Here is a 55,743-nt window from a genome sequence, read left to right as displayed (position 1 = left end):
CGCCCGCGCAGCTCGCCGGTGGCGCGGCTCTCCGCCTCGGCGCTCAGCCTGGCGTAGGCGCGGGCGAAGCGCGGATGCTGGAACCGCGACAGGTCCTGCGGCAGATCACCCATGAACCCACCGTAGGTCAGGACCGCACGAGGCGCGCGATCGCGTCCGAGGCCTCCTTGACCTTGGCCTCGGCCTCGGCCCCGCCCTTGCGGGTGGCCTCGGCCACGCAGTGCGCCAGGTGCTCCTCCAGGAGGGACAGCGCGAACGACTGCAGCGCGCTGGTCGTGGCCGAGACCTGGGTGAGGACGTCGATGCAGTACTTGTCGTCCTCGACCATGCGCTGGAGCCCGCGCGCCTGTCCCTCGATGCGGCGCAGCCGCCGCAGGTGCTCCTGCTTGCTGTCGGTGTATCCGGGCATCACGGCCGTCCTTCCGCTCGTCACACCGACCGCAACGCCATACCCCCCTACCGTATTCCGGAGCCCACTCCGGTCAGCCCGCCTTGTTGGTCATGAGGTCCGTGATCTTCCACTGGCCGCCCTGGTCGGCCAGCAGGAACAGCTCGCGGTAGGCGTCGCCGCCCTGCTTGCTGCGGGCGCGGACCACCGCGTACTGCTGGCCGAGGTCGCGCGAGTCCTCGATGGTGTGCGTGGCCTTGGACACGTCCTTGTTCTTGAACTGGTCCTGGTAGAGGCTGCGGATCGCGCTTCCGCCGGTCGCCGTGGCCTTGCCGGCGATGGCGACCACCGCGTCGTCGGAGAAGGAGTTGACCACCTTGTCCACGTTGCCCGACTTCAGCACGTCGAAGAAGTTCTGGACGGCCGAGCGCGCCTGGGCGGCGCCGGCGGTGCCGGTGGGCGAACCCGTCTCCATGGGCGATCCGGACTCCATGCCGGTGCCGGTCTCCATCGGCGACGTCATGCCGGTGGGCGAGGCGGGGCTCGCCTCGCCCTTCATGGCCTGCGAGTCGGTGCCCGCGGCGCAGCCCGCCACCAGCATGGCGGGAACGACGGCGGCCAACAGGAATGCTCTGCGGTGAGAAATCTTGCTCATGGCGGCTTTGATGCCCCGCCGGTCGATTAACGAATGCGTGGTTTAGGCACTTCCGACGGGTTCTTTACTTGGTCCGGTATTACTCGACTGAATGACCCGATATGCCGAGACCGTTCAGAGCTTCGATCGTTGCCGGGGCGAGACCAGCAAAGCGGGAGCCCCCGATACCGTCGCTTCAGTGCCGCGAACCCAGGCGAATCCGGACCCCCTTCCGCAGCGTGAGGACGCCGAGCGTTGCGACAGCTCCGAGACGGGACGCCGTTGCGTCCTGCCGGCGGGCCACCGCAGCCCACACGTCTTCCCGCCGGTCGAGGAGCCACTGCGCTGACTGCTTCGTGCTGACTGCTTCGTGCTGACGGCCACATGCTGACGGCTACGTCCGCACCTCCACCGCCGCACCCGCCCGCCGCACCTCGTAAACCGGCACGCGCACGCCCCGCTCGTCCAGGCAGTGGCCGGTGGCCAGCGAGAACACCTGCTTGTGCAGCGGCGAGGCCACGGTCGGCTCGCCCTTCCTGGTGCCGACGATGCCGCGCGAGAGCACGTACGCCCCGCTGAACGGGTCGAGGTTGTCCAGCGCGTGCAGCCCGCCGTCCCAGGTGCGGAACAGCGCGACCTGCCGGCCCGCCACCAGCACGCACACGCCGCGCTCAGGCAGCAGGTCGTCGTAGCCGCACACCGGCGTCCACGCGGCGCTCATCGGGCCATCACCGGCTTGATCTGGCCGCGCTCGCGCTCGAACACGATCGACGGGTCGGGGACGCCCGGCGCGTTGACGAAGCTGACGAACCGCCGCAGCTTGTCCGGGTCGTCCAGGGTCGCCGACCACTCGTCGGCGTACGTGGCCACGTGGTGCGCCATCTGCGCGTCGAGGTCGGCGCAGATGCCCAGCGAATCTTCCATGATCACCTCACGCAGGTGGTCGAGGCCGCCCTCCAGCGACTCCAGCCACGCGGAGGTGCGCTGGAGGCGGTCGGCGGTGCGGACGTAGTACATCAGGAACCGGTCGATGGTCCTGATCAGCTCCTCTGTGGACAGGTCGGCGGCCAGCAGGTCGGCGTGGCGGGGCTGGAAGCCGCCGTTGCCCGCGACGTACAGGTTCCAGCCCTTCTCGGTGGCGATGATCCCGAAGTCCTTCGAGCGGGCCTCGGCGCACTCGCGCGCGCAGCCGGAGACCGCGGACTTCAGCTTGTGCGGCGAGCGCAGGCCCCGGTAGCGCAGCTCCAGCTCGATCGCCAGGCCCACCGAGTCCTGCACGCCGTAGCGGCACCAGGTCGAGCCGACGCACGACTTCACCGTGCGCAGCGCCTTGCCGTAGGCGTGGCCGGACTCGAACCCGGCGTCCACGAGCCGCCGCCAGATCAGCGGAAGCTGCTCGACGCGGGCGCCGAACAGGTCGATGCGCTGGCCGCCGGTGATCTTCGTGTAGAGGCCGAAGTCGCGGGCCACCTCGCCGATCACGATGAGCTTCTCCGGCGTGATCTCGCCGCCGGGGATGCGCGGCACGACCGAGTACGTGCCGTTCTTCTGGATGTTGGCGAGGAAGGCGTCGTTGGTGTCCTGGAGCGCGGCCCGCTCGCCCTCCAGCACGTGCCCGTTGTGCAGCGAGGCCAGGATGGAGGCCACGGCCGGCTTGCAGACGTCGCAGCCCCTCCCCTGCCCGTGCTCGGCGATGAGCTGCGAGAACGTGGTGATGCGGCGGACCCGTACGATGTCGAACAGCTCGGCCCGTGAGTGCGCGAAGTGCTCGCACAGCGCCTTGCCGACCTCGACGCCCGACTTCTCCAGCAGCCGCTTCAGCATCGGCACGCACGAGCCGCACGTGGTGCCCGCGCGGGTGCACGCCTTGAGCCCCGGCACGTCGGTGACGCCCTGGTCGGCGACGGCGGTGCGGATGTCGTCCGCGCACACGTTGTTGCACGAGCAGACGAGCGCGTCGCCGGGCAGGTCCAGGCTCGCCCCCGCGCCGCTGAAGAGCAGGTCGGACGGCGGGGCGGGCAGCTCCTTGCCCACGAACGGCCGCAGCGAGGCGTACGGCGAGGCGTCGCCCACGCAGATGCCGCCGAGCAGCGTCCGCGCGTCGTCGCTGATGAACAGCTTCTTGTAGACGCCGGCCACCGGGTCCATGTAGGTGACGTCGAGCGCCCCCGTCATGGCCCCGAACTGCGCGACCTCGACGCCGAGCAGCTTGAGCTTGGTGGACAGGTCCGCGCCCGTGAACGTCGCCGAGCCGCCCGTGATCCGGTCGGCGGCGACCTCCGCCATCGTGTTGCACGGCCCCACCAGGCCGTAGATCATGCCGCCGGCCAGCGCGCACTCGCCGATCGCGTAGATCGACGGGTCGGAGGTGCGCATCCCGGGATCGACGACGACGCCGCCCCGCTCGCCCACCTCCAGCCCGGCGGCGCGGGCCAGCTCGTCGCGCGGCCGGATGCCCGCCGAGAACACCACGACCTGCGCCTCCAGCAGCGTCCCGTCCGGCGTGCGCAGCCCGGCGACCCGGCCCGCGCCGTCCACGACGACCTCGCGCACGCCCGAGCCCGCGTGCACGCCGAGCCCCAGGCCCTCGATGTGCCGCCGGAGCACCGCGCCGCCGCCCTCGTCCACCTGCCGGGGCATGAGCCAGGGGCTCATCTCCACGATGTGCGCCTTCAGCCCGAGCGCCCGCAGCGCGTCGGCCGCCTCCAGCCCGAGCAGCCCGCCGCCGACCACGACGCCCTCGGCCGCGTCCTTGGCGGCGGTCCTGATGGCGTCCAGGTCCTCGATCGTGCGGTAGACGTGGGCGTGCTCGGCCCCCGGCACCGGCGGCACGAACGGCGCCGAGCCGGTGGCCAGCACCAGCACGTCGTACGGCAGCGCGCCCCCGTCGGCGGTGAACACCCGCCGCGCCTGCCTGTCGATGCCGGTGACGCGGGTCCCCAGCCGGGTGACGGTGCCCTCGGGCACCTCGTAGGCGAGGTCCTCGGCGCTGGTCCCGGACAGGTACGACGTCAGCCGCACCCGGTCGTAGGCCGGCCGCGGCTCCTCCCCGATCACCGTGACCCGCCCGCCGAAGCCCCTGTCCATGAGGCTTTCGACGAGCCGATGGGCGGCCGGCCCGAACCCGACCACGACGAGCTCCTTCATACGGAAATCCCTTCCTGCTCGCACAGCCAGCCGACGATGCCTTCCACGGCGTCGCGGCAGGTTCCGCATCCGGTGGTGGCGCGGGTGGCGGCGGCCACCCCGGCCAGGTCGCGCGCCCCCGCCTCCCAGCACGCCCTGATCTGGCCCTTGGTCACGTTGTTGCACTGGCAGACCCTGGCCGCGTCCGGCATGAGCGTCGGACTGGCCGCCACGGGCGCCGCCGACAGCCCGGGGAACAGCAGCCCCGCCCGGTCGCCCGGCACCGGCCCGCCACGGTCGAAGAGCTGAGTGAGCGTGCCGACGGCGTCGCTCTCGCCCAGCAGGATCGCGCCGACCAGGCGGCCGTCGCGGATGACGAGCTTGCGGTAGGTGCCGCGGGCCCGGTGGCTGAACCTGACCACCTCGGCGTGCTCCTCGGTGAGGTGCGTCTCGCCCATGGCGGCCAGCTCGACGCTGCGCGCCTTCAGCCGGGTCACCAGGCGGGAGCCGCGGTAGAGCGCCTTGCCGCCGGTGATGACGTCGGCGGCGACGGCGGCCTGCTCCCAGGCGGGGGCGACCAGGCCGTAGACGGTGCCGTCGTGCTCGGCGCACTCCCCGATCGCGAAGATCGACGGGTCGTCGGTACGCAGCTCGTCGTCCACGACGACGCCCCTGCGCACCTCCAGCCCGGCCTCGGCGGCGAGGCCCGTGACCGGCCGGACGCCGCAGGCCAGCACCACGAGCCCGGCCTCGACCAGCTCGCCCCCGGCCAGCCGGACGCCGTCCTCCAGCACCGCCTCGGCGGAGACGCCGGTCCGGGTCTCCACGCCGAGCCCGGCCAGCGTCTCGCCCAGCACCTCGCCGGCCTCGACGTCGAGCTGCCGCTCCATGAGGTGCCCGGCGAGGTGCAGCAGCGTGACCGGCAGCCCGCGCCCGGCCAGGCCGCGGGCCGCCTCGACGCCGAGCAGCCCGCCGCCGACGACCACGGCCCGGCCGGCGTGCTCGGCCGCGGCGAGGATGCGCGCGCAGTCGTCCAGGGTGCGGAACGGCACGGCCCGCTCCACGCCGGGGATCGGCGGCACGACGGCGTCGCTGCCGGTGGCCAGCACCAGCAGGTCGTACGGCTGGCGGCGGCCGCTCGCGGTGACGACGTGCCTGGTCTCCCTGTCGAGGTGGGCGACGGCGTCGCCGAAGACGGCCTCGACGTCGTGGGCGGCGTACCAGGAGGCGTCGAGCAGCCGCACCTGGTCGGGGCGGGAGCCGCCGGCCAGGACCTCCGACAGCAGCACCCGGTTGTAGGGCCGGCACGACTCCGCGCCGAACACGGTGATCCTGATATGGGGATCGCGGGCGCGCACCTCGCTGACGAGCCGCGACCCGGCCATCCCGTTGCCCACGACGACGAGCCTCATGAGTCCCTCTCCACCCTGACCGCGCAGACCTTGAACTCCGGCATCCTCGACGTCGGGTCGAGCGCCGGGTTGGTGAGCCGGTTGGCGCCCTCCCAGTGGAAGGGCATGAACACGGTGTCGCGCCTGATGGCGTCGCTGATCCTGGCGACGGCCTTGGCCTCGCCCCGCCTGCTGGTGAGCCGCACCATGTCCCCGGCGGCGATCTCCAGCCGCTCGGCGAGGTCGGGGTGCAGCTCGACGAAGGGTTCCGGGGCGGCCTGGACGAGCGGCGCGATCCTGCGCGTCTGCGCGCCGCTCTGGTAGTGGGCCAGCAGCCGGCCGGTGGTGAAGTGGACCGGGTAGTCCTCGTCCGGCTCCTCGGCGGCCGGCCGGTGCCGGACCGGCACGAACCTGGCCAAACCGTCCGGGTGCGCGAAACGGTCGAGGAAGGGGCGCGGGGTGCCCGGGTGCCCCGGCTCGGGGCAGGGCCAGAAGACGCCCTTCTCCTCGGCGATGCGCTCGTAGGTGATGCCGGAGTAGTCGGCGGGCCCACCCCGGCCGGCCCGGCGCAGCTCGTCGAACACCTCGGCCGGCTCGGTGGCGAACCGGTGCCCCAGCCGCGCGGCGAGGCCCGCGATGACCTCCAGGTCGCTCCGCACGCCGTCCGGCGGGGCGACCGCCTGGCTGCGCAGCAGCACGCGCCCTTCGAGGTTGGTCATGGTGCCGGACTCCTCGGCCCACTGCGTCACCGGGAACACCACGTCGGCCTGGGCGGCGGTCTCGGACAGGACGAAGTCGCAGGCGACGAGCAGGTCCAGGGCGGCGATCCGGGCGGCGACGTGCTCGGCGGCCGGGGCCGAGATCAGCGGGTTGGAGCCGAACACCAGCAGCGCCCTGGGCCCGCCGGGGGTGCCGAGGGCGTCCAGCAGCTCGTACGTCGACCGCCCCGGCCCCGGCAGCGACTCCGGCGGCACACCCCACACGCCGGCCACGTGCGCCCGCGCCGCCGGGTCGTCGATCCTGCGGTAGCCGGGAAGCTGGTCGGCCTTCTGGCCGTGCTCCCTGCCGCCCTGGCCGTTGCCCTGCCCGGTGACGCAGCCGTAGCCGGAGCCGGCGCGGCCCGGCAGGCCGAGCGCGAGGGCGAGGTTGACGAAGGCGGTGACCGTGTCGGTGCCCTTGGCCTGCTGCTCGACGCCGCGGCCGGTCAGCACGTACGCGTTCGACGCGGCGGCCAGGGCCCGCACCGCCTGCCGCATCCGGTGGACGGGCACGCCGGTGATCCGCTCCACCCGCTCGGGCCACCACTCCGCCAGCGAGGTCCGCACGTCCGCGAAGCCGGTGGTGCGGGCGGCCACGTACGCCTCGTCCACCAGGTTCTCGGCGACGACGAGGTGCAGCAGGCCGAGGGCGAGCGCCAGGTCGGTGCCGGGGGCGGGCTGCAGGTGCAGCCAGGCGAGCCGGGCGGTGGGGCTGCGGCGCGGGTCGATGACGATCAGGCGCGGCCCCTCCAGGTGGCGGACGAGCGGCGGCATGGTCTCGGCCACGTTGCCGCCGGCCAGCAGGACGACGTCGGCCGCGGCCAGGTCGGTGACCGGGAACGGCATCCCCCGGTCCATGCCGAACGCCCGGATCGACGCGGCGGCGGCCGAGGACATGCAGAAGCGGCCGTTGTAGTCGATCTGGCTGGTGCCGAGCGCCACCCGGGCGAACTTGCCCAGCATGTACGCCTTCTCGTTGGTCAGGCCGCCCCCGCCGAACACGGCCACGGCGTCGGGGCCGTGCTCGGCGCGGATCGCGGCCAGCCGGCGGGCGACGTGGTCGAGCGCCACGTCCCACAAGACCGGCTCGCCGTGCAGGAGGGGCGTGGTGAGCCGCTCGCCGCTGGTGAGCAGCTCACCCGCCGTCCAGCCCTTCTGGCAGAGCGCGCCCGAGGCGTTGGCGGGGATGTCCGTCCTCGGCCGGACGGTCAACTCCGGGGCGATCTCCATCCCGCACTGCAGGGCGCAGTACGGGCAGTGCGTCTTCACCGGCTCGCCCACGGTCAGACCCTGGCGTGGGCGAGGCTGGCCACGACCCGGACGCCGACCTTGCGGACGTAGCACCACCAGGTGAGCGCGAAGCAGGTGGCGTAGAACAGGCCGAAGGCGAGGAAGGCAGGGGCGGGCGAGCCTGAGGCGGCGAACGACATCCCGAACGCGCGGTTGATGAGGAAGCCGCCGAGCGCGCCGACCGCCGAGATGACGCCGATCGCGGCGCTGGCCTGCCGCTTGCCGTACAGCAGGGCCTCCTCGCCCTCGCCGCGCTCGGCCACGGCCTTGGCCTGGAAGATCGCCGGGATCATCCGGTACGTGGAGCCGTTGCCGATGCCCGAGGTGAGGAACAGCAGCTGGAAGGCCAGGAAGAACGGCCAGAAGCCGCCGCCCTCGCCGGCCGCCCAGACCAGCAGGACGCCGCCGCCCATCGCGGCGAAGTTCCACAGGGTGACCGGCGCGCCGCCCAGCCGGTCGGCCAGCCAGCCGCCGAACGGCCGCACGAGCGAGCCGATGAGGGGCCCGGCGAAGGCGACGGCCGCGTACGGGGAGTCGGGGAACAGGCTCTTGCTGAGCAGCGGGAAGGCCGTGGAGTAGCCGATGAACGAGCCGAACGTGCCGATGTACAGGAACGACATGATCCACGTCTGGGCCTTGCCGGCCACCGCGATCTGCTCGCGCGGGTTCGCCCTGGCGGTGGTCAGGTTGTCCATGAAGAACCAGGCGCAGGCGGCGGCCACCACGATGAACGGGATCCAGAACCACCCGGCCGCGGCCAGCCCGAACGCGCCGATCACCAGCGGCATGACGAGCTGCACCGAGCTCACCCCGACGTTGCCGCCCGCGGCGTTGAGCCCGAGCGCCACCCCCTGCTTGGCGCGGGGGTAGAAGTAGGTGATGTTGGCCATGCTGGAGGCGAAGTTCCCGCCGCCGACCCCGGCGAGCGCCGCGATCACCAGGAACAGCCAGTAGGGCGTGCCCGGGTTGTTCACCGCGACCGCCAGCAGCACCGCGGGGATCAGCAGCAGCAGCGCGCTGACCACGGTGAAGTTGCGCCCGCCGAACCTGGCGGGGCCGAAGGTGTAGGGCAGCCGCAGCGCCGAGCCGATCAGGTTGGGCAGCGCGACCAGCCAGAACAACTGGTCGGTGGTGAACTCGTAGGAGCCCATCCTGGTCGCGACGATGCTCCACAGGGTCCACACGGTGAAGCCGAGGTGCTCGGCGAGAATCGAGAAGATCAGGTTGCGCCGTGCGACGCGCCTTCCTGAGCTCTCCCAGAAAGCTGGGTCATCGGGGTGCCAGTCGGCGATCCAGCGCGCCATCGACCTCTCCTACGCTCGGCGTCGGGGAGCTCCAACGTAGGAATCGGTCGTTACGCACACGCACTTTCCGTGGCTGTGCATCCGTTACAGGTGATTCACCGCGGTAACAAGCCACGCACAAGCGTCACGCCGGAAACGTGCGCGTAACGCCTGGTTACTGCCGCCTTCCTGGGGTAACGACACTCAGCAAGGGGGGGAATCATGATCAAAACACTTCACAAGATGGGCATCAAGTCCAATCACATGTACGTGGCCGGGATCTGCTCGGTCGGCCTGGCCTTCGCTTCCTGGTTCGCGTCGAAGCAGACCGAGCACGCAGGGCTCGACCGCGCGGACCGATGGGGCATCTTCGTCGGGGAATGGGCGCCCACGTTCTTCGCGATGGGGGTCGCGCTGCGGATCGAGGAGACGCACCGCGAGCTGGAGGAGTCCGAGATGGAGTCCTTCGGCAGGTCCCAGGACATGCGCAGCCGGACGCACGCGGGGGTTTGACCGGCACGGCACGCGGGTCACGCTTGTGTGACCCGCGTGACCGCCGTTCTCACGCGGGATCGAGAGCGCGGTCCGCCAGCCGCCGCAACGGCTCGTCGGTGAGCCGGTACTTGTACCAGTCGTCCTGACGCACCGCGCCGAGGCCCTCGTAGAAGCCGATGCTCGGCTCGTTCCAGTCGAGCACCGCCCACTCCAGGCGCTGGTAGCCGCGCTCGGCGCAGATCCTGCCCAGCTCGCCCATGAGCGCCATCCCGAGGCCGCTGCCCCGGTGCTGCGGGCGCACGTAAAGGTCCTCCATGTAGACGCCGTGCACGCCGCGCCAGGTCGAGAAGGTCAGGAACCACAGGACGAAACCGGCGACCTCGCCGTCGATCTCGGCGATGTGGGCGAAGACGGCGGGCCGGTCGCCGAACAGCGCGGCGCGCAGGCCCTCCTCGGTGGCGCGCACCTCGTGGGCGGCCTTCTCGTACTCCGCCAGCTCGCGGATCAGGTCGAGGATGACGGGCACGTCGTCGGGGGTAGCGGGACGAATCATGCCCACCAGGGTACGACCAGGTCAGACCCGCTCCGCTCCCCCGTTCCCCGCTACCAGCGGTCGTGGACCTGCGGGCGGATCAGCTCGTCGTAGACCCCGTTGACCGTCTCCAGCGTCGCGGCCGGCAGCGGGTCGAGCCCGGCCGCGGCCGCGTTGGCGGCGGCCTGCGCCGGGTTGCGGGCGCCGGGGATGACCACCGAGACCCCCTCCTGGTCGAGGATCCAGCGCAGCGCGAACTGCGCCATCGTCGCCCCCTCCGGCACCAGGGGAGCCAGCCGCCGCACCGCCTCCAGGCCGGTCGCGAAGTCGACGCCCGAGAACGTCTCCCCCACGTCGAACGCCTCGCCGTGCCGGTTGAAGTTGCGGTGGTCGTCGGGCGCGAAGGTGGTGTTCTCGTCGTAGCGGCCCGACAGCAGGCCGCTGGCCAGCGGGACGCGGGCGATGATGCCGACCCCGGCGGCGCGGGCCGCGGGCAGCACCCGCTCCAGGGGCTTCAGCCGGAAGGCGTTGAGGATGATCTGCACGCTCGCCACGTTGGGGCGGGCGATGGCGGTCAGCGCCTCCTCGCAGGTCTCCACGCTGACGCCGTACGCGGCGATCTTCTTCTCCGCGACCAGCGTGTCGAGGGCGTCGAAGACCGCGTCCGTCGAGTAGACCGGCGTCGGCGGGCAGTGCAGCTGCACCAGGTCGATGGTGTCCACGCCGAGGTTCTGGCGGGAGCGCTCGTTCCAGGCGCGGAAGTTGGACATCACGTAGTTGGCGGGGAGCTGCTCCATCCGCCGGCCCATCTTCGTGGCGACCGTCAGGCCGGGGCGGCCCTTGGCGAACCGGCCGACGATCTGCTCGCTGCGGCCGTCGCCGTACACGTCGGCGGTGTCGATGAAGGTGACGCCCGCGTCGGCGGCGGCGGACAGCGTGGCGAAGGCCTCGTCCTCGGAGACCTCGCCCCAGTCGGCGCCGAGCTGCCAGGCGCCGAGGCCGATGACGCTGACCTCACGACCGGTGCGTCCCAATATGCGGTGTTCCATCAGGGTGGCTCGCTTCCTTTTGTGCTGCCTCATATTCCACCACGGCCCGCTCACGGCCTTCCGCTGACGGCATCCAGCGGGAGAGCCGGAGCCGTCACCGTGGCCGGTAGCAGCAGCGCAGTCCGGTCTGCACAGACGCGCGCAGTTCCTCCCCGATCACCGGATCCACCCCGGCGATCCGCGACAACGCCCGCCGGATCGCCTTGCCCACCGCGATCCTGGCCCGCTCCTCGCCGCCCGCGAACGGCCGCGCCCGCCCGCCGATCCCCGTGGCCGCCGTCAGCTCCCGCACCAGCCACTCGCGCTCCAGCCGCAGCGCCGACGCCCGTTCCAGGTCGTTCATCTCCTCCAGCTCGTCGATGTCGGCCTGGAGCTGCGTCAGCCGTTCGCGGTAGGAGTCCCGGGCGAGGTCGTCCAGCACGGGCTGCGCCGACGAGCCCTCGCCCTCCTGCGACCAGGTGCCCGCCGCCAGGTCGGCGGCCAGGATCTCGCGCCCGGGGTGGGCCACGAGCGCCGCCAGGTGGGCCATGCCGACGCTGTGGTCCGCCACCGCGACCCGCCCGCCCAGCTCGATCCGCCAGTGCCGCCCGTCGCGGTGGAACCGGCACGTCCGCCGCACCTCGCCGGCCCCGCTCAAGGCCGCGCTGCCGACCACGCCGGGCAGCGCCATCCCCAGGTCCCTGGCCTCCCGCGCCGCCCCGGCCAGCTCGGCGCGCGCCGCCGTGTCCCGCGGCCCGTCGCGCAACGCCAGCGCCTGCCCCAGACGGCACCGCGACAGCGCCGCCGCCGGCCAGTGCCCCAGCGCCAGGTTCGCCTGCACGGCGGCACGCAGATGCCGTACGGACAGATCCAGGTCCCCCATGGTCAGCGCGGCCATGCCCAGCGGGTGCTCCGCCGACCCGAAGCACACGACCCCGAGACTGCCGATCACCGGCAGCCCGGCGTACGGGCTGAGCAGCGCGTACGCCCGCGCCGCCGTCCCCGCGTCCTCCAGCAGGTGGGCCGTCTCGGCCACGAAGTACATCGAGACCAGCCAGGAGCTCGAACGGGGCAGCTCGGCGAGGTCCCGCCCCCGTACGCGGGCCAGGTGCCCGGCCGCCAGCCGATGATCCCCCGCGACGGCCGCGACCAGCGCCAGTCCCGCCAGGTAGGAGTTGTCGATCGGGCTGAGCGTGGGCGAGCTGGCCAGGTCGCGCAGTCCGGGCAGGAGCTCGGCGGCGCGCCCCTGGAACCAGCGGACGGCGCCGAGCTGGCCGCCGAGCCAGCCGGTGGCGTCCATGTCGCCGGCCTTGACGCCCCGCTCGAAGCACTGGCCGGCCAGCCTCTCCGCCTCGCCGAAGCGGCCCGCGCGGATGGCGAGCATGACCTCGACGGCGTTGACCACGTAGCCGACCGCGAGGTAGGCGTGCTCGCGCAGCAGCCGGCGCAGCTCCTCCAGGCAGCGTTCGGCGTGCGGGTCGGCGGCCAGGAAGAGGTTCACGGTCCGCCACATCAGGCCCATCAGCAGGTCGCCGCGGCGCTCGGTGACCCCCGCCAGGCCGATCAGCTCGTCGGCCAGCTCACGTCTGAGCGCCGCGTGCTCGGGACCGAGCAGGCAGTGGTGCGCCAGGCTGAGCGCCTCCGCGACGGCGAGCGGGTCCCCCGCGTCCCGCGTCTCGCGGAGCAGCCGCAGGATCCCGTCGTGCGTGCCGTTCCGGTAGTCGTCCTCACCCTGGAGCCGGATGCGCAGCCGGAGCGCCGTCGGCGAGGACGGGTCGAGCAGCGACAGCGCCCGTAACTGCCGCGTACGCACCCGCTCGGACTCCGCCGACGTCCGGTGCTCCCGCACCCAGCGCCCGCCGAGCCCCAGCGCCGCCAGCCCGAGCGCGATCGGGTCGCCGGACTGCTCGGCCTGGCGGTAGGCGGCGTCGTACCAGCGCCGCGCGGTCTGCAGATCCCCGTTCACGTGCAGCGCCCGCTCCCCCAGGACGAGCGACAGCCTGGCATCCGAACTCGGGGCCGGCCACACCTCCGGCCGTTGTGCTACGCCCACACTCCGCTCCTGTCGGTCTCCTGGGCTGAGCTCGCGAACGGCCCCCCGGATACCGGGCGGTTCAATTGAGTCGAAACTGTCGGTGCCGCACGGAAGAATGCGAAGCACCATGATTCCTTTCAACGCCGTACGCACTCCGGGTGGCGACATCGTCGTCTTCTACGTGGGCTCCGAGCCCCGCCTGACCCCCGACCAGGCTCTCGCGTTCGCCGACCAGCTCCGCGCCCTCGCCGACGCCGACCCCTGCCCGGCCCCCGCCATGGCCGCCGCCGTCTGACCCTTCCCGGTCCTGCCCGTCTTGATCTTCGTCGGCGCCGTACGGCACGATGGCCCCACCCCTGACCGACCCGATCCGAGGAGCCGGCGCACATGGACCTGACAACGACGGTGCTCAGGCTCGTGCCGGCGTGCGTCCTGGCCGCCCTCGGCATCCACGCCCTGGCCACCGGGCGGATCCTCGTCGCGACGCAACGTCAGCGCACGAAGCTCCGGCCACGCCCATACGGTCTGGGCCAGCTCCTCACGGGCCTCTGCTTGGTCCTCCTGCCACTGTCCAGCCTCGTGGCGGACCGGTCGCTGTACTACGTGGTGTTCTTCGCATCGGTCGGATGCCTGGTGGCAGGGATCTGCTTCCTGGTGGCCGCGATGATCCCCCAGGACCGGCCCTAGCCCCGGCAGCGGCAGACCGCCCACAGAAACGGCGGCAGAACGCCCACGGAGGCAGCGGCAGACCGCCCACACCACCTCCGGCAGAACGCCCACACAACCGCTTCTACCTGCGATGACAACAGCAGACCGGCACGAGCACGCCGGCGGCGCGCCTCCGGCGCGGTGGTCGGGATCGAGGTCAAGGCAGCGGAGACCGTGCGCGGCGACGACTTCCGCGGCCTGCGCCATCTGGCCGACCGGCTCGGCGCACGGTTCCGCGCGGGTTTCGTGCTTTACGCCGGGGAGCAGGCGCTGGCGTTCGGTGAGAAGCTGCGGCCCTTCCCATCGTGGCCTTGTGGACGCTCGGAGACGCTTAGAGGAGCCGACGCGGGCCGGCCGCCAGGTCAGCCCTCCTGCGCTCGCTGCTGCTTGAGGCGGAGCGCCTCCTTGCGGGCCTCGGCCTGGACGGAGCGCTCGTGCTCCAGCCACGCCGGGTTCTCCGCCTTGATCTCGTCGATCTCGGCGGTGGTGAGCGGCTTGGTGATGCCGCTTCTGGCCAGCCCGGAGATGGAGACCCCGAGCTTGGCGGCCACGACCTGCTTGGGGTGGGGGCCGTTGCGGCGCAGGTCGGCGAGCCAGGCGGGCGGCTTCGCCTGCAGGGCGTTCAGCTCGTCCCTGGAGACCGGCCCGGCCTGGAACTCGGCGGGAGTCGCCGAGAGGAGGACTCCCAGCTTCTTCGCCGCGGTCTCGGGCTTCATCGTCTGGACGGTCTTCGGTTTGGGCGACGGCATGACGCCAAGCGTAGTCAGTCGGAACGGGTTCCCTGACATCGGTACGCTGAGGCGGTGACCGATGGCGAGAGCGGCAGGGCCTTCCGATTGGCGTACGCGCCCGGAGTGACACCCGCCAAATGGGTCAACATCTGGACCGAGCGGATGCCCGACGTACCACTCACCCTGGTCGCGGTCCCCGCCGCCGAGGTGGTGGCGCTCCTGCGCGACGGCGGCGCGGACGCCGGATTCGTCCGGCTGCCGGTCGACCGCGACGTGCTCAGCGTGATCCCCCTCTACGTGGAGACCACGGTGATCGTGGTGCCCAAGGACCACGCGGTGACCGCCGCCGACGAGGTCACCCTCGCCGACCTGGCAGACGACGAGATCCTGCATCCCTTGGACGACACCCTGGAGTGGACGACCCGGCCGGGCCTGCCCGCGTTCACCCGCCCGGCGACGACGGGCGAGGCGGTCGAGCTGGTCGCGAGCGGCGCCGGGCTCCTGGTGGTCCCGCAGTCGCTGGCGCGCCTCCACCACCGCAGGGACCTCAAGTACCGGCCGCTGCTCGACGCGCCGCAGTCGCAGGTCGGCCTGGCCTGGCCCACCGACGCGACCACGGACCTGGTGGAGGACTTCATCGGCATCGTACGCGGCCGCACGGTCAACAGCTCCCGAGGCCGCACCCCCGCCCCCGCCGCCACCGAGAAGCCGGCCCAGCGCCGCCAGGAACGCAAGCCCAGCCAGACCGCCTCCGGCCGCCGCGCCACGCCTCCGTCGCCGAACCGCAGAAGAAAAGGCAATCGAAGCCGCTGATCCGCAGGACGACGAAGAGCACTGGGAGCGACCGTCATCACATGCGGGTAGCGGCCGTTGCCCCATGGCATGAGCGACCAACTCACCACGACCGCGGCGACCATCTCACCACGACCGCAGCGACCAATCCACCACCACCACCTGTCATGATGGAGGGCATGGTCACCACCCCGCTCGGGCGCTTGATCCACCGTCACGCGGAGCAGAGCGTCAAGGACGCCCTGACCGACACGCGCGTCGTCCTGGTGAACGGCGCACGGCAGTCGGGCAAGAGCACGCTGGTCCGACGGCTCGCCAAAGCAGACGGCACCGAGTGGCGTGACCTCGACGATCCAACGACCCTGCGAGCCGCGTTGAGCGACCCCAGTGGCTTCGTCGACTTCCCCGGGCCCATGGTCATCGACGAGATCCAGCGCGCCCCGGAACTGCTGCTCGCCATCAAATCCCAGGTGGACGCCGATCCGAGACCAGGCAGATACCTGCTCACCGGCTCCTCCCGGCTACTCGCCCTACGCGGCCTGCCGGACACCCTGCCCGGGCGAATGGAGACCATCGAACTATGGCCTTTCGCGCAGGGCGAGATCGGCGGTCGTCCTGATGCCTTCATCGACGCGGTGTTCGCGCACGGCCCAGCCCTCCGGCACACCTCCCGGCTCACCCGGGCCGACTACGCGGACCGCCTGGTTCGTGGCGGTTACCCCGAGGCCGTCGCCCGCACCAACCCCAGACGCAGACAACGCTTCTTCGACTCCTACGTGGGCGATCTGATCAACCGTGACGTGAGGCAACTGTCGGACATAGAACGTACCGCGGAGCTACGCGCGTTGGTCAGGTCCCTGGCGGCCAGGTCCGGCCAACTGCTCGTCGTTCAGGCGCTGGGCCGTGACCTCGGCCTGCCCGGCACCACCACCGCCAGATTCCTGGCGCTGCTGGAAGAGGTCTTCCTCGTCAAACGCATCCCCGCCTGGTCGAAGAACATCAGCAGCCGGGCCGTGCACACCCCCAAGGTCGCCTTCGTCGACTCGGGAGTGGCGGCGAACCTGCTGGGCGTCGACGCGCACAGCCTTCTCCGGCCCGATTCCGCGTTCGGGCCGCTGCTGGAGGGCTTCGTCCTCATGGAACTGGCCAGGCAGACGACCTGGGCGGACACCTTGGTCGACCTGTACCACTATCGGACCAAGGACAAGGTGGAGGTGGACGCCGTCCTGGAGAGTCGCCAGGGCCGGGTTGTGGGCATTGAGGTCAAGGCCGCCTCCACGGTACGACCGGACGACTTCAAAGGACTCCGTCACCTGGCGGAACGGGTAGGCCCTGACTTCGTCGCCGGTCTGGTCCTGCACACCGGCACGCAGACGTTCTCCTTCGGCGATCGGATGCTGGCCGTCCCGGTCGGCGCCCTGTGGGAGACGACGTGATGTACGGCGGACCGCTGACGGTCGTCGCCTATTCGACGGCGCGTGGGACGACGACCACTTGATCGTCGTCCTCGTAGATGATCCTGCCCGGGTCCCCCGATTCGAGGCGTACGCACTCCACGCCGTGCGCGGCGAGAATGGCCAGGTATCCCGGCACCCGCCGGATGAGGTGCCCGGCTGACGCCTTGAACCAGGCCGCCGCTCCCGGATTGACGGCGCGGTCGTAGACGGTGGGGTCCACGGTGGCGGGGTCGGTGAAGTTGGTGTCGTACCAGGCGTTGTTCTCGCGCCTGAAGGCTTCCTCCGCGTCCGACAGACGTCCCTGCTCGGCCAGGGCGTTGACGAGGCCGAACACGCCCGGATATGTGCCTCGCCTGTTCGGCACGGGACTTTGGAACCGCACGTACATCTGTGCCCCTTGATGGCTCGGCCCGGACAACGACGGCGGCCCCCCGGCGTTCCCAAGCCGGGGGGCCTTGAATGTTGCCGCCATATGTGAGGCCAGCAGCGTTTAAGAGAGCAGGTCAGCTATGACGAATGTGCGCTCTGCCATTGAGCCACCGCGGCATGAAGAGCCGCGGGCCGGATTCGAACCGGCATCTCAACAATCATGGCCTGCCCTCGGTCGATGTGGCTCTCGACGGTCAATGCTGAGCTTCGAGCGAGAATCTGAATGTGATCGGCTGCCTCTGCCGGTTGGGCTACCGCGGCGCGAACCGCGGGGAGGGCTCGAACCTCCGCTTGGGCCGTTCGTCAGCTTCAGCTTCAGCCTCAGCTTCGCGCTTTCGCGCACCCCGCGCTCAACGGGGAGTCTCTACGCTAGCCGAACAGGTAGGCGAACACCGCGTCGCCGACCCTGCGGTCCTCGACCTCGGCGCTGTTGGCCTCTTCACGGGCGTACTTCACGGCGTCCTGCAGCTTCTGCACCCGGGCCAGCAGCTCGTTGACGCGGCGGGCCGGCAGGGCGCCGGAGAACGCCGTCTTGGTCCAGTAGCCGACGACGATGTCCTCGGTGAACACCTGCACCTGCGCCGGATGCTTGTCGGTCGCCTCGGCGAGCACGTGGTTGCGCGGCACCTTCTTGGTGCGGGTCGTCTTGACCGGCTCCGTACGCCACGCGCCGGAGTTGTCGTCGAACGTCCACGTCTCGGCCGGGTCCAGGGTCGGCAGTTTGGCGATGAACGCGTACAGCTCGACGAGCTGCTTCTCCAGGAACAGCAGGTAGGTGACCGGCGCGCCTTCGATGAGGGTGGTCCCGTCCACGACGACGTCGGCCTTGGCGACGGTGTTCGTCCAGTCCTTGGTCGCCGTCACGTCGAACAGCTTCGTGAGCGCCTTACCGACCTCGGCCAGCACTTCCTCCGCCTTCACCTGGACGCGGGTGGACTCCGGCGGGAGCTGCTCGCCCTCGTCGTCGATCGGCTGGTACGTGCGCGACAGGCCCGACAGCAGGGGGTGCTTCTGGATGGTGTGGTGGGCGTCGGCGACCGCGCGCTGGCTGCTGGCTTTGACGCCCTTCTCCACGGCGAGGATCTGGTTCAGCTTCGCCACGGCGAGGGTCCGTTCATGCGAGGGGTTGACGGGATGAGGCGAAAGCGTACAGCGGCCCGACCAAAGCCGCGCAACTCGTTAAATCGGTCACCTGAGACGACGCTCATCCACCTGGACAGTCACTGTCTCCGCCGCTGTACTCGGCGCAGTAGCCGGACGGCAGAGGCGGCGGAGGACGGCGCAGCTCCGCCTGTCGCGCCTCCGTGTACAGACTCGCCAGGACGAAGAGGACACACGCCGTCGCGACGAGGCCGAAGATCCAGGCGCGTACGACTCTGGCGGTGAAGACGCAGATGCCGGTGGCGAGGACGGGCGCGACAGTGAAGATCACCGCCGCCGCGGCCAGCCACGCGTTCGTGCCGCCACGATCGAGTTCGGCGTCACCCGTGAACGCGGTGGCGAGTGCCTGCCAGAGGCACAGCGGAACCCCGATGAACCAGAACACCGCCAGCAGGCCGAGGACCATGCCGCTGACCTCGCTCGGCTCCGTGCCCTTCGCTTTCACGACAAGAGACTGTTCCGTCCGCTCGTCATGACGCACAAGTCAGGAGTCAAGCTGCTTGCGTCCTTTGTCCGTCAGCGACGCCAGATGCACTGCCACGCCGAAGGTGGTGAACCCCGACCTGGCCGCGGCGGTGAACCCGGCGATCACCGCCTCCGACGGATGATCCCGGACCAGGACGTCATAGGCCGCGAACTCGTGGTCCCGGATGGCGGCGAGAACCATGTCCGTGGTCAACTCGGACTGACTCACGATCTCCTCCAGCAGGTCGCCCTGCCCCTTACAGTCTCACCGTCTGCCGACGGCGGTCTACCGTCTGTCCAGGATCGGGCACGAACAATCCTTCAGGCATGTGCTCGCGGGCAGCGCGCGGGCGAGCGGACCACCGCGCTCGCCCGGCAGCGCTCGCTTCGTCATGCCTGCGGGAGAGGCCGGGCCTCCACGGCGCCGGTGCCCGCGAGGTGGCGGCGGCGGCTCGGCATCAGCATGGTCGGGTGCGAGATGCTCCAGGCCGCGCTCGCGCAGATCATCTCCTTGATGCGGGCGGCGGTCCGCCCGGTGAAGACGCTGGACGTGACCTGGTCGTCGGGGGTCACCCGCTGGATGATCCCGTCGCGGCGTCCGAGGCTGATGCACTGCACCGAGTAGCCGATCGTGGTCTCGGGAACCTTGCGACCGGTCAGGCGCGCGGCGATGACGTCGGCCGCCAGCCACGCCATCGGGTTCGCCGAGGCGCAGGACATCCGCAGCGGCTTGCCACCCGCTCCTTCGGCGTACGCGGCGTCGCCGACGGCGTACACGTCGGGGTGCGAGACCGATCGCATGCCGGCATCGACGACGATCCGCCCCGTGTCGGAGACCTTCAGGGTGGTGGCGGCCGCGATCGGGTGCACGCCGAACCCCGCGGTCCACACGGTCACCTCGGCCCGGATCTCGCTGCCCCCGGCGGTGACCACGCCGTCCGCTTCGACCCGCGCGATGTCGACGTGGTCGTGAACCGTGATGCCGAGCCGGTCGAAAGCGCCGCGCAGGTGGCGCTGGGCCTTGTCGCTGAGCCAGCCGCCGACGCGGCCGCGGGCGGCGATCGCGACCTCGAGGTCCGGGTGGGCCTCGGCGATCTCGGTGGCCGCCTCGATGCCGGTCAGGCCGCCGCCCACGATCAGTACGGTCCCGCCGGGCTTCACCTCGTTCAGGCGCGCCCGCAGCCGGAGAGCGGCCTGCTTGCCGGCCACGTTGTGGGCGTGCTCGGCGACACCAGGGACGCCTTGGTCGGCGTCGGTGCTGCCCAGGGCGTACACGAGGGTGTCGTAGGCGAGGGTCTCGCCGCCGAGCTCGACGGTCTTGCCTTCCACATCGACGGCGGTGACCCGCGCGGTCCTGACCTGTACGCCGGTGCCCGCGAAGACGTCGCGCAGCGGGCGGGGCCGCAGATCCTGCCCGCTCGCCAGCTGGTGCATGCGGACCCGCTCGACGAACTCCGGGTCGCCGTTGACCAGCGTGATCTCGACGTCGTCGCGGTGCAGCCGCTTGGCGAGGCGGCCGGCGGCGTTGGCTCCGGCGTACCCGGCTCCCAGGACGACGATGCGGTGCTTCATGGCTACGCTCCTATCTGGTTGCTTTCACCTCCTGAACCGGACAGGCGCGCGATCCCTGACAGGGACCGGATGTGATGTGGGTCACCAGCTCAACGGGACCGGGCGACGAGATCCATCGGCCGCCCACTGACGCGCGACGCGCTGAAGCTTGTCGGGGTTGACCTGGATGTGGATCGAGGCGAGGCCGTCAGGGGTCGTGTCGAGACAGATCACGCCGATGACCTGCGCGCCGACCTCGACCAGCACGGCAGGACCGCCGTTGACGACGACGGCGTAGAAGACGGGATCGCCGCCGACGAGGGTCCGCTTGGAGTCGCTCCGCTGGAACATGCCACGCAGGTACTGGGCGATGCCCAGGGCTCCGATGACCGGCGTCCTGCGCGCGACGACCTTCCCGCCGCCGTCGGCCACGCTGACCGCGTCGTCCGCGAGCAGCCGGATCAGCGGCTCGGTGTCGCCGCTGAGGGCCGCGGCTAGGAACTCCTCGACGATCTTCCGCGCGGCGGCGGCGTCGACCTCCGTACGGGATCGCTCGGCAGCCAGATGCTGCCTGGCCCGCCGGTAGATCTGCTGGCAGTTCGACTCGGTGATGTCCAGGATCTCGGCGATCTCGCGGTGCGCGTACCCGAACGCCTCGCGCAGCACGTACACGACACGCTCGTTGGGCGTCAGCCGCTCCATCAGCGTGAGCATCGCCATGGAGACCGACTCGCGCTGCTCGAAGGTGTCGGCGGGACCGAGCATCCGGTCCCCGTCCAGCACCGGCTCGGGAAGCCACTGCCCCACGTACGTCTCCCGCCTGGCCCGCGCCGAGGTGAGCTGGTTGAGGCAGAGATTGGTGAGCACTTTGGTCAGCCAGGCCTCGGGCGTCTCGATGCGTTCCCGGTCCGCCGCGTGCCAGCGCAGGTACGTGTCCTGCACCGCGTCCTCCGCATCCCCGGCGGACCCCAGCAGCCGGTAGGCAATCGCCTCCAAACGGCCCCTAGAGCTCTCGAACAGATCGGTTTCGTACACGCGGAGCGACATGGCCTTATGATCGGCCATCCGTCCAGGTCACGCCACACCGCCCCGGCGGTTACCCGCCGGAACGCCCGCGCCAGAGACGTTCATCCTGGTGCAGCTCAGACCCGCGTCGTCTCAGCTGCGCTGCCGGGCCTCATGCCATAGACAGAAACCTCAACCGTGACTTTGAGGTTGCCGAGCGGGTCAGCCTTGCCCAACTCCTCCAAGAGTGCCTCATGGGAGAGATCGGGCGGCCCATAGTCGGCGTACCACTTCTGACCGTCGAGCGTCGAGACGGAGATGCGTTGCTCATCGTAGATGAGAGTCGCTTCGCTCACCTGGCCTTCACGCGCCTTCTGCAGAATGAACGAGACATCACGCTTGCTGTAAGGGTCGTATGTCATGCAGGCCGCGAACGCACCCGCAAGGACATGTGCAATGACCAGCATCGTCAGCAGCTTGACTCTTGTCCCGGAGGAGTTGCGCCTCGATAAGAGATTGACCACGGCACCTCTTTCGCTCGGCTGGTCATCTGCGCCGTTCACCTCCGTCGCGAAACGACGAGGTTTTGCACCGAGACCGTCTAGAAAGGCCAAAGATACACCACGGCTGGCAACAGGGCCGATGCGTTCTCCTGCCGTGAACCCGAGTAGCTGAAGTCCGTGCCCCGCCTACTTGTCGCCGGCGCCGTTCGCGATGTAGACATAGCCGGTGCGATGACGGCGCATCACCTGGTGCCACGTCGCCGCGTCACAGGATCCTGCGACGCGCCGAATCGCCTGATCCCAGATGAAGTAGCTCTCACCCAGGTCGAGCCAGCTGTCTTCCCGTGCTCGCTTGTCCCAACTTCTCGTTGGTATCTGTATGCATTCATACCGATGCGACTTGTTTTTGCTGGTGATTTTCAGCACTTCCACGCCCTGCTCATGGGTGCGTATCACAAGACAAGGGCGGTCTTTCCAGCCTGGACGATCCGCGAACTGAAGGGACGCCCAGCAAATCTGACCTGGGTGCACCCGGGATCTCCAGGACGCGTTCGGGGGCTCCAAGTGAACCGAGGGGCGCGTGGCGGCCCGGCGCTCGGCGATATAGCGGATGAGCTGCGTCAGAAGGGCCAGGCCGCCTACGAAGACGATCAGGCCAAGGATCATGGCGAGAGCGGATGGCGCTGTGCCCGAGATGGCCATCGCGTAAGGGAGTGTGCCCATCACCGGAGGCACCTTACATACATATCGAACATCACGGTAGCGTTTCCTCCGTTTCATGCCGAATAACTGCTCCGGGAGGGCGTGCCCCGATCACCGGAGGCGCACGTGGTCCGGAATATGTTGCGACTTCCGGCTGCCGGCGATCGGTTCAGGGAATGCAGGGGCTGGGTGGTGTCACCCGGTTTTGAGAAGCGTGGCCGCCAGGGCGGCGGCCCGCGCCCAGGTCGTTGTCGTGGTCATCGAGACTTCCTCGATCAACGTACGCAGGTGATGGAGGGGCCGCGCACGGTCGAGGTGCGACTCTGGGCGCCGGCGAGAGACACGTTGATGGTGATGTCGCCGTGGTACCGCTTGCCGGACTGACACGCCGAGGGCGTCTCCAGCGTGGTGTTGATGCCGGCCTGCCTGGGATTCTGGAAGCTGTCGAACTGGTACGACGTCTCGACCGCGACCCCGACTCGCTGGCCCATCACGATGTGCGGATCCGGCCGATAAAGGCGGCATCCGGGAACGAATGTCCCTTCTGCGGCCGCCACCGCTTCCGTGGCCGTTGCCCCCATGGTGCTGATCTCAAAGAGCTGCGCAAATCCGCCAATTCGCCCAGTACGCGAAAAATCGCCGGTGATATCAACCGCAGCAAGACCGTGATCGGTGATCTCTTCTCCGGCCGCGGCATCCCACCGGAACCGGCCGTGCGGGACATCATCGAGTATCTGGGCGGCGACTGGCGCGAGTGGGAGCAGCGCGTCCGCGAGGCACGACAGGCTGAAGCGAGAGCGCGGACCGAAGAGCGGTCCCCGCGACCTGACCACCCATGGCTGCGGCACCTCGCCATCGCATCGGTCAGCGCGGTGCTCGTCGCCGGGGTGAGGCAACTCATCAACGCCGCACTGGAGCCGAAGACGACGGCCCAGGCGCCGAGCCTCGCCCGGATGCCCATCGTGGGGCGTCAGCACTGCGCCGTGGTGATCGTCGACTCGGCCCCCGTCTACCACCTGCCGGACCCGCAGGCAGGCATTCTCAGGGAGAAGACCAGGCAGCAGCTCATCACGTACGACGACAAATACCCCGACAAATGGGCGAACGGCGTTCTGTTCCGCGCCGTACGGACACCGAACGACCGGCCTCAGTACCACTGGATGATGGCCGACCATCTCAAGGTCACGGCATGCGCTTCCTGAGGGGCGCCGATCTCCTTGCGCTCTTCGGGCTTGGTCACGAAGTTGCCCACGCCGGGCTCCGTACGGATCAGCCCGTCCGCGCGAAGGGCGCGCATGACCTTCTGGCCGGCGGCATTGGCGGACCTTCAGAAGTACTCGCCTACGTGACCTGACGGCACGTGATGGCACGACAGCCCCGTAGCGAGATCGCTACGGGGCTTCCCGGTGCAGGTGGGCGGTACTGGATCCGAACCAGTGACCCTCGCTGGCAGGGAACGAAGATCGCTCCCGTCGGTACGCCGGCCTGATGGGCCGGCCTGGGGAACCACTTCCCCCGCCGACCGTCCCCCAGCTGCCCTGATGGCACGCTGATGGCACGACGGTCAGGGCCGGGGGCCCGCGCAGGAGACGTCCTTGGCCGGCAGGGTTCCCTTGATCAGGAACGCGACGGTGGCCTTGTCGGCGCAGGTCGAGCCGGTGCCGTAGACGAAGTGGCCGCCGTGCTCGACACCGAGGAAGGCGGCGCGGTCACCCAGGGCCCTGTGCATTCCCCGGCCCGCAGCCCACGGCGTGGCGTTGTCGCGGCGGTTCTGCAGGATCAGGATGTTACGCGGACCGTGCGAGGTGACCTTGACCACCGGCTCGATCGGCTTCTGCGACCAGAACGCGCACGGCAGGATGTTGTTGGGCATGCCCGCGCTCAGCGGGTACTTCGCGCGGGCGGCCGCGGTGGCGCCGGCGTAGGAGCCCACCTCTCGCGACCAGGTGGTGTCCCCGCAGAGCATGGCCAGGACCATGGTCGCCTGGTTGTCCGCCGGCACGCCCTTCACAGCCGGGGTGTCGGCGAGAATCTGCCGGAGCACGGCGGCGTCGGCGTCCGCCAGGGCCTTGCCGGCGGACAGGTCGGCCGCCGCCTTCCAGAATCGGGTGAGCGGCGTGAGCATCTCGTTGCGCTGCAACATCTGGTACGTGACGCCGCGCAGCAGCGCACCGCTGATGGCCACTGGTGTGCCCGGCATCATGGCCGGCTTCCGGTCGAGGCGGTCGGCCAGCGCGATGAAGGTGTCGGTGACCTCGCCGGCGGTGCCGCCCAGCCCGAGGTCGGCGTCGGCCGCCGCGGCCACGCGGGCGGCGTCCGGGAACCGGTCGTTCATGCCCTGGTTCCAGGTGTTCAGCATCTTCGCCCACACCTTGTTCGGGTCGACGTTGCCCTCCAGCACCATCCGGTCGGTGTTGCGGGGGAACAGCGAGGCGTAGACCGCGCCGAGGTAGGTGCCGAAGGACTGGCCCCAGTAGGAGATCTTCCGCGCCCCGAGCGCCTGGCGGATGCGATCCATGTCGCGCGCTGTGTTCGCGCTGTTGAAGAAGCGGAGCTTGTCACCGATCGTGGCGCACTGCCGGGCAACGGCGCGCGCGGTGGTGACGTTGCCCTCGATCGAGCCGCCGGCGCCGGGGTAGGGGAAGACGGTGAGAAGGCTGGGGCCGGACAGACCGCAGCTCATCGGGGTGCTGTGGCCGACGCCGCGCGCGTCGAACCCGATCAGGTCGTAGGAGTCCCGCACCTCCTTCGGGAGCGTGAGTGCCATCTGGCCAGGCATGTCCAGGCCCTGCAGTCCCGGACCGCCCGGGTTGAACAGCAGGTCGCCGCGCTTCTTGCCGTGCTTGGCGGTGGCGATCCTGGAGACCGCGACGGTGATGGTCTCTCCGTCGGGACGGCGGTAGTCCAGAGGCACCTTGACCGTGCCGCAGGTTTGCCTGGGGTCCCGTTCGGCGCCTGGCGCGAGTTCGGGGCACTGACCCCACTTGATCGAAGTCTGAACGTGACCGGCGGTCGCCACGGCCCTGGCGCCGGCCGGCTGCCCACCGATCACTGCCCCCGCTGCCGCGACCGTGGTCAGGGCGCCGGCGACGATGACGCGTACGCGGATGGTGTTTCCCATGGTGCTGTCCTCCGAATGACCGATGTGCCGTGATCTGGCTTCGCGGTTGACCGTGGTTGTCGGCCGCTGATGAGAAAGGTAGGGATGGAGGGCCCTGTCCCGAATCACCGCGTTGCGGACATTCCGTGTAGCTCACATGAGGGACAAGCGCGGCAACATCGGAGATCAGGGATCGCTAGGCTCTGGGCCATGTCGGGGACCTGGGCCAGCGACCGCTTACGGCGGTTGCGGAAGGTGTGGCGCGTCTACGACGCCACGGTGTGGGACCGGTGGCTGGCCGTCGTGACCACCGGGCTGGCGTTCGTGCCGGCGCTGTCGATGATGAGCGTCGAGTTCGGCGACCTGTCAGGACGCCCGGCCGACGCGTTCCAGATCGTCCTGATCCTGGCCCAGACGGTGCCTCTGGCCGTGCGTACCCGATGGCCCGCCGCGTGTCTGGCGATCAACGGCACGGCTTTCATGATCCACGAGACGCTCGGCTACCCGATGCAGTTCGGCACCGTGACGGTGTACATCGCGCTGTACTCGGTGGGCGCGCACCAGGAGCGGTTCCGGGGCGTCATCGCCGTCGTGACATCGACCGCGTACGTCGTGCTGTGCGTGGCCGTGGTCCTGCTCGGCTCACCGGTTCTGCAGAGCGAGTTCCTGGTGTTCTACCTGCTTTTCGCCGCGTGCTGGCTGGGCGGCGCCTTCGTACGCGGGCAGCGGCTCCAGGAAGCCGAGCGACGGCGGCTCGCCACCGAGGCCGCGGCCGCCGCGGAGCGGGCGCGCATCGCGCGGGAGCTGCATGACGTGGTGACCCACCACGTCACCGCCATCGTCGTGCAGGCCGACGCCACGCAGTTCGTGGCCACGTCACCGGAGCGCGTGGTCACGGCACTGTCCACGATCGGCGGCGCCGGCCGCCGAGCCCTGGCCGAACTGCGGTATCTGCTGGACGTGCTGGAGGCGACCGGAGAGTCGGCCACGCCCGTCGTGGGCAGCGTGCGAGACCTGGTCGAACACATGCGAAGCGGCGGCCAGCCGATCGAGCTGGTGGAGGACGGCGACCAGCCCTCGCTCCCGGTCGGCGTGGGGCTGGCCGTGTACCGGACGGTGCAGGAGGGCCTGACGAACGCCGTCAAGTACGCCCAAGGCCGCCCCACCACCGTTCGCATCGGCTACCGGGACGACCGCGTGGAGGTCGAGGTGACGAACGCCGCTGCCGCGGTCCCCGTCGGCGCGAGAAGCAGCCTCTCCGGTGGCCGCGGCCTGGCCGGACTACGCGACCGGATAGGCGCGCTGGGCGGCGAGCTGGCCGCAGGCGAGCAACCGGACGGCGGTTTCCGAGTTTTCGCGTCGATCCCCGTGGGCGGTGCCAGATGACCATCCGGGTCATGATCTGCGAGGACCAGGAGATCGTCCGCGCCGGTTACGTGACGGCGTTCGACGCGCAGCCGGACATGGCGGTGGTCGGCGTGGCCGCCGACGGCCTGGCCGCGGTCGAGGCGGTCACCAGCCTGAAGCCCGACGTGGTGGTCATGGACATCCACATGCCGCTGATGGACGGCATCGAGGTGACGAGGCGCATCGCCGGCCCCGGTGTCGTGGCGCCGCCGAAGGTACTGGTCGTGACCACGTTCAACGTGGACAAGTACGTCTACGAGGCGCTGCGTGCCGGAGCCAGCGGCTTCCTCCTGAAGGACGCCCCTCTCCTGGACCTGGTGAACGGCGTCCGCACCGTCGCCCGCGGAGAGTCCCTGCTGTCCCCCACCGTGACCCGTACCCTGATAGGTCGCTTCGCCGACCGCCTCCGCCCGGCCGCCCCCACCCCCGACGAGGATCCGCTGGCCGTCCTGGCTCCCCGCGAACGCGAGGTACTGCGGCTGATCGCCCGTGGCCTTTCCAACGCCGAGATAGCCGCAGAACTGGTAATCAGCTTCGAGACCGTCCGAACCTACGTCTCCCGGATCCTCACCAAACTGGACCTACGCGACCGCGTCCAAGCCGTGGTCTTCGCCTACCGCACAGGCTTCGCCGACGACGACCGCTGAAACCGGCAATCGCCTTTCCGGAGCCGGACGAGCAAGATCCCCACTGCTCGGGCACATGACGGAAGCAAGATCGGTTGCGTTCACTGATGGCACGTCAATGACACGAGTCCCGTTTCCCTGATGGGAAACGGGACTCTTTCTGCTGGTGGGCGGTACTGGGTTCGAACCAGTGACCCCTCGCTTGTAAGGCGAGTGCTCTACCGCTGAGCTAACCGCCCCTGATCGGCACTACACCTTACGACACCAAGGGGCCCGACCGCACATCCACGTCCCACCCGGGCCCCAGCTCCGGCCGACCCGCGGCGCGCCAGCCCAGGAGGGCGGCGCCGAGCATGCCGGCGTCGACGCCCAGCGCGGCCGGGATCAGGGGCGGGGCGTCGCGGAAGGCCAGGCGCTTGAGCAGGCGCGTGCGTACGGGGTCGAACAGGGCCGGGCCGGCCTCGGCGAGGCCGCCTCCCAGGACGATGGCCGAGGGGTCCAGCAGCAGCGTGTACGTGGCCAGGGCGAGCGACAGCGCCTCCACGGCCTCGTCCCAGATCTCGATGGCGATCGGGTCGTCGGAGGTGACGACCTGTTCGGCCCTGACGCCTTCGAGGCCGGCCCGCTGGCTGTAGCGGCGGCCCACGGAAGCGGCCGAGGCGTACGTCTCCAGGCAGCCGAACTGGCCGCAGGCGCACTGTTCGCCGTCAGGGAAGACCGGGGTGTGGCCGATCTCGCCGGCCCAGCCGGAGGAGCCGCCGTACGGCTCCCCGCGGATGACGGTGGCGCCGGCGATGCCGGTGCCGATGGGGAGGAAGAGGAAGTCGGCCACGTCGCGGCCGGCGCCGAGCACGCTCTCGGCGAGGCCGCCCGTACGGACGTCGTGGCCCAGCATGACCGGGATGTCCAGCGTGGTGAACGCCGAGGCGGGGACGTCCCGCCAGCCGAGGTTGGTCGCGTAGACAGCGGCGTGCTCGGTGACCAGGCCGGGCACGGCGAGGCCCACGCCGGCCGGCTCCCCGTCGCCCGCGGCGGCGAGGTGGCCGATGAAGTCGGAGATGGCGGCCACGACCGCGTCCCCGCCCTCGGTGCGCGGGGTGGGGCGCCGCTCGCTCAGCAGCACCTTGCCGGAGTCGCTGACCAGGCCGCCCTTCATGGACGTGCCACCCACGTCGAGCGCGACGACGAACGACGAGCTACTCGACGTACTACTCAATGCGGACACGGTAGGAGACGATAGCGCAGCTCATCCAACGGCGGTGAAGCCCCCCGGCGGGAGGTCAGGCGCGGCCGAGCACGCGGTTGAGCGCGGCCTCCACCTCCGCCGACAGCCCCGGCGGCGTCTCCATCGCGGGCGGCCGGCCCGGCGTGCTGCCGGAGCGGGCCATCCAGACGGCTCCGCAGGACCGGCACTCCACCTCGCCGAGCCGGCAGATGAGCGCCGTGGACCGGCAGGTGCCGCAGTGGTCCAGGTCGAGGTCGTGCAGGCGTTGACAGTCCGGGCAGATCAGCACCTGGGACTCCGCGCGCACCCCGCGCTGCCACGGGCTGGAGCCGCGGACCGGGTCCGTCTGCCGGGCCCCGCAGCGGTAGCAGGGCATCGTTGCCTCCGAAGTGAGTGCCGGGGTCGGGATCAGTGTCGGTGTCGATGTCAGGGTCAGGGTCAGGGTCAGTGGATGTCGGCGAGCGCCTTGACGTAGTCGGCGACGTCGCGCGCGGCGGAGATCGGGTTGATCACCGACCAGCGGATCACGCCCTCGCCGTCGATGATGAAGGTGCCCCTGCGTGCGAGCCCCTTCGCATCGTCGAACACACCGTACGCCTGCGCGACCTGTCCGTGTGGCCAGAAATCGGAGAGCAGCGAGAAGGGATAACCCTCGCGATCCGCCCAGGCGCGGAGGGTGAAGACGGAGTCGACCGAGACCGTCAGCACCCGTACGTCGTCGCCGAACGCCGTGTCGCGCAGCGCGTCCAGCTCGCTGCCGCAGATGCCGCTGAAGGCAAGCGGATAGAAGACCAGCACGACCTTGCGGCCCCTGAGCCGGGACAGGCGCACCGGAGCGCCGTGCTGGTCCTGCAGCTCGAAGTCCGGAGCCGGGGCGCCGACCTCGACAGGATGTGCGTTCACGCCCATATCCTGCCGCATGGCGGACGCCGTGACTCCCTGGGTGGTCGAAGCTCTCTGCGGGTCCTTACCTCCGGCCCTTGGGCGTCACGAGCCGGGTGCCTGACCAGTCGGGTGCCGCCGAGATGCTGCTGGTCTGCGACAGGCCCGCGGTGGCGGCGTCCTCTCCGATGTCGCTCGGCTCCACATGGCCCTCGCGTCCGGACTTAGGGGTGAGCAGCCAGATCTGGCCGCCCTCGGCGAGTGCACGCATGGCGTTGGTCAGCGTGTCGAACAGATCGCCGTCGCCGTCGCGCCACCACAGCAGCACCACGTCCACGACCTCGTCGCTTTCCTCGTCCAGCAGCTCGGTGCCGGTCAGGTTCTCGATGGAGTCGCGAAGATCGTCGTCGACGTCCTCGTCCCAGCCGATCTCCTGCACCACCTGACCCGGCTTGAGGCCGAGTCGTTCGGCCAGGCCGCGCTCGCCCTGCGCCTGACCCGCGGTCGCGCTCACGTTTATCCCTCCTGCTTGAGTGGCCCCGCTTATGCGGTTTATCGCTTCGGGACAGTCCACACGCTGTGACCCTCAGTCGTCAACGGTCGCCACGGGTACGGCCGTACTCGGCCAGATTCAATGCGACAAAAACGACAGGCGAACCTGGCGTTGCGCGTTGTCGACGTTCAGGTCCACGACGGCGATGGACTGCCACGTGCCGAGCGCCAACTGCCCGCCGAGCACCGGTACGGTCGCGTACGGCGGAATCAGCGCGGGCATGACGTGCGACCTGCCGTGACCGCGTGAGCCGTGCCGATGACGCCATCGGTCGTCGGCCGGCAGCAGCTCCCGCAGCGCCGCGAGCAGGTCGTCGTCGCTGCCGGAGCCCAGCTCCAGCAGGGCGACCCCCGCGGTGGCGTGCGGCACGAATATGTGCAACAGGCCGTCTTCGCCCTGACCGCGTACGAATTCGGCGCACTGGCCGGTGATGTCGTGCACGGTCTCTCGCGAACCTGTGGCCACAGAGATGATTTCTGATCTCACGGACTGATCTTACGTAGGCACATCGACGGCATCAGGGCCGGCGAACACCGGCCCGCCGTGCCCGTCGCCGGAGCGCGCCACGCGGTGCGGCTCTCCGTACGAGCCCTGGACCTCCCTGATGACGCCGCTCCTGTCCTTTTCCTCCACGCCGTCGGCGTGGGCCAGGAGACGGTCTCCTGCCGTTGCCTTCATACCTCCCACACTGGGCCCCGGAAAGCCGGACGAAAAGACCATTTCCCTAGAACGAACGATTTTTACCTCCCTCTCCTGGGGGAGGACCCGGGCCTGACCCGGACGTTACGCTGCGAAAGGTGTGGGGTTCCGGGCTGCGCGGGCGGATGGCGGCCTCGTACGTGCTGGTCACGACCACCGCCGTGTTCCTGGTCGAGGCCGTGATCGCGGCGACGTTCCTGATCCCGCAGGCCAACGCCTCCGACCTCGCGGAGGTGCTGCGGGAGCAGGCGTCGAGCGACGCGCAGGCGATCGGCCTGGAGGTCACGCGGCTGAGCGGCCCCGCCCCCGTCCGCGGGGAGATCGCCGTTCCCGATCTTCCCGATATTCCGGACGTCCCGGGCGAGCCCATGAGAAGAGCCGGCGCGGACGGCCGCGAGCTGCTGCGGGCGGCCGTGGCGGCGGCCGGGGGACGTACGGTCGCGGGCGGCGCCCGGCCGCACGCCGAGCCGGGCCTCGCCATGCTGGAGACCGTCGTCGACGTGAACGGCGTGATCCTGGCGGCCAGCGCCCCCGGCATCCACCGCCTCGGCGCCACGCTGGACGTGCCGCTGCCGCCGCTCGGCCGGGAGAACGCGGGCGGCGGCCGCACCGTGACGGGGCGGGCGGTCTGGCACGTCAGCCCCGTCCTGCGCAAGGAGCCGGTGGGGCCGCACGGGTTCGAGGTGATCGGGTACGTGCACGTCCAGGCCCCCGCCGACGCCGAGGTCGCGTCCGTGCCGAGCCTCACGCCCATGATCGTCCCGACGCTGCTGGTGCTGGGCCTGGTGCTGCCGGTGGGGCTGGTGTTCGGGCTGCTGAGCACCCGGCGGCTGATCGGCCGCCTGCGCCGGCTGGCCGCGGTCACGACGGCGGTCGCGGCGGGCGACTTCCGGCCCCGGGTCGAGGTCTCTGGCTCGGACGAGGTGAGCACGCTGGAGCAGTCGTTCAACGTCATGACCGACCGGCTCGGCGCGGCGGTCGAGTCGGCCAGCCTCACCGCGCGCACCGAGGCCAGGCAGGCCGAGCGCGGCAGGATCGCGCGGGAGCTGCACGACTCCATCTCCCAGGACCTGTTCTCGCTGAGCCTGCTGGCCGCGGGCATGCGCAGGGCCGCTCCCGAGGGGCTGCGCGGTCAGGCGGAGGCGATGGAGCGGACCTCCGCCCGCGCGATGCGCGAGATGCAGGCGCTGCTGCTGGAGCTGCGGCCGGTGGCGCTGGAGGACGCCGGGCTGGTGCCCGCCCTGGAGGAGCTGTGCCGGGCGTACGAGACCAGGCTCGGCGTACGGGTCGAGGCGGTGCTGGAGGAGGTCGCGCTGGAGGCGGCGGCCGAGCACGCGGTGCTGCGGCTGGTCCAGGAGGCGCTCGGCAACGCGGTCAAGCACGCCGCCCCCTCCCGGGTGGAGGTGCGGCTGGGCCGGGGGGCGGACGGCGCGGTCACCGTCTCGGTGTCGGACGACGGCTCGGGCTTCGACCCGGCGGACGTGGCCGGGCGGCACGGGATGGGGCTGACGCTGATGCGCGAGCGGGTGACGGAGCTCGGCGGCCGTCTCGACGTCCGCAGCGACGGCGACGGGACGACGGTGACGGCGACGATAGCCGGGGCGGTGAGCCACGCGTGAGCGTCCGGGTGCTGATCGTGGACGACCACGAGGTGGTCAGGCAGGGCCTGCGCTTCGTCCTGGACCAGGAGGACGGGATCGAGGTCGTGGGCGAGGCGGGCGACGGCGAGGCCGCCCTGCGGGCCGTACGCGCCCTGCGGCCGGACGTGATGCTCCTCGACCTCGTCATGCCCGGCATGGACGGACTGCGGGCGCTGGAGGCCCTCAGGGAGGCCGGCGACGGCCCGGCGCCCGCGGTCATCGTGCTGACGTCCTTCCAGGAGGAGGACCGGGTGGTGGAGGCGGTACGGCTCGGCGCGCTGTCGTATTTGTCGAAGACGAGCGCGGTGGACCGGGTCGTCGAGGCGGTCCGGGCGGCGGCGCGCGGCGGCAGCGTGCTGGAGCCGGGCATCGCGGCGCTGCTGGTCCGCCAGGTGCGGCGCGCCGAGCGTCCCCGCCCGCTCGACACGCTCACGCCGAGGGAGCGGGACGTGCTGGCCGCGCTGGCCCGCGGCCGCTCGAACGCCGAGATCGCCCGCGACCTCCGCATGGGAAGGGAGACAGTCAAGTCGCATGTCAGCAGCATCCTCGCCAAGCTCGGCGTGTCGGACCGCACCCAGGCCGCCATTTACGCCCTCCAGCAGGGGCTCGTGCCGCTCGACGAGGCTCTTTGACGGCCCGGCGGGGAGCCCGGCGGCGGCCTGCGGGAGGCGTGACCGCTAGACTCGGCCGGCCGCCCGGTGACGGCCCTGTCCTCTGAGGGAAGGGCGGGCGCGGCGGGCAGGGCCCCGTGGAGCAGGACCGGGACACGCGAGCGAAATTTCGTTCATTTTGCTGTCTTGTTAAAATGCTCCTGGGATGTAACCTTTGACTGCGAATCGTCCTACCATCGGTGGTCTAGGCCATCGGAGAGGTCCCTGCCAGCAGGGACACGCTGGTTACCGGCCAGTAGAGATGCGTTTTCTACGGCTAGAGACCAGGATGGAAGACGACCAGACCAGACATCAGTCATTCTCGGAAGGCGAGACCCAGTGGCTTCCGGACGCCAGCGATTCTCGATCATCAGCGACGGCCTACCCAGCCAGCTGCCTGATGTCGACCCCAGTGAGACCAACGAGTGGCTCGAGTCTCTCGACAACGTCGTCAAGACCGAAGGCCGCACCAGAGCCCGCTACCTGATGCTGCGCATGCTGGAGCGGGCCCGCGAGCACCAGGTCGGCGTGCCGGGCCTGCGGAGCACCGACTACATCAACACCATCCCGCCGGAGCGCGAGCCCTGGTTCCCGGGTGACGAGCACGTCGAGCGCCGCATCCGCGCCTACATCCGCTGGAACGCGGCGGTCATGGTGTCCCGGGCCAACGCCCGCACCAACGTCGGCGGTCACATCGCGACCTACGCCTCCGCCGCCTCGCTCTACGAGGTGGGCTTCAACCACTTCTTCCGCGGCAAGGACCACGGCGAGTCGGGCGACCAGGTCTTCTTCCAGGGCCACGCCGCGCCGGGCATCTACGCCCGCGCCTACCTGGAGGGCCGGCTCAACGAGGCGCAGCTCGACGCGTTCCGCCAGGAGCTCTCGCACGGTTTCCACGGGCTGCCCTCCTACCCGCACCCGCGGCTCATGCCCGACTTCTGGGAGTTCCCGACCGTCTCCATGGGTCTCGGCCCGATCGGCGCGATCTACCAGGCGCGGTTCAACCGCTACCTGCTCAACCGCCAGATCAAGGACACCAGCCGCAGCCACGTGTGGGCCTTCCTCGGTGACGGCGAGATGGACGAGCCCGAGTCGCTCGGCGCCATCGGCGTGGCCGCCCGCGAGGAGCTGGACAACCTCACGTTCGTCATCAACTGCAACCTGCAGCGGCTCGACGGCCCCGTACGCGGCAACGGCAAGATCATCCAGGAGCTGGAGTCCTACTTCCGCGGCGCCGGCTGGAACGTCATCAAGGTCGTCTGGGGCCGCGACTGGGACCCGCTGCTCGCCGCCGACGTCGACGGCGTGCTGGTCAACCAGATGAACACCACGCCCGACGGACAGTTCCAGACCTACTCGGTCGAGTCGGGCGCCTACATCCGCGACAACTTCTTCGGCTCCGACCCGCGCCTGCGCAAGATGGTCGAGCACCTGTCCGACGACGACATCCGCAAGCTGTCGCGCGGCGGCCACGACTACCGCAAGGTCTACGCGGCCTTCAAGGCGGCCCGCGAGCACGTCGGCCAGCCGACCGTGATCCTCGCCCAGACCATCAAGGGCTGGACCCTCGGCAAGGACTTCGAGGCGCGCAACGCCACGCACCAGATGAAGAAGCTCACCAAGGCCGAGCTCAAGGAGTTCAGGGACCGGCTCTACCTGCCGATCCCCGACTCCGCGCTGGAAGGCGACCTGCCGCCCTACTTCCACCCGGGCGAGAACGACGAAGAGATCCAGTACATGAAGGAGCGCCGGGCGGCGCTCGGCGGCGTGCTGCCCAAGCGGGTCCAGCGCGCCAAGCCGATCAAGCTGCCGGGCGACGAGGTCTACAAGTCCTTCGGCAAGGGCTCGGGCAAGCAGCAGGTGGCCACCACCATGGCCTTCGTCCGGCTGCTCAAGGACCTCATGCGCGACAAGGAGATCGGCCACCGGTTCGTGCCGATCATCCCCGACGAGGCGCGCACGTTCGGCATGGACGCCATGTTCCCGTCGGCGAAGATCTACTCGCCGCACGGCCAGACGTACGAGGCCGTCGACAGGGAGCTGCTGCTGTCGTACAAGGAGGCCGTGCAGGGCCAGATCCTGCACGAGGGCATCAGCGAGTCGGGCTCGATGGCCTCGGCGATCGCCGCCGGCACCTCCTACGCCACGCACGGCGAGCACATGATCCCGATCTACATCTTCTACTCGATGTTCGGCTGGCAGCGGACCGGCGACCAGATGTGGCAGATGGCCGACCAGATGACGCGCGGCTTCCTGCTGGGCGCCACGGCCGGCCGCACCACGCTCAACGGTGAGGGCCTGCAGCACGAGGACGGCCACACGCCGCTCATCGCCTCCACCAACCCGGCCGCGATCTCCTACGACCCGTCCTGGGCGTTCGAGGTGGCCCACATCGTCAAGGACGGCCTGCGTCGCATGTACGGCGACCAGCCGGAGGACGTCTTCTACTACCTGACCGTCTACAACGAGCCCTACCTGCAGCCCGCCGAGCCGGCTAACCTCGACGTGCAGGGCCTGCTCAAGGGCCTCTACAAGTTCGCCGACGGGCCGCAGACGCAGGGCCCGAAGGCCAACATCCTGTGCTCGGGCGTGGCGGGCCCGTGGGCGATGGAGGCGCAGCGCCTGCTCGCCGAGGACTGGGGCGTCTCGGCCGACGTGTGGTCGGCCACGTCCTGGTCGGAGCTGCGCCGCGAGGCGCTGGCCTGCGAGGAGCACAACCTGCTCAACCCGGAGGCCGAGCAGCGCGTCCCCTACGTCACCCAGGCGCTGTCCGGCGCCCAGGGGCCGTTCGTGGGCGTCAGCGACTACATGAAGGCCGTCCAGGACCAGATCGCGCAGTGGGTGCCGGGTGACTGGTCCTCGCTGGGCACCGACGGGTTCGGCCTGTCCGACACGCGCTCGGCGCTGCGCCGCCACTTCCACGTGGACGCGGCCTCGATCACGCTGGCGGTGCTGACCCAGCTCGTACGCCGCAAGGAGCTCGACGGCGAGGTGCTGCGCGAGGCCATCGCCCGCTACCACCTCAAGAACGGCGTCACCGAGGCCGGCGGCGCGGAGAGCAACGACACCCAGTCGATGGGCGTCTGACACATCCATCAGGGACGCTCCCGCGAATGTCCTCGCGGGAGCGTCCCCGTGTTCGGGGGACGGACGGGTGAGGCGGCACGTTAGGAGGGGTACGGGCCGCCTCACCCACGTTTGGTGCGAGGTCGCGTATTGTGGGCACCCTTCCCCCGAGTAGACGAGGGGAAGTTTGTGCCATGCGAGGTGTCCTAGCCGTCGCCCTGCTCGTCGGGGCGGCCGGTTGTTCCGCCGTTCCGGCCGAGCCCGCCGCACAGTCCGTCCCAGGGCTTCAGAGCAGCGCCGACCAGGTCGAATGGGGCCCGTGCACCGACATCAAGCGCCCTGACGGCGAGCCGCCGGCCCGTCAGGACAGCTCGGTGCGGTGCGGCAAGCTCGCGGTGCCGCTCGACTACGACAAACCGGACGGCGAGAAGATCCAGCTGGCGCTGATCAAGATGCCGGCCACCGGGCAGCGGCTCGGCTCGATGGTGTTCAACTTCGGCGGCCCTGGAGCCTCCGGGGTGGACACGCTGGACCAGGCGGGCAAGGCGCTCGCCCCGCTGCGCACCCGCTACGACCTGGTCAGCTTCGACCCGCGCGGGGTCGAGCGCAGCTCCGGCGTACGGTGCGGCAACGGCGCCGAGATGGACCGGTTCACCGCCCTCGACACGCTGCCGCCCAACGATCAGACGCACCGCGAGGGCGAGCAGATGAACAAGCAGTTCGCCGCGCTGTGCCAGAAGAACTCCGGCAAGATCCTGCCCTACGTCGGCACCGTGAACGCCGCCCGCGACATGGACCGCATCCGCGCCGCCGTCGGCGACCCGAAGCTCAACTACGTCGGCATGTCGTACGGCACCCAGCTCGGCGCCGTCTACGCCACCCTGTTCCCCAAGAACGTGGGCCGCATGGTCCTGGACGCGCCGCTCGACCCGACGATCACCTTCGAGCAGCGCACCGTCGCCCAGACGCGCGGCTTCCAGCACGCCTACGACAGCTTCCTGAAGGCGTGCGTGAAGGACGGCTCGTGCGCCGTCGGCAAGGACGTCGCGACGGCCAACACCAACGTCGAGAACCTCATGAACGAGCTGACCGCCAAGCCCATCAAGGTCAGGGACCGCGAGCTCACCCAGGGGCTCGCCTCGACGGGCGTGGCGGCCGCGCTGTACTCCGAGCTGACCTGGCCGTTCCTGGAGCAGGCGCTCGGCGAGGCGCTCCAGGGCCACGGCGAGGCGCTGCTCTACCTGGCCGACACCTACACCGGGCGGTCCACGGACGGCAGCTACTCGACGCAGATGACCAGCTTCCCCGCCATCACCTGCGTGGACACCGCCGAACGGCCGAGCGAGGCCGACCTGCGGCGCACCGAGCAGCAGGCGCTGCAGATCTCGCCGCTGTTCGGCAGCGAGGGCTCCGGCGGGCTGTGCCGGGTGTGGCCGGTCAAGGGCAGCGACCAGGCGCGGCACGTGGACGCGACCGGCTCGGCGCCGATCGTGGTGGTCGGCGGCAAGGGCGACCCTGCCACGCCGTACGAGTGGGCGCCCAAGCTGACGGCCCAGCTCAAGACCGCGACGCTGGTGACGTACGAGGGCGAGGGGCACGGCGCCTACCTGTCGGGCAGCAAGTGCGTCCGGGCGCTCGTCGACAGCTACCTCATCAACGGCAAAGTGCCGCAGAAGGGCGCCACCTGCCCGGCGGCCTAGTCTGGTGCGGGTGAACTACGAGCCGCTGATCGAGCAGGAGACCGAACGCCTGGCGAAGCTCACGGAGCTCGCCGGTGACCTGTCCGCGCCCGTGCCCTCCTGCCCGGGGTGGACGATGGCCGAGCTGGTCACGCATGTCGGCCAGACGCACCGCTGGGCGGCGCACGTGCTGCGCGACCGGGTGCAGGAGCGCATCTGGTCACGCCAGGTGCCGAGCGGGCTGCCCGAGGGGCGCAGCGGGGACGCCGGGTGGCTGCGGGCCGGCGCGGCCGAGCTGGTGCGTACGCTGCGCGAGACCGACCCGGACACGCCGGTCTGGACCTGGGGCCCGGACCGGCGGGCGGCCTGGTGGCCGCGGCGGATGGCGTACGAGCTGGTCGTGCACCGGGCCGACGCCGAGCTCGCGCTCGGCGTCGACCCGGTGGTCCCGCCGGCGACCGCCGCGGACGGCATCGAGGAGTTCCTGCACAACCTGCCGTCCGCGGTGTGGGTCACCCGGCGGCTGGCTGAGCTCGGCGTGGAGGGGGCCACGATCCACCTCCACGCCACCGACCCCTCCGACGCCGCACCCGTCCCCGGGGGCGTCCGGGGCGAGTGGACGATCACGCAGGGCCCCGGCGGGCGCATCGAGTGGACGCGCGGCCACGCCAAGGGCGACGTCGGCGTCCGCGGCCCGGCCGCGGACCTGTTCCTGCTGCTCTACGGCCGCCGCTCACCGGACGCGCTCACGGTCCACGGTGACCACGCCCTCCTGACCCGCTGGCTCGCCACCGCAGCCTTCTGACCCCGCCCGGCTCGCCGCCGGGGCCCTTCTGGCCCCCAGCAGCCGGGTCAGGGCCGACATGGCCGGGTCAGGGCCCTGGACGCGCCGCCGCTCGGCGATCGGCGGCGTGTCCAGGGCGCGGGGTGACTCCGCGCCGCCCGCGAACCCCTCGTCGTGAGCCCTGAGGGGTAGGGCGGGCGCGCGCGGCCCCGTGGCGGCCGGGATCGGCGGGGAAGGTGCTTCCCCCGGCCCGCGCACGGGTCGTCACCTGCGGTGGAAGATCCCGAAGATGCTGCCCGAGGTGTCCTGGAGATAGGCGAAGTCGGTGCCCGCGCCCTCGCCGACGACCTTGGTGATCACCTTGCCGCCGAGCGCCTCGGTCCGCGCGCAGGTTGCCTCGACGTCGGCCACCTGGACGTGGAAGACCGCGTGGTCGGGGAACTCCCCCTTGGTGTTGAAGAGCCCGCCCGCCGGCTCCCCGCCGCCCGCATAGCTGATCATGCGGTAGTCCATCGGCCCGCCGCCGTCGCCGGCGGCGAACGTCCAGCCGAACAGACCGCCGTAGAACCGCTGGGCGCCTTCGGGGTCGCCGGTCGCGACCTCGAACCAGGTCACCGTGTTGTCCATCGCCATCTCCCTCTTTCTCGAACAAGACAACGATGCATCCGTTGAGCGACAACCCTATGTCGGTGTTTCCTCTTGACTTTTCGAACATCTGAATTACCTAGTCGAGGAGCGTGCCGTGCACGATCAGCTCCGGGACGTCGGTGGCGAAGCCCTCCAGCGGCCGCTCGGGGCAGCGCTCGGCGGTGACGGTCGCGGCCGCGATGCGGTCGAGCCTGAAGACGCGCACGTCGTCGCGGAGCCGGCACCAGGCCACGAGATACCAGAACCCGCCGCGCCCGCCGAGGAAGACGCCTGGCTCGACGTCGCGCGAGGTGAGCGCGCCCTTGGCGTCGGCGTAGTCGAGGCGCAGCACCCGCCGCCGCAGCAGCGCCTCCTCGATGGCGCGCGAGACGTGCTCGGGACCGAGCGGCCGGGACTCCTCGCCGTCCTCGCCGGGACGGCGGACGAGCTGCACCCGGCGGGCCAGCTCGCGGGCCAGCTCACCCTCCTGCCCCGGCATGGCGGCGACGACCTTGCGTAAGGCGCTGTGGGCGTGGCGGCCGAAGGGCTGGTCGCCCGCCTGGCTGAGCGCCACCGCGATGGCCACGGCCTCGGCCGGGCTGAAGTTGAGCGGGGGCAGGGACATCTTCTTGTCGATGGCGTAGCCGCCCTTGCGGCCGGGCTCGGCGTAGATGGGGACGCCCGACTCCTGGAGCGCGGCGATGTCGCGCTCGATCGTGCGTACGCTGACCTCGAACCGCTCGGCGAGCGCGCGGGCGGAGCGGCAGCGGGGCGCGATGGCGCGCAGGTCCTCGACGAGCGCGTAGAGCCGGTCGGTACGATTCACAGCCGTGACGCTACGTGCCGCCACCGACAATCGCGGCCCACGGCGCTCCCCCGCCACAGCCTCCTGTCCGCCCGGCCACGACATTGTCACCCCGCCGGCCACCGTTTCCGGCCTTCGGAGGTGCTTCCCGAGGCGCCCGGCTTTCCGATCGAGCAAAATCGCGCGAACCTGACCATCCTTCCCTCCCTACCGAAGGGTGACATCTCGATGACGCGGAGTTATCACCCGACCGCGAGAAGGAGTAGCGTCCAGTCATGCGCCTGAGAACGATTTTCATCACTGTCCTGGCCGGCTGCGCCACGCTCGTCCCCACGGTTCCTTCCGCCGCCGCGGCGGCCGGCGGCACCGCTCCCTCCTGCGTCGCCCGCATCGCCGACGAGCAGCCGCACGGCCTGATCGTGTGGGTGCGCAACGGCTGCGACAGCACCATGCGGGTCAAGGTCATCATGGACTGGGCCCGCGACACGCCCTGCGTCACGCTGGCCGTCGGGCGCTCGCGGGAGTGGACGTACAAGGTCGGGTCCTACAACCGCACGGTCACCTGCTGAGGCGTCCGGGGCGGGCGCGGGTCCAGTCGAGCAGCCGCTCCAGCGGCCAGGTGTTCACGATCCGGCCGGCCTCGATCCCGCATCTGGCCGCCCGCTCGCAGCCGTACCGCTGCCAGTCGAGCTGGCCGGGCGCGTGCGCGTCGGAGTCGATCGCGAACAGGCAGCCCATCTCGTACGCCAGCCGCATCAGCCGCTTGGGCGGGTCGAGCCGGTCGGGCCGGGAGTTGATCTCGACCGCCACCCCGAACCTGCGGCACGCCTCGAAGACCAGCTCCGCCTCGAACTCCGACTCCGGCCGCTTCACGCCCCGCTCGCCGCCGCCCCGCACCACCCGCCCGGTGCAGTGCCCGAGCACGTCCACCCGTGGGTCGGCGACGGCGGTCACCATGCGGCGGGTCATCTCCTCGCCGTCCATGCGCAGCTTGGAGTGCACGCTGGCGACCACCACGTCCAGCCGGTCCAGCAGCTCGGGCTCCTGGTCGAGCGAGCCGTCGAGGTTGACGTCCACCTCGATGCCGGTGAGGATCCTGAACGGCGCGAGCCGTTCGTTGAGCGCGGCCACCACGTCGAGCTGGCGCTCCAGCCGCTCGGCCGACAATCCCTTGGCGACGGTGAGGCGCGGCGAGTGGTCGGTCAGCGCCCAGTACTCGTGCCCGAGCGAGCGCGCCGCCTCGGCCATCTCCTCGATCGGCGACCCGCCGTCGGACCAGTCGGAGTGGCTGTGCAGGTCGCCCTTGAGCGCGGACCGCAGCGCGGCGGTCTCGGCGTCCAGCTCCACGCCCTCGGTGGCCCGCATCCGCCGCAAATACGTCGGAACCTGGCCGTCGATGCTTTCGTTGATCACCAGTGCGGTGACCTTCCCGATGCCGGGCAGGTCGCCGAGCCCGCCGTCGCGGGCCAGCCGCAGCAGCTCCTCCTCGGGCAGCTCGGCGACGACCGCGGCGGCACGGCGGAAGGCCCGCACGCGGTACGTCGGCTCACCGGCGCGTTCGAGCAGGAAGGCGATCTCGCGCAACGCCTCGACGGGGTTCATGTGTCCCTTCTACCCCACGGTTTCGGACAGGCCGTGTTCGGCGATTGAACGCGGCCGAGAGCCACCGGTAGGCTGATCGGCCACTGAAAGCAGGAGCTACATGGCAAAACCGCCGCAAAACAGATCGAAGCCGCCGCAGGACCGGAAATCCTCAAAAGTCGTCCAGCTCACCATCCTGGGCGTCATCTCCGTGGTCCTCGTCGGCTACTGCGCCGCCACCGCGGACGACGACGAGGTCACCGCCGACTGCGTGGTGCAGCTCGCCGACGGCACGTACGAGGTCGTGGACGACGACTACTGCGACGACGACGACGGCCACGCGCACTACTACGGCGGATCGCGCGGGGCGTACATGTGGTACTACGGCGGCACCCGCACCGGCAACAAGATCCGGGGGGGCACCACCTACCGGCCTACCGACGTGGACATCTCCTCCCGCAGCGGCAAGTCCATCCAGCGTGGCGGCTTCGGCAAGAGCTGGAGCGGCGGGAGCTGAGGCATGCGTCGCGAGCACAGCACTCCCAGGGACGGCTGGGAGAAGACGATCGAGGGGCAGGGCCTGGCCTACCACCGCGCCGCCCACCCCACGGGCCTCACCAGGCCCTACTGGGACGAGTCCGTGCACTACGTCTTCTCGATGGAGGAGATCGAGGCGCTGGAGGAGCAGGTCGAGGAGCTGCACGGCATGTGCCTGCGCGCCGTCGAGCACGTGGTGAGCACCGGCCGCTTCGCCGACTTCGCCGTACCCGAGTGGGCGTGGGAGGAGGTCGCGCGCTCCTGGGAGCGGCGTGACCCGCACCTGTACGGCCGCTTCGACCTGCGCTACGACGGCACCGGCCCGGCCAAGCTGCTGGAGTACAACGCCGACACGCCCACCTCGCTGGTGGAGGCGTCGGTCGTGCAGTGGTTCTGGCTGCAGGACGTCCACCCCGGCGACGACCAGTGGAACTCCCTGCACGAGCGGCTCATCGACCGCTGGCGCGCGCTGCGGCTGCCGCCCGGCCCGGTGCACTTCGCCTTCACCAACGCCGACGAGACCGGCGAGGAGGCCATGACGGTCGCCTACCTGCAGGAGACCGCCGAGCAGGCGGGGCACGCGACGATCTCGGTCGCCATGGAGGACATCGGCTGGGACGACCGCGAACGCCGCTTCGTGGACGCCGGCGACCAGGTGCTCCGCTCGGCGTTCAAGCTCTACCCGTGGGAGTGGATGCTCTCGGACGACTTCGGCCGCCACGCCGTGCGCCACGCCACCTGGGTCGAGCCGCTGTGGAAGGCGCTGCTGTCCAACAAGGCGCTGCTCGCCGTGCTGTGGGAGCTCTATCCCGGGCACCCCTCGCTGCTGCCCGCCTATCTCGACGGGCCGCGCGAGCTCACCTCGTACATCTCCAAGCCGCTGCTCGGCAGGGAGGGCGCCTCCATGAGGATCGTCACCCCCGGGGGCACGCAGGAGACGCCCGGCCGCTACGGCCGCGAGGGCTACGTCCATCAGGGCTTCGAGGCGCTGCCGGAGTTCGGCGGCCAGCGCCCGGTGCTCGGCGCCTGGGTGGTCGCCGACGAGGCCGCCGGGCTCGGCATCAGGGAGAGCACGGGCCTGATCACCGACGACACCTCCTCCTTCGTCCCGCACCGCATCGCCGACTGACATCCCCCTTAGAACGAACCAAGGAACAGACGTGACCCTTCTGGAAACCCTCGCCCGCGGCTCCGGTGCCGTCGCCTCGTACGCCGCCGTGGGCGTGCTGCTCATGATCGTGGGCTTCTACGTGATCGACTGGGCCACGCCGGGCAAGCTGAGCGAGATCATCCGCAGCGGGCGCAACCCCAACGCCACCCTGCTGGCCTCCTCCGCCATGGCGGCGGTCGGCCTGATCGTGGCCGCCTCCATCTGGGCCTCCGGCGGCCGGCTCGCCGAGGGATTGGCGGGCACGGCGGTGTTCGGCCTGGTCGGCATCGTGGTGCAGACCGTGGCGATGCTGGTCTTCGACCGGATCGTCGGCATCTCCGTCCGCGACCTGGTCCAGGAGCCCGAGCTGCAGCCGGGCGCGCGGCTGCTGGCGGTGACGCACGTGGCGATCGGCCTGATCACCGCGGTCGCGGTGATCTGAGCACGGGTTCGGTCAGTCGCGCAGGCCGAGCGGCGTCGCGTTCATCGCGAGCCACCTGGCACTCTAGAGTGCGTGACAGACCGGACCCGGGAGGACACCACACGCAGGCTTGAGCGGGCCATGGGCTCGCTCGGCACCGCGGCGCTGGCCCGCATGGACGAGCAGCTTCCCTGGTTCCGCGCGCTCAGCGCCGAGGACCGCTCCTGGGTGGGGCTCGTCGCGCAGGCCGGCATCGCGGCGTTCGTCGAGTGGTTCTCCAGCGCCGGCGAGGACCGGCCGACACCCAGCATCGAGTTCTTCGGCACCGCTCCGCGCGAGCTCAAGCGCTCGATCTCGCTGCAGCAGACCGTCGACATCGTGCGCGTCGTGGTCGAGGTCGTCGAGGCGCAGACCCACGAGCTGGCCGCGCCCGGCGGCGAGGACCAGCTCCAGCAGGCCATGCTGCGCTACACCCGCGACGTGGCCTTCGCGGCCGCGCACGTCTACGCCCGCGAGGCCGAGGCACGCGGCTCCTGGGACGCCCGGCTGGAGGCGCTGATCGTGGACGCCCTGGTCCGGGGCGAGGTCGACGACGGGCTCCACTCCTGGGCCGCGGCGCTCGGCTGGACCTCCTCCCCCGTGGTCGTCATCGCCGGCCACGCGCCCGAGGGCGACCCCCGCGCGGTCATCGACGGGCTGCGCGAACGCGGCCGCCGCATCGGCATGGACCTGCTGGCCGGCGTACAGGCCGACCGGCTCGTCGTGATCGTCGGCGGGGCCGACGACGTCAACGTCGCGGCCAAGCAGGTCGTGTCCCGCTTCGGCATGGGGCCCATCGTCATCGGCCCCGAGGTGCCCGACCTGCACGCCGCCCCCCGCTCCGCGCGGGCGGCGCTGGCCGGGCTGAAGGCCTCCGCGGGCTGGCCCGACGCGCCCCGTCCTGCCCACGCCGAGGACCTGCTGGCCGAGCGGGCGCTCGACGGCGACGAGGACGCCAGGGAGCAGCTCATCGAGAACGTCTACCTGCCGCTGGCCGGCACGCCGCTGCTCGACACGCTGGCGACCTACCTGGAGCAGGGCACGTCGCTGGAGGCGACCGCGCGGCTGCTGTTCGTCCATCCCAACACCGTGCGCTACCGGCTGAAGAAGATCACCGAGCTGACCGGCTACCAGCCCACGGAGGGCCGCTCGGCCTTCACGCTCCAGGTCGGCCTGATCCTCGGCAGGCTCGCGGAAGCCGCCGTTACATGGCGACCCCTAACGTAATCGGGCCGAAATCATCACTGTGGGGTTCCTACAAATAAGCCTGGACAAAGTTCGTATGGATCTCCAGCCGCGTGTCGAACCTCTACAGGGCATGGTGGAATGCGTGCTTGTACTCGTCGCTCCGGGCCAAGGTGCCCAAACTCCAGGCTTCCTCACTCCCTGGCTCGAGCTGCCCGGTCTCGCCGACCGGCTCGGCGCCTGGTCCGAGGTCGCCGGGATCGACCTGATCGCCTATGGCACGACCGCCGGCGCCGACGAGATCCGTGACACGGCCGTCGCCCAGCCGCTGCTCGTGGCCGCCGCGCTCGCCTCGGCCGAGGCCCTGGGCGTGCAGCCCGACGTGCTCGCCGGCCACAGCGTGGGCGAGTTCGCCGCGGCCGCGCTGGCCGGGGTGCTCACGGCCGAGCAGGCGCTCTCCCTCGTCCGCGAGCGGGCCCAGGCCATGGCCAAGGCCGCGGCGATCACCGAGACCGGCATGACCGCCGTGCTCGGCGGCGCCGAGGACGAGGTGCTGGCCGCCATCGACAGGCACGGGCTCACTCCCGCCAACATCAACGGCGCCGGCCAGATCGTCGCCGGGGGCACGCTGGAGCAGCTCGCGGCCTTCGCCGACGACGCCCCGGCCCGCGCCCGGCTGCGCCCCCTGTCCGTGGCGGGCGCCTTCCACACCCGGCACATGGCGTCGGCCGTGGAGAGCCTGCGCGCCGCCGCCGAGGGCCTCACTCCCGCCGACCCGCGGGTGACACTGCTCTCCAACGCCGACGGCCAATCGGTCGCCGGCGGCGCCGAGTTCGTCGAACGCCTGGTCAAGCAGGTCAGCAGCCCCGTCCGGTGGGACGCCTGCATGGAGACCATGGCCGGGCTCGGCGTCACCCGGATGATCGAGTTGCTGCCCGGCGGCACGCTGACCGGCCTCGCCAAGCGCGGGCTGCGCGGCGTCGAGACCGTGGCGCTGAAGACACCAGACGACCTCGAAGCGGCCAGGGAGCTGATCAAGTGAGGATTCCCGACATCGCCCCCGGCGCCCGGGTGCTGGCGCTCGGCCATTACCAGCCGGCCAATGTCGTCACCAACGACGACCTCGCCAAGACCATGGACACCAACGACGAGTGGATCCAGTCGCGCGTCGGCATCAAGGAGCGCAGGGTCGCCGCCGCGGGCGAGTCGGTCGAGGACATGGCCGCCATCGCGGGCGGCAAGGCGCTCGCCGCGAGCGGGCTGTCGCCCGACGACGTCGACCTGGTGATCGTCGCCACCTGCACGCTGGAGACGCAGATCCCCAACGCCGCGGCCATCGTGGCGCACCGCCTCGGCATCAAGTCGCCGGGCGCGTTCGACGTCAACGCCGCCTGCGCGGGCTTCTGCTACGCGCTCGCCACCGCCAGCGCCGCCGTACGCGGTGGTTCGGCCAGGAACGTCCTGGTCATCGGGAGCGAGAAGCTGTCGCAGTGGGTCGACTGGACCGACCGCTCCACCGCCGTGATCTTCGCGGACGGCGCGGGCGCCGCGGTCGTCGGCCCCGCCGAGACCCCCGGCATCGGCCCCGTGGTCTGGGGCAGCGCCGGCGACAAGTCCGACGCGATCGCGATCCAGGACCGCACGACCTTCCTCCACCAGGAGGGGCAGACGGTCTTCCGCTGGGCCACCACCGCGCTGCACCCGGTGGCCCTGGAGGCCTGCGAGCGGGCGGGCGTCAACCCGTCCGAGCTGTCGGCCTTCGTCCCCCATCAGGCCAACCTGCGCATCATCGAGGCGATCGCCCGTAAGCTGGGCGCCGACAAGGCCGCGGTGGCGCGCGACATCGTCACCGCGGGAAACACCTCCGCCGCCTCCATCCCGCTCGCGCTCTCGCGCATGCTGGAGCGCGGCGAGGTGCAGTCCGGCGGGCTGGCGCTCGTGCTGGGCTTCGGCGCGGGGCTCACGTACGCGGGCCAAGTGATCGAGATCCCGTAGGATCCCGCCCGCACCACTCGCTTGCGCGGTCCTCGGGCCGCGCGGATCCAAGAAAAACTAAAGGAGAACAACGACATGGCTGCCACCGAGCAGGACATCCTTGCGGGCCTCGGCAAGATCATCAACGAGATCACCGGGATTCCGGCCTCCGAGGTGACCCCCGAGAAGAGCTTCGTGGACGACCTCGACATCGACTCCCTGTCCATGGTCGAGATCGCCGTGGCCGCCCAGGACGAGTTCGGCGTCGAGATCCCCGACGACCAGCTCAAGAACCTGAAGACGGTCAAGGACGTCCTCAACTTCATCCAGGGCTGAAAACCACCGCAGTACACAACTGATCACCAGCAAGGAGCGCGAAACGTGAGTGCGAACCGGGTACGTGTCGTCGTCACCGGGCTTGGCGCGACGACGCCCGTCGGTGGAGACGTCACCTCGACCTGGGCGGCGCTCCTCGCCGGTCAGTCGGGTGTCGAGACCCTCGCCGCGGACTGGATCGACACCGTCCCCGTGAAGTTCGCGGGGACGGCCGCCGTCGATCCGGCCGAGGTGCTGCCCCGGCCCGAGGCCCGCAGGCTCGACCGCAGCGAGCAGTTCGCGCTGGTGGCCGCACGGGAGGCCTGGCAGGACGCCGGCGCCCCCGAGGTGGCTCCCGAGCGGCTGGGCGTGGTGGTCTCCAGCGGCATCGGCGGCATCACCACCACGCTGAACGCCTACGACACCTACCGTGAGCGGGGCTGGAACCGCCTGTCGCCGTTCACCGTGCCCATGCTCATGCCCAACGGCCCGGCCGCCTGGATCGGCCTCGACCTGGGCGCTCAGGCGGGCGTGCACGCCACCGTGTCGGCGTGCGCCTCCGGCGCCGAGGCCATCGGCAGCGCCATGGACATGATCAGGGCCGGCCGCGCCGACGTCGTGGTGGCCGGCGGCACCGAGGCCGCCATCCACGGCCTCAACATCGCGGCCTTCGCCGCCGCGCGGGCCATGTCCACCCGCAACGACGACCCGGCCGGCGCGTCCCGCCCGTGGGACCGCGACCGCGACGGGTTCGTGCTCGGCGAGGGCGCCGGCATCATCGTGCTGGAGTCCGAGGAGCACGCCAAGGCGCGCGGCGCGCGCATCTACGCCTACTGCGCGGGCGTCGGCTACTCCGCCGACGCGCACCACATCACCCAGCCCGAGCCCGAGGGCCGGGGCATCATCATGGCCATGACCCAGGCGCTCAACAACGCCGGCGTCTCCGGCCAGGACATCAAGCACGTCAACGCGCACGCCACCTCGACCCCCGCGGGCGACGTCGGCGAGGTCCGGGCGATCGCCAAGGCCATCGGCACGCACCCGCTGGTCACCTCGACCAAGTCCATGACCGGGCACCTGCTCGGCGGCGCCGGCGGCATCGAGTCCGTCTTCACCATCAAGGCGCTGCAGGACCGGATCGTCCCCGCCACCATCAACCTGCACGACCTCGACGACGGCATCGAGGTGGATCTCGTCCACGGCGAGAATCGCAAGCTGCCCGAAGGCGACATCGCCGCAGTGAACAACTCGTTCGGCTTCGGCGGACACAACGTGTCCGTCGTGTTCAAGGGGGCTTAAATGACCGTGCTCGACAACGGGGTGGTGACGCCCGGCTCCGAACAGGAGCCCGCCGATCCCCGTGACCCACTCGTCCGCCTGTCAGCCCTGCTCGACGAGGGCTCGCTGCGGCTGATCACCCCGGAGGACAAGAGCGGCGTCCTCGCCGCCATGGGCCGCGTCGAAGGCGTGCCCGTCGTCTCCTTCTGCAGTGACGCCCGCTTCCAGGGCGGTGCGATGGGCAGCGAAGGCTGCGAGCACATCGTCCACGCCTACGACGTCGCCGTACGCGAGCGGGTGCCGGTCATCGGCATCTGGCACTCCGGCGGCGCCCGCCTCACCGAGGGCGTCGAGTCGCTGCACGCGGTCGGCAGGGTCTTCGCCGCCATGACCAAGGCGTCCGGGGTCGTCCCGCAGATCTCCGTGGTCGTCGGCCCGGCCGCGGGCGGCGCCGCCTACGGGCCGGCGCTCACCGACCTGGTCATCCTGGCCGACACCGGCCGCATCTTCGTCACCGGCCCCGACGTCGTCCGCAGCGTCACCGGCGAGAGCGTCGACGCCGCCGCGCTCGGCGGCCCCGAGCCGCACAGCAAGCGCAGCGGCGTCGTGCACGTCGTCACCAAGACCGAGACCGACGCCTACGTCAGGGCGCGCCAGCTCGCCACGCTCCTCGGCCACCAGGGGCGGGTGCGCGCGGGAGAAATCGAGGAAGTGGACTTCTCCACGCTGCTGCCGGAGTCCGCGCGGCGGGCCTACGACGTCAAGCCGCTCGTCAACGGCCTGCTCGACGAGCCCGGCATCGAGCTGCACCCCAAGTGGGCGCCGAACATCGTCACCTCGCTCGGCCGCCTCGGGGGCCGGACCGTCGGCGTCATCGCCAACAACCCGATGCGGCTCGGCGGCTGCCTCGACGCCACGTCCGCCGAGAAGGCCGCCCGGTTCGTACGCATGTGTGACGCGTTCGGCGTGCCGTTGGTTGTCCTGGTGGACGTTCCCGGTTATCTGCCGGGCGTCGGGCAGGAGCACGACGGCGTCGTACGGCGCGGCGCCAAGCTCCTGCACGCCTTCGCCGAGGCCTCGGTGCCGCGCGTCACGCTCGTCACGCGCAAGGCGTACGGCGGGGCGTACATCGCCATGAACTCCCGCGCCCTCGGCGCCACCAGGGTCTTCGCCTGGCCCACGACCGAGGTCGCGGTCATGGGTCCCGTGGCGGCGGTGCGCATCCTCAAGCGGCGTGAGCTGGCCGCCGCGGCCGAGGAGGATCGGGCGGCGCTGGAGGAGCGGCTGGCCGAGGAGCACCAGAAGCTGGCCGGCGGGCTCGAACGCGCTCAGGAGCTCGGGGTCATCGACGAGGTGATCAGCCCCGGGGAGACGCGCGGCGCCATCGCCAAGGTCCTCACCCAGGCCACCCCCGCCCGGGGCGCCCACGGCAACATCCCCCTGTAACACCGGCTTTCTCCGAAAGGCCCCGCACTCGCCCTGCTCTCGGCGGCGAGCGCGGGGCCTTTCGGCGTCATGAGCAGCGGGCGCCGCCCAGCCCAGAAGCGGCCGCACCTTGCAGGGACCGGCCGCCATCCGGCGCGTACTCGCGCGCCGCACAGCCCAGAAGGCGCCCCGCCTCGGTCCGCCGCGACCCGGCGCCTCCTCACGCCCGCGCACAGCCCAAAAGGCCCCGCACCGGCGATCGGTGGGGGCCTTTTCAGGGGGAGGTCGGGTGGGCGCCGGTCAGACGGCGGCGTGCAGCCAGCGGACGGGAGCGCCGTCCCCGGCGTACCGGAAAGGCTCCAGCTCCTCGTCCCACGGCCGGCCGAGCAGCTTGTCGAGCTCTTCCTCGAGCACGCAGCGCCCCTGGGCGGCCAGCATCATCGCGGCCCTGAGCCGGTCCTCGGGGACCATGATGTCGCCGTTGACCCCGATGACCGCCGTGAAGGCGCCCAGGGTCGGCGTATAGCAGTGCCGGGAGCCGTCCACGCCCGGCGAGGCGTCCTCGGTGATCTCGAACCTGAGCCGCTGCCAGCCCATGAGCGAGGAGGCGATGGCGGCCGCGATGCCGGGCCTGCCCTCCCACTCGGCCTGCGCCCGTACGACGTTGGGCGCGGCGGGCTGCGGCGTCCACGTCAGGTCTACGGGCACGCCAAGGACACCCGCGACCGCCCATTCGATATGAGGGCACAGCGCGGGCTGAGCCGAGTGGACGTAAAGGACGCCACGTGCAGACACCGGACCTCCCGTTCGGTACGAGGTGCGCCTTCCCCAACGGCCTCGTACATAGGGATGATCACAAGTGACTAGGGAGAGACTACCGTCGGTCGCCACCCGGCACCAGTGGGGGGCCATACCAAGTTGGTGCGGGAGTGTCGCGTGACACCTGGTGCGGGCGGGAAACATACGTCGCCATGAACTTCCAATCTGTCGGCGAGGCGCTCATCCGGCCAGGTCAGCTGCTGGGCGACCGGAGCACCTTGTCCGCCGTCGCCCGGTGGACCCAGGCCGTCTCCGAGGCGGACGGGGTCTGCGTCGCGCACCTGTCGCCCGGGGTGGACCCCTGCGAGCTCGCCTCCGAGCTGCACGCCAGGGGCCTGCGGGCCTCACCCAACCACGTGTTCCGCGGCCAGCCGCTGTTCTTCGGCGGCCCGGCGTCGCGGCCGTTCCCGGTGGAGCCGATCCCGTACCGGCCGGTCAGGAACCGTTCCGCGGCGACGGTGGCGGTGCTCGACACGGGCGTGGCCAAGCATCCGTGGTGGTCGGGCACGGAGTGGTTCGCCCGCGTGGGCCCGGAGGACGCCGACGCGGCCGAGGGACAGCAGGCGGGGCACGGGACGTTCATCGCGGGCCTGCTGGCGCGCCTGGCGCCCGGCGTGTCGCTGCGCGTGCGGCGGGTGCTGGACGGCGACGGCGTCGGCGACGAGGCGAGCGTGATCCGCGCGCTGCACCGCCTGCGCGAGGACCCGCCCGACGTGATCAACCTGTCCTTCGGCGGCCACACCTTCGACGACCGGCCGCCGCCCCTGCTGAACGACGCGATCGCGGCGCTGAGCGACACCGTGACCGTGGCCTGCGCCGGCAACACCGCCTCCGACCGCCCGTTCTGGCCGGCGGCGCTGCCCGCCGTGGTCGGCGTGGCGGCGCTGGAGGCGACGGGGCGGCGGCGCGCCGCCTACTCCGGCTACGGCACGTGGGTGGACGCCTGCGCGCGCGGCGACTGGCTGGAGAGCAGCTATCCGGACCTCGGCGAGTTCGGCGGGTTCGCGACGTGGAGCGGCACGTCGTTCGCCGCGGCCCTGGTGTCGGGGACGATCGCGGCCGCGGCCGTCGCCGAGCCGGCCAAGGAGGTGGTGCGGCGGATGCTCGACGGGGATGGCGCCCGGCAAATTCCCGATCTGGGAGTTGTCGTTCCGGCGAGTCTGTAGAGTTTACGCTCAGTCCACGTTCGATCACGGGGAGGAATGATCGCCTCCCCGTCCCTGACGTGAAGGAGTCCTCGTGCACCCCCAGCGCGCCCCAGCGGAGCTGCTGCGAGCCGCCGCCGACGGTGACCGGTCGGCGTGGGACGCGCTCGAGGCCGAGTTCGGCCCGCTCATGTGGGCGGTGGCCCGCGCGAGCGGGCTCGGCGCCGCCGACGCGGCCGACGTGGTGCAGGGCGGCTGGCTGCGGCTGCTGCAGCGCCTGGAGGACATCAGGGAGCCCGAGCGGCTGGGCGCGTGGCTGGCCACGGTCGTGCGCCGCGAGGCGCTGCAGATCCTGCGCGAGGGCCGCCGTTCCGGCGTCCACGTCCTGGCGGCGGTCGAGGAGCCCGAGCCGGGCGCGGCCGTCCTCCGCGACGACGACCGGCAGTTGCTCTGGAAGGCGGTCTCCACCATGCACGAGCCCTGCCGCACACTGCTGCAGCTGGTCGCGATCGACCTCGGGAGCCGGCAGACCGCTGCCCGGCTCGGGATGCCCATCGGCAGCGTCGGTCCCACCCGGGCCCGCTGCCTGGAAAAACTGCGCACTCTGATCTCATCTCAGGAGATGGCGCAATGATCGACGACGAGTATTTCCTGGCGGCGCTCCGGCTGGCCGCGGGCACCGACCCGCCCCCGGCCCACGTGACCACCGCCGCGCGTGAGGTCTACGGCCTGCGCGTCGCGGGCTCGCTCACCGCCGCCCCGGTCGCCGAGGCCATGCTCGCCGGCGCGGGGGCGCGGGGCGAGGACGGCTCGCACCTGGTGCGGTTCGTCGCCGACGGGCTGACGTTCGACCTGGAGGTGACGGTCGGCGACGGGCTCATCGACGTGGCCGGGCAGGTGCTCCCCTATCCCGGGGAGGACACGCTGGTCGACGTACGCACCCCGCATCTGACGTTGTCCCGGCGGATCAGCCGCAACGGCTGTTTCGCGGCCACCGGGCTGCCTCCGGGCTGGCTCAGCGTGGTCTGCCATCGGCCGGGGCACGCGCCCGTACAGACCCGCTGGGTGCGCATCCGACCGTGATCCGCCCGGCCACCTGGACCCGCGGCCCCGAAGGGAGGGGCATGTCCTCAGCCGACCGTTCCCCTCGGGGCCGGCCATGAGCGACGCCCCCTGTCTGCTCGTCGAGGCGGCCGAGGCGGCCATGCTGCGTTCGCTGGTCGATCCCGAGCACGCCCTGCGCGCCGCCGGCGCGGTGCTCGCCGCCGCCCGCCGGTCCGGCGCCTGCGAGGCCGAGGCCGTGGCGCTGCGGGCCATGGCGCTGGCCGACCGCGAGCTGGGCGACCTCGACAGCGCCGAGCGCCACCTGCGGGCCGCGATCGCCGTGCCGGGCGCGCCGCGCGAGCGGGTGGCGCAGGCGCGGCTGTCGCTGGTCACCGTACGCACCGAGCTCGGCCATCCCCTCCAGGCCCTCCGCGTGGCCGCCCTGGCCTGGGCCTACCTGCGCCCGCTCGACCGGGCCAAGCTCGACACCCAGCGCGCGGTCGCGCTCGCCCACCTGGGCCGCCATCAGGAGGCCATCGCCTCCTGCGACCGGGCGCTGCGCGCCCTCGTGCACGCCCCCGGCACCGTGGACGACCGCAGGTTCCTCGCGGGCGGGCTGCTCAACCGGGGCCTGGTCCGCTGCTGGCGGGGCGAGTGGGAGGCCGCCATGCGCGACCTCACCGCCTGCCTGGAGATCTCCCAGCACGCGGGCCTGCGCCACCTCGCCCGGCTCTCGGCCGCCAACCTGCCCTTCCTCTCCGTACGCAGGGGCGACATCGCCGGCGCCTTCCACTACTACCGGGAGGCCGAGGACACGCTGTTCGGCTATCCGGAGCGGCTCGCGACCATGCGGGCCGACTTCGCCGGCGCCCTGCTGGCCGCTCACCTGCCCGGCGAGGCCAGGGCGATGCTCGAGTTGGCCGTGCCCGACCTGGAGGCGTGCGGGGCGCGGGTGACGCTCGCCGAGGCGCGGCTGAAGCTGGCCCAGGTCGAGCTGCTCACCGGCGACCCGCACCGGGCGCTGCAGGTCGGCGAGCAGGCGGCGGAGGAGCTGGCCGGGCAGGAACGCACCTCGTGGCTGCCGCTGGCCAGAGAGGTCGTGCTGCGCTCGCGCCTCGCCCTCGGGCCCGTCACGCCCGAGCTGGTGTCCGGCCTGATCGCCTGCGCCGACGAGCTGGAGGACGGTCTCGCCCAGCTCCCGGGAGCGGCGGCGCTGCGGCTCACGGCGGCCGAGGCGGCGCTCGCGGTCGACGACCATCCGGCTGCCTCGGCGCAGCTCGCCCGGCTGACCCGGCACGCGGCCGTGGACGAGCGGCTGGACGAGCGGCCCGACGAGCCGTACTCCGGCGGGCGGCTGGCCGGCGAGTGGCAGGTGCCCGCGCCGGTGCGGCAGCACGCGCTGGCGCTGGAGGCGGCGCTGCGCGAGGACGTGCCGGGCGCCTTCCGCGCGGTACGCGAAGGGCTGACCGAGATCGGCGAGGGCGTGGAGTGCTTCGACGACCCGTCGCTGCGGGCCCACGCGGCGCGGGCCGGGGAGCGGCTGGCGGCGTTCGGGCTCTCGCTGGCGGTGCGGGAGGGCCGGCCGGACGACGTGTTCGAGTGGGCCGAGCGGTGGCGGGCCGTCACGGCGCCCGCGCACGGCTCACCGGCGACCGATCCCGAGCGGGTGCGCGCGGAGCTGGGCCCGGGCGCCCTGGTGGAGTTCGTGATCGACGGGGAGTCGCTGCTCGCGGTGCTGGTCGGCGGGGAGCGGGTGCTGCTGCGCTGGCTGGGCGGGGTGCGGGCGGTGGAGGAGGCGGTCGTACGACTGCGCTACGCGCTGCGGCGGCACGGCGAGCGGCGCGACTGGTCCGGATCCGCGGGCCCGGACCGCGGGAACGATCTGGAGGTCGCGGCGCAGGAGGTGGACCGGCTGCTGTTCGGGCCGCTGGACGCCGAGCTGGGCGGCGGGCCGCTGGTGGTGGTGCCGGTCGGAGCCCTGCACACGCTGCCCTGGAGCGCGCTGCCCAGCCTGCGCGAACGTCCGGTCGGCGTGGCGGCCAGCGCCGCCGGCTGGCTGCGGGCACGGGCGCGGCACGACCGGCGCGGCGCGGACGCGCCCCGGGTCGCCGCGGCGGCCGGGCCCGGGCTGACGCACGCGCACGCCGAGGTGGCGCACGTCCTGGCCTGCCATCGCGTCGCCGCCGAGATCCCCGCGCGCGGCGGCCGCGTCCTCGACGCCCTCGGCGAGGTGGACGTGCTGCACCTGGCCGCGCACGGCGTCTTCCACGCCCGCAGCCCTCTGATGTCCGGCATCACCCTGGACGACGGGCTGCTGATGGCCTACGACCTGCTGACGCTGGATCGGGCGCCGGAGCTGGTGGTGCTGTCGGCGTGCAACTCCGGCATGTCGCGCGCGCCGGTCGAGGGGGCGCCGCTGGGGCTGCCGGGGACGTTCCTGGCGCAGGGGACGTCGTGCGTGATCGCCGGGATGGTGCCGGTGCAGGACGAGGCGGCGCGGGCGGTGATGACCGCCTTCCACGAGCTCGTCGCGGTCGGGCAGCCGCCGGCCGCGGCCCTCGCCGCCGCCGCGGCCAAGACCGGCGTGTACGAGTTCACCTGCTTCGGCGCGGGCGACCGGCCG

Annotated in this window: 59 protein-coding genes and 2 tRNA genes (1 of these 61 only partly in view); 27 read left to right on the top strand and 34 right to left on the bottom strand. The window is 71.3% G+C overall.

Annotation, left to right across the window (positions count from 1 at the left end; translation table 11 throughout):
* From AC27IY_RS36560 to AC27IY_RS36525, 8 genes are all read right to left on the bottom strand, one after another.
* Nucleotides 1-113, bottom strand: partial view of a class I SAM-dependent methyltransferase gene (locus tag AC27IY_RS36560; RefSeq protein ID WP_487180829.1) — the beginning only. Its footprint begins 538 nt before the window's first position; the window shows 113 of its 651 coding nt (coding positions 1-113); it begins with the start codon at nucleotides 111-113; its stop codon lies off the left edge, out of view.
* A gap of 14 nt (nucleotides 114-127) precedes the next feature.
* A complete protein-coding gene (locus AC27IY_RS36555) occupies nucleotides 128-409 on the bottom strand; it encodes a metal-sensitive transcriptional regulator (RefSeq protein ID WP_344212572.1) in 282 nt (93 codons plus the stop codon).
* 73 nt (nucleotides 410-482) lie between these two features.
* The gene (locus tag AC27IY_RS36550) at nucleotides 483-1,043 is read right to left on the bottom strand and encodes a YybH family protein (protein WP_423450915.1); all 561 of its coding nucleotides are present in this window, start codon (nucleotides 1,041-1,043) and stop codon (nucleotides 483-485) included.
* Nucleotides 1,044-1,416: 373 nt separating this feature from the next.
* The gene (gene nirD / locus AC27IY_RS36545) at nucleotides 1,417-1,743 is read right to left on the bottom strand and encodes a nitrite reductase small subunit NirD (RefSeq protein WP_364444019.1); all 327 of its coding nucleotides are present in this window, start codon (nucleotides 1,741-1,743) and stop codon (nucleotides 1,417-1,419) included.
* On the bottom strand, nucleotides 1,740-4,169 hold the full coding sequence (gene nirB, locus AC27IY_RS36540; RefSeq protein WP_423450917.1) for a nitrite reductase large subunit NirB: 2,430 nt from the start codon (nucleotides 4,167-4,169) through the stop codon (nucleotides 1,740-1,742). The genes nirD and nirB overlap by 4 nt, the downstream gene beginning before the upstream one ends.
* Nucleotides 4,166-5,560, bottom strand: a complete 1,395-nt coding sequence (locus AC27IY_RS36535) for an FAD-dependent oxidoreductase (protein ID WP_364444015.1) — start codon at nucleotides 5,558-5,560, stop codon at nucleotides 4,166-4,168. The genes nirB and AC27IY_RS36535 overlap by 4 nt, the downstream gene beginning before the upstream one ends.
* Nucleotides 5,557-7,578, bottom strand: a complete 2,022-nt coding sequence (locus AC27IY_RS36530; protein WP_487180828.1) for a molybdopterin oxidoreductase family protein — start codon at nucleotides 7,576-7,578, stop codon at nucleotides 5,557-5,559. The genes AC27IY_RS36535 and AC27IY_RS36530 overlap by 4 nt, the downstream gene beginning before the upstream one ends.
* A gap of 2 nt (nucleotides 7,579-7,580) precedes the next feature.
* Entirely contained in the window at nucleotides 7,581-8,891 is a 1,311-nt protein-coding gene (locus tag AC27IY_RS36525; RefSeq protein WP_423450919.1) for an MFS transporter, read from the bottom strand.
* A 201-nt stretch (nucleotides 8,892-9,092) separates the two neighbouring features.
* Here AC27IY_RS36525 and AC27IY_RS36520 point away from each other — a divergent pair, with 201 nt between their 5' ends.
* Complete coding sequence (locus AC27IY_RS36520; RefSeq protein WP_344212586.1) at nucleotides 9,093-9,383, top strand: hypothetical protein; 291 nt, start codon at nucleotides 9,093-9,095, stop codon at nucleotides 9,381-9,383.
* 49 nt (nucleotides 9,384-9,432) lie between these two features.
* Here the strand turns inward: AC27IY_RS36520 and AC27IY_RS36515 are convergent, their stop codons facing one another.
* The 3 genes from AC27IY_RS36515 to AC27IY_RS36505 all read right to left on the bottom strand — a co-directional run bounded on the left by AC27IY_RS36515 (nucleotide 9,433) and on the right by AC27IY_RS36505 (nucleotide 12,978).
* Entirely contained in the window at nucleotides 9,433-9,918 is a 486-nt protein-coding gene (locus tag AC27IY_RS36515; protein ID WP_371251982.1) for a GNAT family N-acetyltransferase, read from the bottom strand.
* 50 nt (nucleotides 9,919-9,968) lie between these two features.
* Nucleotides 9,969-10,946, bottom strand: coding sequence for an aldo/keto reductase (locus tag AC27IY_RS36510; RefSeq protein WP_364444002.1), 978 nt, complete (start codon nucleotides 10,944-10,946; stop codon nucleotides 9,969-9,971).
* 94 nt (nucleotides 10,947-11,040) lie between these two features.
* On the bottom strand, nucleotides 11,041-12,978 hold the full coding sequence (locus tag AC27IY_RS36505) for a hypothetical protein (RefSeq protein WP_487180827.1): 1,938 nt from the start codon (nucleotides 12,976-12,978) through the stop codon (nucleotides 11,041-11,043).
* Nucleotides 12,979-13,087: 109 nt separating this feature from the next.
* On the opposite strand from AC27IY_RS36505, the gene AC27IY_RS36500 reads away from it, so the two are divergent.
* Nucleotides 13,088-13,255: a hypothetical protein gene (locus tag AC27IY_RS36500; RefSeq protein WP_344212594.1), complete on the top strand. Its 168-nt coding sequence runs from the start codon at nucleotides 13,088-13,090 to the stop codon at nucleotides 13,253-13,255.
* 92 nt (nucleotides 13,256-13,347) lie between these two features.
* Nucleotides 13,348-13,647 carry a hypothetical protein gene (locus tag AC27IY_RS36495; RefSeq protein WP_487180826.1) on the top strand — a complete coding sequence of 100 codons (300 nt, stop codon included), beginning with the start codon at nucleotides 13,348-13,350 and terminating at the stop codon, nucleotides 13,645-13,647.
* A 383-nt stretch (nucleotides 13,648-14,030) separates the two neighbouring features.
* Here AC27IY_RS36495 and AC27IY_RS36490 read toward each other — a convergent pair whose 3' ends face one another.
* Complete coding sequence (locus AC27IY_RS36490; protein ID WP_344212600.1) at nucleotides 14,031-14,417, bottom strand: DUF5997 family protein; 387 nt, start codon at nucleotides 14,415-14,417, stop codon at nucleotides 14,031-14,033.
* A gap of 54 nt (nucleotides 14,418-14,471) precedes the next feature.
* Between AC27IY_RS36490 and AC27IY_RS36485 the strand changes: the two genes are divergently transcribed.
* Nucleotides 14,472-15,212 (top strand): LysR family substrate-binding domain-containing protein, encoded by a 741-nt coding sequence (locus AC27IY_RS36485; protein ID WP_487180825.1) that lies wholly within the window; start codon nucleotides 14,472-14,474, stop codon nucleotides 15,210-15,212.
* Between the two features lie 41 nt (nucleotides 15,213-15,253).
* Nucleotides 15,254-16,627 carry an ATP-binding protein gene (locus AC27IY_RS36480; protein WP_487180824.1) on the top strand — a complete coding sequence of 458 codons (1,374 nt, stop codon included), beginning with the start codon at nucleotides 15,254-15,256 and terminating at the stop codon, nucleotides 16,625-16,627.
* 28 nt (nucleotides 16,628-16,655) lie between these two features.
* Here the strand turns inward: AC27IY_RS36480 and AC27IY_RS36475 are convergent, their stop codons facing one another.
* The 10 genes from AC27IY_RS36475 to AC27IY_RS36430 all read right to left on the bottom strand — a co-directional run bounded on the left by AC27IY_RS36475 (nucleotide 16,656) and on the right by AC27IY_RS36430 (nucleotide 22,958).
* Nucleotides 16,656-17,012, bottom strand: a complete 357-nt coding sequence (locus AC27IY_RS36475) for a hypothetical protein (RefSeq protein WP_487180823.1) — start codon at nucleotides 17,010-17,012, stop codon at nucleotides 16,656-16,658.
* Nucleotides 17,013-17,200: 188 nt separating this feature from the next.
* Nucleotides 17,201-17,338, bottom strand: a tRNA-OTHER gene (locus tag AC27IY_RS36470).
* 108 nt (nucleotides 17,339-17,446) lie between these two features.
* Nucleotides 17,447-18,178, bottom strand: coding sequence for a DUF7873 family protein (locus AC27IY_RS36465; RefSeq protein WP_344212606.1), 732 nt, complete (start codon nucleotides 18,176-18,178; stop codon nucleotides 17,447-17,449).
* Between the two features lie 103 nt (nucleotides 18,179-18,281).
* Entirely contained in the window at nucleotides 18,282-18,683 is a 402-nt protein-coding gene (locus AC27IY_RS36460) for a hypothetical protein (RefSeq protein WP_487180822.1), read from the bottom strand.
* A 39-nt stretch (nucleotides 18,684-18,722) separates the two neighbouring features.
* The gene (locus tag AC27IY_RS36455) at nucleotides 18,723-18,932 is read right to left on the bottom strand and encodes a hypothetical protein (protein WP_344212610.1); all 210 of its coding nucleotides are present in this window, start codon (nucleotides 18,930-18,932) and stop codon (nucleotides 18,723-18,725) included.
* Between the two features lie 161 nt (nucleotides 18,933-19,093).
* Nucleotides 19,094-20,275: an NAD(P)/FAD-dependent oxidoreductase gene (locus AC27IY_RS36450; RefSeq protein WP_487180821.1), complete on the bottom strand. Its 1,182-nt coding sequence runs from the start codon at nucleotides 20,273-20,275 to the stop codon at nucleotides 19,094-19,096.
* 81 nt (nucleotides 20,276-20,356) lie between these two features.
* Entirely contained in the window at nucleotides 20,357-21,301 is a 945-nt protein-coding gene (locus tag AC27IY_RS36445) for an RNA polymerase sigma-70 factor (RefSeq protein ID WP_423450930.1), read from the bottom strand.
* 95 nt (nucleotides 21,302-21,396) lie between these two features.
* Nucleotides 21,397-21,873 carry a hypothetical protein gene (locus AC27IY_RS36440; RefSeq protein WP_487180820.1) on the bottom strand — a complete coding sequence of 159 codons (477 nt, stop codon included), beginning with the start codon at nucleotides 21,871-21,873 and terminating at the stop codon, nucleotides 21,397-21,399.
* A 75-nt stretch (nucleotides 21,874-21,948) separates the two neighbouring features.
* Complete coding sequence (locus tag AC27IY_RS36435) at nucleotides 21,949-22,488, bottom strand: hypothetical protein (protein ID WP_487180819.1); 540 nt, start codon at nucleotides 22,486-22,488, stop codon at nucleotides 21,949-21,951.
* Between the two features lie 251 nt (nucleotides 22,489-22,739).
* Nucleotides 22,740-22,958: a hypothetical protein gene (locus AC27IY_RS36430; protein ID WP_487180818.1), complete on the bottom strand. Its 219-nt coding sequence runs from the start codon at nucleotides 22,956-22,958 to the stop codon at nucleotides 22,740-22,742.
* Nucleotides 22,959-22,961: 3 nt separating this feature from the next.
* Between AC27IY_RS36430 and AC27IY_RS36425 the strand changes: the two genes are divergently transcribed.
* Nucleotides 22,962-23,666 (top strand): helix-turn-helix domain-containing protein, encoded by a 705-nt coding sequence (locus AC27IY_RS36425; RefSeq protein ID WP_487180817.1) that lies wholly within the window; start codon nucleotides 22,962-22,964, stop codon nucleotides 23,664-23,666.
* Between the two features lie 362 nt (nucleotides 23,667-24,028).
* On the opposite strand, the gene AC27IY_RS36420 is transcribed toward AC27IY_RS36425, so the two are convergent.
* A complete protein-coding gene (locus AC27IY_RS36420) occupies nucleotides 24,029-25,585 on the bottom strand; it encodes an alpha/beta hydrolase (protein WP_487180816.1) in 1,557 nt (518 codons plus the stop codon).
* A 189-nt stretch (nucleotides 25,586-25,774) separates the two neighbouring features.
* Here AC27IY_RS36420 and AC27IY_RS36415 point away from each other — a divergent pair, with 189 nt between their 5' ends.
* Nucleotides 25,775-26,950, top strand: coding sequence for a sensor histidine kinase (locus AC27IY_RS36415; protein WP_487180815.1), 1,176 nt, complete (start codon nucleotides 25,775-25,777; stop codon nucleotides 26,948-26,950).
* An 11-nt stretch (nucleotides 26,951-26,961) separates the two neighbouring features.
* Entirely contained in the window at nucleotides 26,962-27,618 is a 657-nt protein-coding gene (locus AC27IY_RS36410; protein ID WP_487180814.1) for a response regulator, read from the top strand.
* Nucleotides 27,619-27,761: 143 nt separating this feature from the next.
* Here the strand turns inward: AC27IY_RS36410 and AC27IY_RS36405 are convergent.
* From AC27IY_RS36405 to AC27IY_RS36375, 7 genes are all read right to left on the bottom strand, one after another.
* A tRNA-Val gene (locus tag AC27IY_RS36405) sits at nucleotides 27,762-27,836 on the bottom strand.
* A 17-nt stretch (nucleotides 27,837-27,853) separates the two neighbouring features.
* Nucleotides 27,854-28,822 carry an ROK family protein gene (locus AC27IY_RS36400; RefSeq protein WP_371251954.1) on the bottom strand — a complete coding sequence of 323 codons (969 nt, stop codon included), beginning with the start codon at nucleotides 28,820-28,822 and terminating at the stop codon, nucleotides 27,854-27,856.
* A 55-nt stretch (nucleotides 28,823-28,877) separates the two neighbouring features.
* Nucleotides 28,878-29,198, bottom strand: a complete 321-nt coding sequence (locus tag AC27IY_RS36395) for a hypothetical protein (RefSeq protein WP_423450942.1) — start codon at nucleotides 29,196-29,198, stop codon at nucleotides 28,878-28,880.
* Between the two features lie 68 nt (nucleotides 29,199-29,266).
* A complete protein-coding gene (locus AC27IY_RS36390) occupies nucleotides 29,267-29,731 on the bottom strand; it encodes a peroxiredoxin (RefSeq protein ID WP_344212636.1) in 465 nt (154 codons plus the stop codon).
* Nucleotides 29,732-29,789: 58 nt separating this feature from the next.
* Nucleotides 29,790-30,218 carry a DUF3052 domain-containing protein gene (locus tag AC27IY_RS36385; RefSeq protein ID WP_329573581.1) on the bottom strand — a complete coding sequence of 143 codons (429 nt, stop codon included), beginning with the start codon at nucleotides 30,216-30,218 and terminating at the stop codon, nucleotides 29,790-29,792.
* A 117-nt stretch (nucleotides 30,219-30,335) separates the two neighbouring features.
* Nucleotides 30,336-30,743 (bottom strand): secondary thiamine-phosphate synthase enzyme YjbQ, encoded by a 408-nt coding sequence (locus AC27IY_RS36380; protein WP_344212639.1) that lies wholly within the window; start codon nucleotides 30,741-30,743, stop codon nucleotides 30,336-30,338.
* Nucleotides 30,744-30,752: 9 nt separating this feature from the next.
* Nucleotides 30,753-30,935 (bottom strand): DUF1918 domain-containing protein, encoded by a 183-nt coding sequence (locus tag AC27IY_RS36375; protein ID WP_449946354.1) that lies wholly within the window; start codon nucleotides 30,933-30,935, stop codon nucleotides 30,753-30,755.
* 119 nt (nucleotides 30,936-31,054) lie between these two features.
* Between AC27IY_RS36375 and AC27IY_RS36370 the strand changes: the two genes are divergently transcribed.
* The 5 genes from AC27IY_RS36370 (at nucleotide 31,055) to AC27IY_RS36350 (ending at nucleotide 38,796) form a co-directional block, all read left to right on the top strand.
* Nucleotides 31,055-32,575 (top strand): HAMP domain-containing sensor histidine kinase, encoded by a 1,521-nt coding sequence (locus AC27IY_RS36370; protein ID WP_423478586.1) that lies wholly within the window; start codon nucleotides 31,055-31,057, stop codon nucleotides 32,573-32,575.
* A complete protein-coding gene (locus AC27IY_RS36365; RefSeq protein ID WP_364443939.1) occupies nucleotides 32,572-33,228 on the top strand; it encodes a response regulator in 657 nt (218 codons plus the stop codon). The genes AC27IY_RS36370 and AC27IY_RS36365 overlap by 4 nt, the downstream gene beginning before the upstream one ends.
* 357 nt (nucleotides 33,229-33,585) lie before the next feature.
* The gene (gene aceE / locus AC27IY_RS36360; RefSeq protein WP_344212646.1) at nucleotides 33,586-36,333 is read left to right on the top strand and encodes a pyruvate dehydrogenase (acetyl-transferring), homodimeric type; all 2,748 of its coding nucleotides are present in this window, start codon (nucleotides 33,586-33,588) and stop codon (nucleotides 36,331-36,333) included.
* 173 nt (nucleotides 36,334-36,506) lie between these two features.
* Nucleotides 36,507-38,012: an alpha/beta hydrolase gene (locus AC27IY_RS36355; RefSeq protein WP_423450945.1), complete on the top strand. Its 1,506-nt coding sequence runs from the start codon at nucleotides 36,507-36,509 to the stop codon at nucleotides 38,010-38,012.
* 10 nt (nucleotides 38,013-38,022) lie between these two features.
* The gene (locus AC27IY_RS36350; RefSeq protein WP_487180812.1) at nucleotides 38,023-38,796 is read left to right on the top strand and encodes a maleylpyruvate isomerase family mycothiol-dependent enzyme; all 774 of its coding nucleotides are present in this window, start codon (nucleotides 38,023-38,025) and stop codon (nucleotides 38,794-38,796) included.
* A gap of 243 nt (nucleotides 38,797-39,039) precedes the next feature.
* On the opposite strand, the gene AC27IY_RS36345 is transcribed toward AC27IY_RS36350, so the two are convergent.
* A complete protein-coding gene (locus AC27IY_RS36345; RefSeq protein ID WP_487180811.1) occupies nucleotides 39,040-39,402 on the bottom strand; it encodes a VOC family protein in 363 nt (120 codons plus the stop codon).
* 97 nt (nucleotides 39,403-39,499) lie between these two features.
* Nucleotides 39,500-40,228: a helix-turn-helix transcriptional regulator gene (locus tag AC27IY_RS36340; RefSeq protein ID WP_487180810.1), complete on the bottom strand. Its 729-nt coding sequence runs from the start codon at nucleotides 40,226-40,228 to the stop codon at nucleotides 39,500-39,502.
* A gap of 254 nt (nucleotides 40,229-40,482) precedes the next feature.
* Between AC27IY_RS36340 and AC27IY_RS36335 the strand changes: the two genes are divergently transcribed.
* Nucleotides 40,483-40,776, top strand: a complete 294-nt coding sequence (locus AC27IY_RS36335; RefSeq protein ID WP_487180809.1) for a hypothetical protein — start codon at nucleotides 40,483-40,485, stop codon at nucleotides 40,774-40,776.
* On the opposite strand, the gene AC27IY_RS36330 is transcribed toward AC27IY_RS36335, so the two are convergent.
* The gene (locus AC27IY_RS36330; RefSeq protein WP_487180807.1) at nucleotides 40,766-41,809 is read right to left on the bottom strand and encodes a PHP domain-containing protein; all 1,044 of its coding nucleotides are present in this window, start codon (nucleotides 41,807-41,809) and stop codon (nucleotides 40,766-40,768) included. The two genes, AC27IY_RS36335 and AC27IY_RS36330, sit on opposite strands and share 11 nt — an antisense overlap.
* 100 nt (nucleotides 41,810-41,909) lie before the next feature.
* Here AC27IY_RS36330 and AC27IY_RS36325 point away from each other — a divergent pair, with 100 nt between their 5' ends.
* From AC27IY_RS36325 to AC27IY_RS36285, 9 genes are all read left to right on the top strand, one after another.
* Nucleotides 41,910-42,305: a hypothetical protein gene (locus tag AC27IY_RS36325; RefSeq protein WP_344212660.1), complete on the top strand. Its 396-nt coding sequence runs from the start codon at nucleotides 41,910-41,912 to the stop codon at nucleotides 42,303-42,305.
* Nucleotides 42,306-42,308: 3 nt separating this feature from the next.
* Nucleotides 42,309-43,454 carry a glutathionylspermidine synthase family protein gene (locus AC27IY_RS36320; protein ID WP_371251948.1) on the top strand — a complete coding sequence of 382 codons (1,146 nt, stop codon included), beginning with the start codon at nucleotides 42,309-42,311 and terminating at the stop codon, nucleotides 43,452-43,454.
* Nucleotides 43,455-43,485: 31 nt separating this feature from the next.
* Entirely contained in the window at nucleotides 43,486-43,917 is a 432-nt protein-coding gene (locus tag AC27IY_RS36315) for a DUF350 domain-containing protein (protein ID WP_344212664.1), read from the top strand.
* Between the two features lie 120 nt (nucleotides 43,918-44,037).
* Entirely contained in the window at nucleotides 44,038-45,162 is a 1,125-nt protein-coding gene (locus AC27IY_RS36310) for a PucR family transcriptional regulator (protein WP_364445149.1), read from the top strand.
* A 103-nt stretch (nucleotides 45,163-45,265) separates the two neighbouring features.
* Nucleotides 45,266-46,162 (top strand): ACP S-malonyltransferase, encoded by an 897-nt coding sequence (locus AC27IY_RS36305; protein WP_423450952.1) that lies wholly within the window; start codon nucleotides 45,266-45,268, stop codon nucleotides 46,160-46,162.
* Entirely contained in the window at nucleotides 46,159-47,115 is a 957-nt protein-coding gene (locus AC27IY_RS36300; RefSeq protein ID WP_487180806.1) for a beta-ketoacyl-ACP synthase III, read from the top strand. Before AC27IY_RS36305 ends, AC27IY_RS36300 begins: the two co-directional genes overlap by 4 nt.
* A 75-nt stretch (nucleotides 47,116-47,190) precedes the next feature.
* Nucleotides 47,191-47,430 carry an acyl carrier protein gene (locus AC27IY_RS36295; protein ID WP_020541957.1) on the top strand — a complete coding sequence of 80 codons (240 nt, stop codon included), beginning with the start codon at nucleotides 47,191-47,193 and terminating at the stop codon, nucleotides 47,428-47,430.
* A 45-nt stretch (nucleotides 47,431-47,475) separates the two neighbouring features.
* Nucleotides 47,476-48,708, top strand: a complete 1,233-nt coding sequence (gene fabF / locus AC27IY_RS36290; RefSeq protein ID WP_344212671.1) for a beta-ketoacyl-ACP synthase II — start codon at nucleotides 47,476-47,478, stop codon at nucleotides 48,706-48,708.
* The gene (locus AC27IY_RS36285) at nucleotides 48,709-50,133 is read left to right on the top strand and encodes an acyl-CoA carboxylase subunit beta (RefSeq protein WP_449946370.1); all 1,425 of its coding nucleotides are present in this window, start codon (nucleotides 48,709-48,711) and stop codon (nucleotides 50,131-50,133) included. It begins immediately after the preceding gene.
* A 279-nt stretch (nucleotides 50,134-50,412) separates the two neighbouring features.
* On the opposite strand, the gene AC27IY_RS36280 is transcribed toward AC27IY_RS36285, so the two are convergent.
* Nucleotides 50,413-50,907 (bottom strand): DUF3145 domain-containing protein, encoded by a 495-nt coding sequence (locus AC27IY_RS36280; RefSeq protein WP_091092164.1) that lies wholly within the window; start codon nucleotides 50,905-50,907, stop codon nucleotides 50,413-50,415.
* A gap of 176 nt (nucleotides 50,908-51,083) precedes the next feature.
* Between AC27IY_RS36280 and AC27IY_RS36275 the strand changes: the two genes are divergently transcribed.
* From AC27IY_RS36275 to AC27IY_RS36260, 4 genes are all read left to right on the top strand, one after another.
* Complete coding sequence (locus tag AC27IY_RS36275; RefSeq protein WP_344212676.1) at nucleotides 51,084-52,097, top strand: S8 family peptidase; 1,014 nt, start codon at nucleotides 51,084-51,086, stop codon at nucleotides 52,095-52,097.
* A gap of 73 nt (nucleotides 52,098-52,170) precedes the next feature.
* Entirely contained in the window at nucleotides 52,171-52,710 is a 540-nt protein-coding gene (locus tag AC27IY_RS36270) for an RNA polymerase sigma factor (protein WP_344212678.1), read from the top strand.
* Nucleotides 52,707-53,159: a hypothetical protein gene (locus AC27IY_RS36265; RefSeq protein ID WP_423450954.1), complete on the top strand. Its 453-nt coding sequence runs from the start codon at nucleotides 52,707-52,709 to the stop codon at nucleotides 53,157-53,159. The genes AC27IY_RS36270 and AC27IY_RS36265 overlap by 4 nt, the downstream gene beginning before the upstream one ends.
* 76 nt (nucleotides 53,160-53,235) lie before the next feature.
* Nucleotides 53,236-55,743 (top strand): CHAT domain-containing protein (locus AC27IY_RS36260; RefSeq protein WP_487180805.1); only part of this gene is annotated, 2,508 nt, incomplete at its 3' end.

The sequence above is a fragment of the Nonomuraea sp. B208 genome (genome assembly GCF_057536035.1).
This window is presented reverse-complemented; position numbering and strand designations above follow the sequence as displayed.

Coding starts and splice junctions, on each gene's coding strand:
- AC27IY_RS36550 (WP_423450915.1), bottom strand. CDS start 1,043: ATGAGCAAGATTTCTCACCGCAGAGCATTCCTGTTGGCCGCCGTCGTT.
- AC27IY_RS36275 (WP_344212676.1), top strand. CDS start 51,084: ATGAACTTCCAATCTGTCGGCGAGGCGCTCATCCGGCCAGGTCAGCTG.
- AC27IY_RS36555 (WP_344212572.1), bottom strand. CDS start 409: ATGCCCGGATACACCGACAGCAAGCAGGAGCACCTGCGGCGGCTGCGC.
- AC27IY_RS36335 (WP_487180809.1), top strand. CDS start 40,483: ATGCGCCTGAGAACGATTTTCATCACTGTCCTGGCCGGCTGCGCCACG.
- AC27IY_RS36320 (WP_371251948.1), top strand. CDS start 42,309: ATGCGTCGCGAGCACAGCACTCCCAGGGACGGCTGGGAGAAGACGATC.
- nirD (WP_364444019.1), bottom strand. CDS start 1,743: ATGAGCGCCGCGTGGACGCCGGTGTGCGGCTACGACGACCTGCTGCCT.
- AC27IY_RS36355 (WP_423450945.1), top strand. CDS start 36,507: ATGCGAGGTGTCCTAGCCGTCGCCCTGCTCGTCGGGGCGGCCGGTTGT.
- AC27IY_RS36500 (WP_344212594.1), top strand. CDS start 13,088: ATGATTCCTTTCAACGCCGTACGCACTCCGGGTGGCGACATCGTCGTC.
- AC27IY_RS36310 (WP_364445149.1), top strand. CDS start 44,038: ATGGGCTCGCTCGGCACCGCGGCGCTGGCCCGCATGGACGAGCAGCTT.
- AC27IY_RS36345 (WP_487180811.1), bottom strand. CDS start 39,402: ATGGACAACACGGTGACCTGGTTCGAGGTCGCGACCGGCGACCCCGAA.
- AC27IY_RS36420 (WP_487180816.1), bottom strand. CDS start 25,585: ATGGGAAACACCATCCGCGTACGCGTCATCGTCGCCGGCGCCCTGACC.
- AC27IY_RS36330 (WP_487180807.1), bottom strand. CDS start 41,809: ATGAACCCCGTCGAGGCGTTGCGCGAGATCGCCTTCCTGCTCGAACGC.
- AC27IY_RS36265 (WP_423450954.1), top strand. CDS start 52,707: ATGATCGACGACGAGTATTTCCTGGCGGCGCTCCGGCTGGCCGCGGGC.
- AC27IY_RS36375 (WP_449946354.1), bottom strand. CDS start 30,935: ATGAAGGCAACGGCAGGAGACCGTCTCCTGGCCCACGCCGACGGCGTG.
- AC27IY_RS36395 (WP_423450942.1), bottom strand. CDS start 29,198: ATGCCCTGCTACCGCTGCGGGGCCCGGCAGACGGACCCGGTCCGCGGC.
- AC27IY_RS36410 (WP_487180814.1), top strand. CDS start 26,962: ATGATCTGCGAGGACCAGGAGATCGTCCGCGCCGGTTACGTGACGGCG.
- AC27IY_RS36525 (WP_423450919.1), bottom strand. CDS start 8,891: ATGGCGCGCTGGATCGCCGACTGGCACCCCGATGACCCAGCTTTCTGG.
- AC27IY_RS36445 (WP_423450930.1), bottom strand. CDS start 21,301: ATGTCGCTCCGCGTGTACGAAACCGATCTGTTCGAGAGCTCTAGGGGC.
- AC27IY_RS36415 (WP_487180815.1), top strand. CDS start 25,775: ATGTCGGGGACCTGGGCCAGCGACCGCTTACGGCGGTTGCGGAAGGTG.
- AC27IY_RS36285 (WP_449946370.1), top strand. CDS start 48,709: ATGACCGTGCTCGACAACGGGGTGGTGACGCCCGGCTCCGAACAGGAG.
- AC27IY_RS36450 (WP_487180821.1), bottom strand. CDS start 20,275: ATGAAGCACCGCATCGTCGTCCTGGGAGCCGGGTACGCCGGAGCCAAC.
- AC27IY_RS36520 (WP_344212586.1), top strand. CDS start 9,093: ATGATCAAAACACTTCACAAGATGGGCATCAAGTCCAATCACATGTAC.
- AC27IY_RS36490 (WP_344212600.1), bottom strand. CDS start 14,417: ATGCCGTCGCCCAAACCGAAGACCGTCCAGACGATGAAGCCCGAGACC.
- AC27IY_RS36535 (WP_364444015.1), bottom strand. CDS start 5,560: ATGAGGCTCGTCGTCGTGGGCAACGGGATGGCCGGGTCGCGGCTCGTC.
- AC27IY_RS36495 (WP_487180826.1), top strand. CDS start 13,348: ATGGACCTGACAACGACGGTGCTCAGGCTCGTGCCGGCGTGCGTCCTG.
- AC27IY_RS36325 (WP_344212660.1), top strand. CDS start 41,910: ATGGCAAAACCGCCGCAAAACAGATCGAAGCCGCCGCAGGACCGGAAA.
- AC27IY_RS36480 (WP_487180824.1), top strand. CDS start 15,254: ATGCGGGTAGCGGCCGTTGCCCCATGGCATGAGCGACCAACTCACCAC.
- AC27IY_RS36295 (WP_020541957.1), top strand. CDS start 47,191: ATGGCTGCCACCGAGCAGGACATCCTTGCGGGCCTCGGCAAGATCATC.
- AC27IY_RS36510 (WP_364444002.1), bottom strand. CDS start 10,946: ATGGAACACCGCATATTGGGACGCACCGGTCGTGAGGTCAGCGTCATC.
- AC27IY_RS36515 (WP_371251982.1), bottom strand. CDS start 9,918: ATGATTCGTCCCGCTACCCCCGACGACGTGCCCGTCATCCTCGACCTG.
- nirB (WP_423450917.1), bottom strand. CDS start 4,169: ATGAAGGAGCTCGTCGTGGTCGGGTTCGGGCCGGCCGCCCATCGGCTC.
- AC27IY_RS36390 (WP_344212636.1), bottom strand. CDS start 29,731: ATGGGCGTGAACGCACATCCTGTCGAGGTCGGCGCCCCGGCTCCGGAC.